Below are 57211 nucleotides of genomic sequence, written 5' to 3' on the forward strand. Positions count from 1 at the left end.
TGGTTCGGGACTTGCCAGGCGGTAATGGGGTGGGTGATGCTGAATTTCTTTCAGATTGGCTAAAATCAGGGGTGGCAAAAAACGCCCCGTGCGCCAGGCTTAAACTGTACTCATTATGATGAATCCGGGAGGTCATTTATGCCTTACGAATCCCGCCAGGCGCTGCCTGACGCCGTTCAGCACGTTCTGCCCGCACATGCGCAGGAGATCTATAAGGAAGCGTTCAACAGCGCGTGGGAGCAGTACAAAGACGGCGACGATCGCCGGGGTGATGACTCACGCGAGGAGGTCGCCCACAAGGTGGCCTGGGCGGCCGTTAAGCACCAGTACCACAAGGGCGACGACGAGAAATGGCACCGCAAGCGTTGATCGCATAACGTCCCGCACTGACCGCAGAAACGCAGATGTCCCACGCATAGCGGCATATCAGGCGCTTACCGCAAACTGGCGGAGATTATCCTGATACCTGAACGTCTGGCGATGGTTGTCGGTAGGGAAAAAAGCTCCCGGCGGGCCGGAAGCCTCAACAACGCTGTGCGGGACGTTTTTCCCGTCAGATTTGCGGGTTTTTCGCCCGTCGCCACTTCAGCCGGGCAGGGAGCCAGCGCTGGGTGATTTCCGGTGTCTGCTCGTCAATCAGCTGCACGATCATCTCAAAGCAGTTCCACGCCAGCAGGCGTTCGTCCTGCTCCACGGTATCAATCCGCACCGACAGCGCATCATACAGGTAGTGGTCATCAAAGCTGCACAGATGCATTGGGGTATCCAGCAGCCCGTGCTGGCTGAGGTAGCGTAACACCCCTTCCTGCAGCCCACAGGCCGCGCAGAACAGCGCCTGCGGTACGCGCCCCAGACGGGCATACAGCTCGGCAAACATCTCATACCCCGAGCTGGAGTGGTAGTGACCGTGCATAATCCACTCCGGGCGCACCGCCAGCCCTGCGCGCGCCAGACCCTGCTGATAGCCCGCCAGACGGTCGCGTGTAGGGGAGATGCGCGGCTGTCCGCCGAAGAAGTAAATTTCGTCATAGCCTTCACGGGCCACCGCTTCCAGCAGCGTGGCGGTCGGTTCCGTGGCGTCGGTGATCACCAGCGGCAGGGTCGACTCGCCCAGATGACGGTCAAACAGCACCACCGGCAGCTGCTGGTTAATTTTTTGATATTCGGCGTCGTTGAGCATGCTTGATGCCACAATCAGGCCATCGATCTGGCGCTGGATCAGACTGCTCACCGCCAGCGTTTCCTGGCTGGCATTTTCAGCGGTGCAGGCAATCAGCAGCTGCAGTCCGGCATCGCGGCACAGCATTTCCAGCTCATGAGAGAAACGGGCAAATCCGTGGTTGGTCATTTCCGGCACCACCAGCCCCAGGGTGTTGCTGCGGCTGGAGTTTAACGCGCGGGCGTGAATGCTGGGCTGATAGTGGTGCTGGCGGGCGATGTCCATCACCCGGCTGCGGGTGGTTTCGGCCACGCGCAGCTCTTTACCGCGGCCATTAAGCACCAGACTGGCGGTGGATTTAGACACACCGGCCAGTCGGGCAATATCGTTAATGGTGATACGTTTGTTTTTAGTCACAGTGGCTTAGGCGTGAATGAACAGGCGATCATTCTATCACGCATTGCCGCAACCTCCAGTGACTGAGGCTAATCTGCGCGCTGCCGCTGAAGCGCAGGTGGGGCTGAGCGTCCGGGAAGTAACGTGACGACATCACCGCTTCGCCGTCGTTAATGAAAATTTCCACGCTGGAGCAATCGCAGAGGATCTGCAGCGTGCGTACCTCACCGGACCAGCGGCGCTCTTCCGGTTTACCGCTGCGCAGATTTTTGCGCCCCAGCGTCAGGCCATGATGATCGACGTTAAGGCTCAGTACCTCACCGAAGCTGGCGCGGAAGCTACCCTCGACCGACAGCATCAGCTCTGCAGAGTCCACATCCAGCGCAGGCAGGTTACCCGCAATGCCCTTCATCTGCGTCTCCTGCCTGCGCAGCAGCTGCAGTTCACGCGCCGGCCGCTGAATCACCCTGTCGCCCGCCAGCGTCAGCTCGCGAGGGCAGGTCATGGTATGGATCCAGCCATGGCTCAGCGTGGGCTGATAAAATTCATCGCCGTCGGGCAGCCCCATCCAGCCGATCAGCAGGCGGCGACCATCGTCGCTGAGGCAGCTTTGCGGCGCATAGAATTCAAAGCCGAGGTCGAGCTCATGAAACTCGCCGTGGCGGAACTGCGCCGTGTCGTAATCCAGCGTGCCGCAGAAATAACCGCTCTGGAAGGTGTTACGGTAGCGCCAGCCGTCGGCCTCCAGCCCCTGAGGGCAGGTCAGCAGGATGTCACGATCGCTCAGGCGGAACAGGTCCGGGCATTCCCACATATAGCCGAAATCGCCCAGCCCGTTCAGTCCGCTACCGGCCATCTCGCCCAGCAGCGTCCAGCTGTTCAGGTCGGGGGAAACCAGCAGCAACACTTTTCCCTGTAGCTGCAGATCCTGCGCGGCCAGCACCATATACCAGCTGCCGTTATGCTGCCAGACTTTGGGATCGCGGACGTGGCCGGTATACCCTTCCGGCAGCGGCAGCACCGGGCCGAGCTTGCGAAATTCGCCGTGTTCGTCCTGTACCGCCAGGCACTGCCATGCGGTACGTCCGTTCTCGAATTTGACGTTACCGGTATAGACCAGCGTCAGTTCGCCGTGATTATCCACCGCGCTGCCGGAGTAGCAGCCGTGGCTTTCATAACTCTCCGAGGGCGCCAGCGCCAGCGGCTCGTGCCGCCATTGCACCAGATCCGCCGAGCTCCACTGCCCCCAGAACTTGGCTCCGTGCGCGCAGGCCAGCGGGTTCCACTGATAGCACAGCGTATAGCGGCCGTTAAACTGAATAAATCCGTTCGGATCGTTCATCAGTCCGACGGGCGGAGCGAGATGCCAGGCCGGGCGATGGCGATCGGCGGCCGCACGCTGCTGGCCGCTGAGCACCGCGCGCAGCGCCTGTTTAACCAGATGGGCGTCACTCATGCTTTCACCTCAACTTTGATTTTCAGCAGTAACGACAGCACAAAGGCGGTGACAAAAGCAATCACCATGCCGATCAGGTAGTTCAGCATTGAACTGCTCTGCACGATGGCCAGGCCCGGCAGCGCGGTAAGACCCACGGCCACCATATTCACGTGCATCGCCACCACCCATGCGCCACCGACGGCACCGCCGATCAGTCCGGCAATAAACGGCTTGATAAAGCGCAGGTTGATACCAAAGATGGCGGCTTCGGTGATGCCCAGCATCGCGGAAAACGCCGAGGGCAGAACGATACTGCGGGTGCGCACATCGCGGGTTTTAAACCATACCGCCAGGCAGGCACCGCCCTGAGCCACGTTGGCCATCGACCAGATCGGCAGCAGGAAGTTAACGCCGATTGACGGATTCCCCAGCAGCCCCGCCTCAATCGCGTGGAAGCTGTGATGCACGCCGGTGATCACAATCACCGAATACAGGCCACCGAAGATCAGCCCGGCCAGCCAGCCTGCGTGGGCGATCAGCGTGCTGAGCACCAGGGAAATGCCTTCACCCAGCCCGCGACCGGCGGGGCCGATAATCAGCAGGGCCACGAAGCCGGAGATCACCACGGTCAGGAACGGCGTCAGGATAATATCCAGCGCGTTGGGGATAAATTTGCGCAGGGTTTTTTCACAGTGGCTCATAAACCAGACCGCCAGCAGCACCGGGAATACCGTGCCCTGATAGCCGATCATCGCGATTTCCAGACCGAAGAAATTCATGGTATGGAAACCGCTGGCGACGCCCCACGCGTTGGTTAAGGCCGGGTGGGTCAGAATGCCGCCCAGCGTTGCGCCCAGATAGGGGTTACCGCCGAACTCGCGCGCGGCGGTAAAGCCAATCAGGATTGGCAGGATGATGAAGGCCGCCGAGCTGCACATATCCAGCATGATAAACAGCGCGCTGCTGGCATCGACCCAGCCATACGTCTTGATCATGCCCAGCAGGCCCATCAGCAGGCCTGAGGCGACAATCGCCGGGATGATCGGCACGAAGATATTCGACAAAATACGCGCAATGCGCTGCAGCGGATTCAGCTTTTTCGCTGCGATATCCGCCGCTTCACTCTTGCTCGACTCGTTGATGCCCGCCACCTTAATAAACGCGGCGTGGACTTTATTGACGATGCCGCTGCCGAAGATAATCTGCATCTGGCCCGCGTTGCGGAAGCAGCCTTTCACGCCCTCGACAGCTTCAATGGCCTCTTTTTGCACCTTATCATCATCGACCATCACCAGCCGCAGCCGGGTGGCACAGTGCGCGGCACTGGCGATGTTTTCCCGGCCGCCCAGCAGCGGCAGGAGTTCACGGGCTATTTTGTCAAAATCCATCATTCCCTCAGTCGGTGATTTAATGTTTCAGGCCGGTTATCAGAACCAGGTTTCCATCTGTACGCCAAAGTTCCATTCGCCGCCGGCGCTGAAGCCGGTGCTGCCGAACGAATCATCGCTGGCATAGCGGTCCAGTGAACTGTTCCAGTCCATCCAGGTGGCGAACAGGCGAATTTCCGGGCGCGTGAAGAAGTCGCCGATATCGGCAACCTTAAACGTCGGCGCGAAGGTCAGTTTCCAGAAGCTGCCGGAAACGGCCTGCCGATCTTTATATCCCTGCGGATCGAGATCCATGTATTGATAGCTGCCTTCATAAGCCAGCGCAAAACTCGGGTTGATTTCCTGGATCAGGCGCGCATTTAACGTCGCCCAGCGGTAGTGGTCGCCCTCTGCATAGCGGTCGCTGCTGGTCTGCGCCAGTACCGCCGGGGCAAAGCTCCAGCGATCGCTGAGCGGGGTGACGCCGTAGCTGGCCAGGCGCCAGGTTTGTGCCTGCTGGGTCAGGTTACCGTCGGAGCCGATACCTTTCACTTCTGCACCCAGCCCTCGGCCATAAAGGACGGCTGTTTTCGCCTGGCCTTCACGCAGCCCCCAGAAACTGTCGCTGTGCAGTGCCAGCATGGCGTGCAGGCCGGTGTCACCCGCGTTGTCGTTCTGGCGGGCGGTATTCACCCGCTCATCGTTATCTTTCGCCCGCAGTCCGCTCAGCATCAGCTGGAACGGGCCGGCGAAGTTGTTGGTAGTGACAATGTAGTTTTGAATGGTGTTATCAATCGCTTCAATATCACCAAAGTTACGCCCGTAGAGGGAGAAGCTGCTCTTCAGCCCCTCGTTCCACTGCACGTCGTAGATACCGCCGCCGGTCCCGGCGAGGAACACCACGTCTGAATCCAGCCAGTGAATATCGAAGTTATCGCGGTCGAAGCGCTTCCCGGCCCACAGGGTACTGTGGCTGAACGGGCCGCTGAAGTCGGGCAGATTGCCCAGTTCGACGAACGCCTGGCGAATATTCAGTTCGCTGGTGCTGCCGGTCCAGTCGTTGTAGTCCTTCTGGCCGTCCGCCAGCATCGCCTTGAAGCGGGTGGTGGCCCCGTTAGCCAGCTGCTGCTTGTGTTCGAAATTCAGTTCGACGTAGGTGTTGTTTTCATTGCCCAGTCGACCTACCGCGCCGCCGGTTTCCCCGGCCGGCGTCAGATACGGGCCGCTCTGCGTTCCTGCGGCGGAGTCGTTCATGATCAGGCCGGAACGGGCGTAGCCGTGGAATTCAAACCCGTCGGCGAATGAAGATTTAGTCTCCACGGCAGTGCTGGCCGTTTGCGCTGCCGGGGCGTCAGTCGGGCTGGCGGAACCCGCGACGGCAGAAGATGAGCCGGATACTGAACCCGGCAGCGCGCTACCCGATGCGGAATGCGAAGCTGCCGGAGAGCCTGACGTTGCCGGGCGGGCCGCAAACGTAGCCGCTTCGGCCTGGCGGGTGGTCTGCGCCTGCAGCCGGGCGACGTCTTTTTCTGCGCGGGTGGCGCGTGTTTCCGCATCGGCGGCCCGGTTTTCAGCCTGCTGCAGGCGCGCCTCCATGGCGGCTAACCGCGCTTCAAGGCTGCTGAGAGTCGGAGCGGCAAAAGTGAGGGTGGGTGTTGCAAGCGCCAGACCGATGGCAAGGGTCAGAATTGAAGGTTTGATCATCTTCGCGGTTATCCAGAGTGTATGTTTTATGATTTTTGCTAAACCGGTTCGATAGCGAGGTTATGCCAGGTGGTTCGATCTTATCAATCAGATTTGCTAACCCGGTTTAGGAAGTGTGATCGGGTTAGCATTTTATCCATTTAATCAGGAGATTCTGGCCAGGTCGGCGGCGTAAGGCAGGGCCGTCATCGCGCCTTTGGCGGTGGTGGCCGCCGCGCCGCTGCGCTGGGCCTGCTGAATGGCGGACTCCAGATGACGCGGGGCCAGCGGGTTCTCTTCCTGCGCCAGGGCGGCCAGCAGCCCGGCCACGAAGGCATCACCCGCGCCGGTGGTATCCACGACGTTGACGGTTGGGGCGGGGAAGTGCCGCAGCGTGCTTTCCTGCCACAGCCAGACGCCGTCGGCACCGCAGGTGACCAGCAGCAGCGCGGGCCGGTAGCGCGTGCCAAAATCATGAATGCGGGCCGTGAGATCGGCGGCTTCGCTGAGGGTCGCCAGCTCATCTTCCGACAGCTTGATGATATCGGCCTGGCTGAAGGCGGTATCCAGCAGGGACGCCAGCAGCTGATGGTCCGGCCACAGGTCCTCGCGCAGATTGGGGTCGAAGCTCACCCAGCCCCCGGCCTGTTTAACGGCGTGCATCGCCTCCAGTGCCGCGCTGCGGCTGGGTTCAGCGCTCAGAGCAATCGAACACAGGTGCAGCCCTTCACCGGCGGCGAAGCGCGGCAGCTTCTCGCCGCTGAGAAACAGGTCGGCGGCGGGGCGGACCATAAAGGTAAACTGTCGCTCGCCGTGCTGGTCCAGGCTGACCAGCACGGTCGAGGTGCGATGCCCTTTTTCACGATGCATGTTGCTGATATCAACGCCTTCATCGCGCAGTGTGTGCTGCAGGAATTCGCCAAACGGGTCATCGCCCACGCAGCCGATAAAGGCGCTGTTGCCCCCGAGCCGCGCAACGCCGACCGCCACGTTGGCCGGTGCACCGCCGGGGCATTTCAACAGGCGATCGTCCTGTTCCGGTAGCAAATCGATTACTGCATCACCCAATACCCAGATTCGTTGCGTCATGATAGTTGTCCTGAAGTAAAAATCTGCCAGTAAGCTAAACTGGTTTAGCAAAAAAGAAAAGGGCTAATGATTGGATAGGTGATGGTTGTCTGACAGTTTAAGGTTTGTGAGCTTGTGGCTGCGGGTTTGGTGGCCGGGCACCGCCTGTGCGGCTGGCGGGCGGTCCTCGCGCCGCTGCGCGGTGCCTTCGGTTTCGGTAGCGGGCCTTGCGGATCGGCGCGGAGCGGGCGTCCTGCCCGCACCACGCCTGATGTCAGCATCCCTGCTGCCATCTCCGGTCCCGCTGCCTGCACCTCAGCGCTGCGGATTACCCGCCAACCGCACAGGTGGTTCCCTTCAATACAAATGAGTCGCCTGAATAAATAGGAAAAGTAAGCCAGGATTTGCCCACCGGGATTATTATGCGGTTCCTGCTTAGAGTCTGGTGGATGGGCACCGCCTGTGCGGCTGGCGGGCGGTCCTCGCGCCGCTGTGCGGTGCCTTCGGTTTCGGTAGCGGGCCTTTCGGACCGGCCTGGAGCGGGCGTCCTGCCCGCACCACGCCTGATGTCAGCATCCCTGCTGCCATCTCCGGTCCCGCTGCCTGCACCTCAGCGCTGCGGATTACCCGCCAGCCGCACAGGTGGTTCCCTTCAATACAAATGAGTCGCCTGAATAAATAGGAAAAGTAAGCCAGGATTTGCCCACCAGTATTATGCGGTTAGTGCTTAGAGTCTGGTGGTTGGGCACCGCCTGTGCGGCTGGCGGGCGGTCCTCGCGCCGCTGTGCGGTGCCTTCGGTTTCGGTAGCGGGCCTTTCGGACCGGCCTGGAACGGGCGTCCTGCCCGCACCACGCCTGATGTCAGCATCCCTGCTGCCATCTCCGGTCCCGCTGCCTGCACCTCAGCGCTGCGGATTACCCGCCAGCCGCACAGGCGGTTCCCCTCAATACAAATGAGTCGCTGCGTAGCCAAAATTTTGTGATGGTTTTTCAGCAGAACTGACGGTCTAAAGTGGTTGAAAGTCCCAGACAACACTAAATGGTCAAAGCAGACGGGTAGCGTTCCCTGAAGGGCTATCCGCAGCGCTGAACGGAGAGAGGAAGCCAGGATTTGCCCACAGGGATGTGGGCAAAAGGCGCAGCCGCGCAGGACGCGCGTCTGCGGCGGTCCGTGAGGCTGACGAACGAAGAGAAGGTATCGCGAAGCGACGCGAGGACCAACCCGGCAGGGAACGCTGCCCGTCAGCGTGGGTGCTGTCAGCAAAGACGACATCAACCACCAAGATCATCGGTATCCTGGAGCAAATCGAAAGTGATGGGCGTGAGTTTCAGGCAATCCAGAACGGGAAAAGCAGACGGGTAACGATCCCTGAAGGGCTATCCGCAGCGCTGAACGGAGAGAGGAAGCCAGGATTTGCCCACAGGGAAGTGGGCAAAAGGCGCAGCCGCGCAGGACGCGCGTCTGCGGCGGTCCGTGAGGCTGACAAACGAAGAGAAGGTATCGCGGAGCGACGCGAGGACCAGCCCGGCAGGGATCGCTACCCGTCTGCGCGGGCACTGAGATCAAAGACGACATCACCCACCCAATCGGGCCATCCCCCTTTTGCTCATCAAATTTTCACCTTCCCGTCACCGCCCGGTCATTTTTTTTCTTTTGTGATCGGCCTCTAACTTGAAAGCGGCGGCATAAATGCATAAGGTCAGTAATAATGTTTGATAAAATAGCTAAAAGTAGTTAAATCGCGGACGGCGAAATCAGCAGGGTGTATTTTGAGCAGTGGCGTGGAGGTAAAATTGTTAACACGAGATTTCTTATTAAAAGCTGACTGTAAAACCGCTTTTGGTGATATCGAGGAATCACTGTTATGGAGTGCGGAGCAGCGGGCTGCTTCGCTGGCGGCTACCCTCGCATGCCGCCCTGACCACAGCCCGGTATGGATTTTCGGCTACGGTTCGCTGATGTGGAACCCGGTTTTTGAAGCCGATGAGGTCGCCGCCGGTACGCTCAATGGCTGGCATCGCGCGTTTTGCCTGCGGCTGACCGCCGGGCGCGGAACGGCCAGCCAGCCTGGACGCATGCTGGCCCTTAAAGAGGGCGGAGACACCACCGGACTGGCCTTCTGCCTGCCGGAAGCCAGACTGAATGAAGAGCTGGAGCTGCTGTGGAAGCGCGAAATGATCACCGGCTGCTATCTGCCAACCTGGTGCGAGCTGGCGCTGGACGATGGCCGCAAGGTCACGGCGCTGGTGTTTATTATGGATCCGCGCCATCCGCTGTATGAAACGGACTCCTGCCCGCAGACCATCGCGCCGCTGATCGCCAAAGCAACAGGCCCGCTGGGCACCAATGCGCAGTACCTCTTCTCGCTGGAAAAAGAGCTGAACCAGCGCGGCATTAACGACGACTGCCTGACCGACCTCGCACGCCAGGTGCGCGAGCTGCAGCAGTGCCACAGCGGCCTGGCGGGGTAGTGCCGCCGGGGCGGTCGATCAGTGCGTCGGGTTAATCAGCCAGGTACCGGCGCGGTCTATTTTTAGCTGCTGCCGGTAGTCGCCGCGCGAACTGTGTACCTGAAGCTGATAGTCGCCCGCGGCCAGGTTCAGCACCGCGTAGCCGCTGTTGTTCGGCGTTACCGCCATGGCATTGTTGTTCAGCAGCAGCGTATCACCACTGCCCAACTTCAGGTACACCGTGGCCAGCGCAGGCGCGCTGGCTGCTGCAGTGGCGGGGGCTGCCGCATCGGCCGGCAGGGTATCCGCCGCCGCCGCCGTCGAAGGCTCCGTCTGAGGATCGCGGTTCAGCATCCACACCACGGCCGCCACGGCCAGCACGGCCACCGCACTCAGCAACAGCAGGGGCTTCGATAGCTTCTGCGGCGCTTTGGCGGCAATCAGCGGATCGGCGGCGCTGGCTGCCGGATTGACCGCCACCACCGGGGCTTCTGCCTCCGTCTCCGGCCGGCTTTCCGGCTCCGCCTGCGGCAAGGGCGGCAGCTCACTTATCGTGCTGACTAATTCTTCCACCTCGCTGACCGGCAGATTGACCAGCGCGGCCAGTTCATCAATCGACTGCGGGCGCTGTGTGGCATCCATCGTTAACGCGCGATCGATCGCGTTCAGCAGCGGCAGCGAATACCCCTCGGGGCGGAGTTCAGCGAGCGGCCGGTAGCTGTCTTCGATGCTGCGCACCACGCTAACCGGCGGAGGATTGCCGACAATCAACGTGTGCAGCACCGCACCCAGCGCATAAATATCCGTCCACGGACCCTGCTCGGCGTCACTCTCCTCGCAGTACTGTTCAAGCGGGGCGAATCCGGGCTTGAGCATGATCTCGGTTTCGTCAGAAAGGTTGCCAATCTCTTTGCGCGCGGATCCGAAATCCAGCAGGACAGGCAGCTGATTTTCCTGGATTTGAATATTGTCCAGCGAGATATCCCGGTGCAGATAGCCCGCGTGATGAATGGTGTTGATAGCGCCGAACAGCGGCGGCAGCAGCTGGCGGATCCAGGCTTCGTTGATGCTCTGCGGCTGGTCCGTCTGCCACGCTTTCAGGGTCATGCCGCTGTAGAACTGGGTGCCCATATAGGCCGTGCCGTTGCCTTCCCAGAATCGCAGAACGTGCAGCAGGCCGGGGTGGTTAAAACGCGCCAGCAGCCGTGCTTCCTGAACAAAGCTGTTCATACCGGCGTTAAACAGCCGCTGATGGCGATCGGCGCGGAGCGTGACGGACAGATCTTCGCCTCGGGTCGCCAGCGAGTTTGGCATGAACTCCTTAATGGCGATGGTGCGCTCCAGCAGATGGTCCCAGGCACGATAAACAATGCCAAAGCCGCCGCCGCCGATCGCTTCCTGAATCTCAAATTCATTAAAACGGTAACCCGGCGGAAGCGCTTTGGTCGCGTTTTGTTGCTGCTCGTTTGCCGACATAATAAAAATTCTCCTAACGTACGCTACGCCAGATACTTAATTAACGGTGCGCCAGGCACCTGTTGCCGGGTCGGCAAGATCGGCATGCAGGGCATCAACCAGCAGCACGTTCACTTTCACTTCGGGGTCAATAACCGCAGACCATGTCTCGCGCAGTTTCTCAACCCGTTCCTTTATTTCTGCGGCGTTGCTGGCATCGGTTTTATCCATCTTAATGAGCAGCGTTCCTTCAAATGACCAGACGTGCAGCTCCGGCGTGAACGGCAGCACCAGCCAGCTGTCCGGGGCGTCCGGGCGGCTGACCACCATGCGCTGATTATTGACCGTGACCACCTCAAGCTCGCCGGAAGCGGGATGCAGTTGGCGCAGCGGATAACCCTGATAGAAGGTGACCGCCAGCGGCAGTGTGGGCGCCTGGCCCTTCATCAGGCTCAGTTCATTGCGGCCTTCCAGCCAGCCATCGGCGGTACAGGTCATCGATTTCGTGTCGGGAATGAACAGCGAGGAACCCCGGTCGTCCCACCAGGTGCGGAAGTGGCATCCGCCGGGCAGGTCGAAATAGTGCAGCGGTACGCTGTTCGCCGGGCGGGAGATATCAAGCGGCGCGGCGTTATCGGCGGTGGCCGTCGCGGTGGCGTCGGCGGTAATCACCGGCTGCCAGCCTCGGGTCTTCAGAGCGGTGCCGACGGCCAGCACCGACCCCCGGCTGCTGGTCATCTGCCACGGCAGCGCCTGCAGTTTGCCGCACTGGTTATGCAACAAATTACCGACCTGCGGTAAAAACTTATCCAGCACGGCGGATTCGGTGGCTTTAGCGGAAACAATGCGCAGGGTGATCGTTTCCCCGCACCAGGACTGCGGCGCGCTGCTGGCAACATTATCGATAAACACATCCAGCGCGAGGCCGGGGGAGGAGACAACACGGTAATCTTCCGCCCGCGCGCTGGCCACGGCCATCAGGCTCAGGACAACTGGCAACCAGTATTTCATAGCATTCCTTGAAATTAATCGCGCGGTGGTAAAAACCGGGCTGAATCCGTCAGAGAAAAAAGCAGCGTTGTGTCCTGCGGTGAGCCGCACCAGACGGCTACGGCGCTAAGATTATCCTTTTTTTCGCTACGGTCGATAGCTTTCTGCATCAGAGCCAGCCATTCCTGCGGCGAGTTTACCATTCTGAGCGCCTGTTCCATCTCAACGGGGGTCAGATTATTCCAGAAACCATCGCTGCACAGCAGGAAAACATCCCCGTCTTCCAGCGGCAGCACGGCGCTGTAATCATGCGGCCTGGTGCCGTCGGTCCCCAGCGCACTGTAAAGCAGGTGGCTGTTAACGCCGGTGTTTTCGTAGCCGGCATCGCGCAGCTTCTGCACCAGGCTGTGGTCGCGGGTCATGCCGTGTACCACGCCGCGCCGGAAGTGATAGACGCGCGTGTCTCCGGCATGGCACCACCAGGCGCGCTGGCCGGGGCGATCGATAAACAGCGCGGCAAACGTGGTACTCATTTTGTTTAATGCGGGTTCGGCCAGCTGCGCCGCGCGGATCGCCTGCTCGCAGGCGGCAACCATCTGTTCGGTCTGCAAAGGTGAGAGCGCATCGTGGCTGGCCGCCTGCGACAGCAGCGTATCGCGGGCAATCTCAGCGGCACGGCCGCCGCCGGGGCTGCCCGCCACGCCGTCACAGACCACGAAGGTGCCGAACTGCGCGTTTAACTGTGCTCCCGTCGCATCCTGATTACTGACGCGAGCACCGATCTGCGAGGTGCTGAAAAAGGTGATATTCATCGATCCTCCTCAGGGGTTTGCGAATCTTTGTACTGGTTAACTTCCACCTCGTACGCCTGCAGAAACGCCTCGCCAAACAGCGAGTGGAAATCGTCCTCAATGTCCCCTGAGGTGTTCTGATAATGGCGTACAAAGTAATCCCACAGCGCGGCCTTGCGCGAAGCACTGAGCGCCAGGCGGGGGAGTGCGCCGTCGTCGCGGGCGTGTTCTTCCAGCCGCTGCGGGTTAAACGATTGCAGCATTGCGGCAATAATGGCGCGGATCCCGGAGGTCATCCCTAGCTGATGGGCCTGCAAATCAACCAGCGCGTCGCGTACCGCCTGTTCCGGCGGCATAAAACCCGGCATCTGGCTCTGATAAATCTGCATCAGCACCGTTTTACCGCTGGGTAAAATTTTAAACGGGTTGTTGGCCTCATTGAGGATCAGTGTCATTTCGGCTTTTACGCCGCGCTTGAGGATCGAGCGGGAGGAGAGCAGCGCCACCGTGCCCTGCGAGAACAGGCTCAGCATGCGGCCGGTCAGGCGCATCTGCTCCTCGCTGAGCGCAGCGGGTTGCCCGGCTGTGGGGTCCAGCCCCATCCCTTCCAGCAGCGCACTCAGCAGGCGCTGCTCGTGGCTGCCTCCTGCCGCCGCCGTGTCGCCGTCACCCTGGCCCGGGGCCAGCGGTCCGATGGCCAGCCGGGCGGCGGCATCGCGTGCGGCCCGCTGTTCAAGCTCTTCGGCGCTGGTTTTTTCCTGCGGGAAGTCGGGCAGGGCCGTCGCCGGGTGAAGAATACCCAGCGGGTCGTCTGCCGAATCGTTATCACTCTGGAACAGCAGCAGCGGATCGTCCAGCGCCGGGCCGTCTTCGCTCAGGGCGGGATCGCTGACGCGGATAGTGTATTCGCCAATCGCCAGCGTATCGCCGTGTTGCAACGTTACCTGTTCTCCGCGGGCCAGCGAGCGCTCGTTATGGATAACCGCGATAACGCTGCCCTGGCTGGTCAGGCGACACTCGCCGCCGGGCGCAACGTGAACCAGCGCCTGCAGGCGGGAGATGGTGCGTTCGGGATCGGGAAGGACCAGATTATTATCCGCGCTGCGGCCAATGGTGCCGCCCGGCGGTGTAAAATCGCAGCTTACGGCGTCGTCCTGCTCCCGATAGTTTAAAAGCGTGAGTCGCATGCTTCTCCTGTCTCCGGGCCGCGATCAGTCGGCCTGGTCAAACATCGGTGGATAGAGCCCGTGGCGAGGCGGTTTTTCGGCCAGGGTCGGTTGAAACAGCTGGCTGAACAGCTGCGCGGTCAGATTGCCGCTGTGCCTGTGGCTGACCAGCGGATAGCCATCGCTCTGATTGGTCCACCAGTAGCTGGTGTACTGCAGCGGATCGAAGCGCCGCGACGCGTCCTGCCACGCCAGCGTGGGGCAGTCGCGATAGCCGATCAGGGTGGTCGCATCGAGGTTGTCTGCCCGCGGCAGCGCGGCGAGCGCAGCTATCGTCGCCCCGGTTTCGTCCACGCTTTTCTGCTGGCTGACCGCCTGATGTAGCGCACTACCGAGAGCGTTAAACCATTCTCCGGCCAGCGCCAGCTGTACCGGATGCCACTGGGCCACCGTGAGGTTTTTGACCGCCATCAGCGGCCAGATGCGGCCAACCCGATCGCGTGACGGCATCAGGCAGCCGATTTGTACCTGCTGCAGGCCCAGCGTGGCGGGCAGCGCAAAATTCCAGATCGGCGCGCGGGCAAAGGCTTCAGTACAGCCATTGTGCTGATGCTGCCACTGCGCCACGCCGGATTTAAACCAGTTTGACCAGTGGACCAGCCGGGATTCCGGCATCCGCTGATGCACAAAGTCACCCGCCGTCGGGAGTTTGCCATACCATCCCAGGTCAGTGTAAGGGGCCATTTTGCTTTCTCATGATCAGTGCCCCGTCGCGGGCATAGGGTGAGCTTTGGATCTGCCGGTCGAGGAGCTGGCTTAAATGCCAGTCCAGCTGCCTGCGCTGCGCGTCGGTCACCGCCAGCGGCGGATTGCGCGACAGAATCTGCATGACCCAGCTGCGCAGGAACCGACCGTCGTAGATGCGCGGCTGATACAGCATCTGATAGGCGCGCAGGGCATCGTGAGTGAAGGCCTCACTGGCCCCGTTATCCTCCTGCAGCGCCAGCGTGATCGCCTGCGCCACGCGCGGCAGTAACAGCGACTTGAGGGCGTTCTGATAAAGACCCCAGCTGGCGTTGTAGACCTGCTCACCGCGATACAATCCGCCGCGCAGGGCCAGCGGCGGGCTGGAAAGGGTAAAGTCGGGCGATTCAGGGAGTGCCACCAGGCTGTTCAAAAACGGCAGCAGCCCGGTGATATCGGCCCCGTTGCTCTCACTCAGCGTGCGGGCCTGCTGTTGAATATCCGGCAGCCTGTCGGCAACCTGCTGCAGGTAGCGCTGGTTTTTCGCATAGCTGGTGTACCAGAGCGCGGAACAGACGATTAAACCCGCCGCCAGAGCGGCATACCCCATCCGGTGCAGGCGCTGGTTGCGCTGCTCCCAGCGCCGGTCGCTCCCGGCCAGCGCGCTTTCGCGAAACACCACCTTGCTGAGCAGGTCGTGAATAAAATAGCTTTGGCCCTTGTTGGCCGGGATGGGCGCAGTGCGGCTGACGCTGTTCCAGCTGGCTATCGACTGCCCCTGCTGCTGGGGTAGCTGCAGCTTGCGCGCCAGTTCGCCCATCACCCGGTCAAACGGCAGGCCTTCCTGCGTGCCGCTGGTGAAGAACAGCCCCCGAACTGACCAGGGTAACTCCCCCTGACGCGCCGCGAAGATGGTGGTCAGGTATTCCGCCAGCAGCGGGCGCAGGGAGGCAAACTCCTGGGGGAACAGGAAGCAGTCGGCACGTTCCTGAAGATCGTTCTGCCGCGCCATGTTGCAGGCGAGGTCGGTCATCAGCTGATTACAGAGCTGAAGGAACTGCTGCTCAAACTGCGGCAGCAGCGGGTTATCCACGGCGCGGTCGGCCTGCAGCGGGAAGGTGAAACCGAAAATTTGCTCCCGTCGGCTTTTGTCGCACTGGGCGAAATAGCTCATAAAACCTTTCAGCAGGTCGCTTTTGGTCACCATCACGTAAACCGGAAAATGAATGCCCGTTTGCTGGTGAAGCTCCGCCAGCCGGTTGCGCAGGGCGTTGGCCTGGGCAAGACGAACATCCGGCGGATCGCTGAGCAGGTCGGCCACGCTGAGCGTGACGATCACGCCGTTAATGGGCTGGCGCGGGCGATAGCGTTTAAGCAGCGCGATAAACGTCTGCCATTCGCTGGCGTCGCGGGTGCGCTGGCTTTCCTGCAGCGTATACCGGCCTGCGGTATCCAGCAGCACCGCCTGACGGGTAAACCACCAGTCGCAGTGGCGCGTGCCGCCCACGCCGCGCAGCGCGCCTTTGTTCAGGCTATCGGGCAGGGCAAACTCCAGCCCCGAGTTAAGCAGCGCGGTGGTTTTACCCGCGCCGGGTGCACCCACGATCAGATACCACGGCAGCTGATAGAGGTAGCGCGCATTAAAAATGCGGAACCAGCGGCTGCGGCGGGATGGGGAACTCTGCGGAAACTGGATTTTTTTAAGCAGCTGCGTGGCGTCGTGAAAGCGCATATCCAGCATTTCACTGGTGGCCTGCAGGTCATTTTGTTCGCTGCTGTTCAGCTGCAGCCGCGCCAGCATCCGGCGGTTAAACCAGGCGCGGTAAAGCTGCGGCAGCAGCATAAACAGCCCCCACAGCAGGTAGCAACCGACGATCAGCAGCTGACGATTCAGATCGCTGTCAAGCAGCTGAAACTGGCTGAGGGCCAGCAGCGGGCCAAGCATCCAGATCAGTGCGCACAGGGCGCTGACGCCGAGCAGGCCCCAGACAGGGCGGCAGGTAAGCAGGGCGAAAAGGTTTTTCAACATCATGATTTTCCGGTGCTGTTGCTGCTGTCATCGTTTTCAGGCGCGGCGAACAGTGTAATCTCGACGCGCCGGTTCTGTGCCCGATTCTGGGCGCTGTCATTGGGCATCAGCGCGCCGCTGTCGCCGCGACCCTGAGTGCGGATCGACACGCCGGGCTGAGCAATCAGCTGCTGCATCAGGCTGGCGATGGCGGAGGCCTGCGCCTGTGAATATTCATAGCTGGAGGGGAAACGCTCTTCGCGGCGCGGTCGGTCATCGCTGAAAACGCTGACCAGCAGCGTACCGTGAACGGCTTCCAGCGCCGTGGCTACCCTGGCGATCAGCGCCCGGCCCTGAGGCGAAAGCACCGTGCCGGAAGCATTAAACAGCCCGTCCACCGGCAGGATAACCCGGCTGCCGCTGCTGGTATCCACCACGTCCAGCTGATGGCCGGTGATCAGATCGCTGAGCCGCAGTCGAAGATCGGTTAACGCCTGCGGGGCCGGGCCTCGCTGCCCGGGTATGGTTTCCGGTAGCGGCGTTTGCCAGATCTGCTGCAGCAGGGTGGAGGTGGCGTTACTCAGCCGCCAGTTCAGACTGGAAAACACCAGGCAGGCAGCAAATGCGGCGATAGAGACGCAGGCCCACAGCGGAACCGGCGCGCGCCAGGGGGCGCTCTCCTGCGGCAGGTCTGCCGGGGGGGACAAACGATTGTGCTGGGGCGTGTCGCGGACGTTAGCGATAAGCACCGCCAGACGATCGCGAATCGCATCGCGCTGGCCGCGCCCGTTCTCCATCGTGCGATAGCGACCTTCGTAGCCCAGCAGCAGACAGTAGTTGATGATTTCTAACAGCCACAGATGCTGGTCGGGATTTTGCGACAGTCGGGAAAGCAGCTGGAAGAATTTATCGCCGCCCCAGGCTTCATTATGAAACGTGACCAGCAGCCCGTTGCCCGACCACACGCCGCGGTTGCCCCATGGGGTCTGCGCGGCGGACTCATCCAGCACCGTGCAGAGGCAGTAACGCGCGCCGATGATCGTTTCAAACGGTATTTCCACCCGGCGGCAGTGGTTTTCAAACAGCCGTATCTCGTCAACCAGCTGCTGGCGCAAACCGGCAGGATCGTCATGGCTGACGGCCTGACGGATCTGCACCACGGCGTTCAGCAGGGGAAATGCGGCTGCCAGCAGCGGATTATCCAGGGCCGCGTAGTTCTCTTTTACCGGAGAAAGTTCTGGCATCATCAGGATTCGGGGATCTCAGCTGTGTTCTGCAGCCGGAAAAAGGGTCCGCAGCTGCACAAATTATTTTTATCCATTCACCGACAGTCTGGCTGCCGAACCGGGCGCGGGTTACTGCAGGATCCAGGTTGCCGTCTCGCCGTTGCGACAGGCTTTGTTTTGCCCACCAACGTCAACGCACTCTTTTTTCCGCGCCTTGCGCGGGCGAGGGCGATCGTTGCGCAGTGTGGCGTCATACAGCTCGCTTTTTACGCCCGCTTTGAGCGGCACGTAGCCCAGCAGCTGTTGCGTATCGTCCCCGGCAATCGCCAGCCAGCGATCGGCCTCACCGAGCACGGTGAAAGGTTTACCGGCTTCCAGATAGCGCACAATCTTGCCGCTGTAATCCGGGCGGGTCATCACTGACGCTTTATAAAGCGCGCGATATTGCTGGTTGACGGGCGTAAAGGAGGTCGGAGCCTGAACCGCATAGCGGTGCACCAGCTTTACGCCGTTGACCTCGCTGGTCACCAGGGTGTCGTCATCCGGCTGTGATGGAGCCGTTTTGCATCCTGCGAGGGAAAACACGGCCAGCAAGATTAACGCGCTGCTAATTTTCACTTTGATCCCCGTGAAGCTGCTCAGAATATCTGACTTGCGAACGCGACGACGCCGCGTCAGCCACTCTCCACCCCAACCCGGGCGCACTGGCGTCTTTTCGGTTGAGAGGAGGAAATTGCCCGGTTTAACATCAGGATAATTGCTTTAGGCATTTACCGGACGTTTTTGGGAATAGAATCCATTGCAGGCGCTGGTTGAACATGCTAGCAGTCGCCTGATTTGCCAGATTTTGCCTGAAAGGAGTGTTAACGGCAATTTGATTAGCGCTAAAAACGCTAATTTTCCTTATCTGATGGATAGTTGGCGGGAAAACAGGCGGTTAAGGCCGCGTCCGGTGATGCAGACGGCCTCACCGGACGGGATGAACGTTTCTGGCAGAGGGGTTAATCGTTACCGTAGCGGCCGATAATCCCGGCACCGGCCAGCGCGTGGCCTTTCAGCGCGTTAAGCAACTGGTCACGGGTCAGCCCGGCGGGGAGTGCGTCTGCCGCCAGGTCGCTGGCAATAAGGGTGAAGACATAATGATGCGCGCCGCTGCCGGCCGGCGGGCACGGGCCGTGGTAGCGTGCGGTTCCCGGGCTGTTTTTCCCGCCGGTGAATCCGTTACCGTGGGTCAGATCGCCCTGAGCGAACTGCGTGCGGCTGGCCGGGATGTTGTAGGCCACGAGGTGAGAGACGCCGAGCCCTTTCGCGCCTTCCGGGTCAAAGACCATCAGGGCAAAGCTTTTTGTCCCGGCCGGGGCGTGGTTCCAGCCGAGTGCCGGGGAGACGTTTTCCCCGGTGCAGCTGGCGTTACCCGGCGTGGCGCCGGCGAACTTTTTGTCCAGCAGGGCGTTATCGGTAAAGTCGGGCGAGGTAAGGGTGAATACCTCCTGGGCGCCGGCGCCGAGGCTGGCCAGGAGGAGTGAGGCGGCGAGTAGCGTTTTTGTCATTGGCGTTCTCCGTATTAAAGTGATGCTGATTGATGTTTGAAATTCAGAATGTTTTCTTGCGTTTATTTGTAGCTTGACGACGGTTGATTGCCGGAGTGTGTCATATCAGTCTTTCTGGAGGTTCAGCGCTAGCGCTGGCTGGCCGCTCCTCCGCCCGGGCCGGTCCTCGCGCGGCGTTTCACGCCGTGCCTTCACGTCGTTCATCAGCCGGTCGGACCGACACAGACGGGCCTTCCCTGGCCCGACCGTGCCTTTCCCCCGCGTCCTGCGGGGGAATCCTGGCTTCTTCGCGCCGTTCAGCGCTGCGGATGGCCCGGGCGGAGGAGCGGCCAGCCTGCCTGGTTTTTTTCAGTATTATCTGAGAATGGAAAACTGTCAGCCCGTTCAGTCACTTTAGCTTTTGGCATGGATGAGATAGCCAGCAAGATGCTTAAAGGGGGAACAGCCGCTGCGGAAGTCGGGTAATCCGCAGCGTTGAGATGAAAGCATCAGACCAGGATACGTCAACAGGACGTTGGCGTAAGGCTGCGTCGTGTCAGGGACGACGCGTCGCAGCCGGTCCGACGGGGCGGATGCTGAAATCGAGGGCACCGTGCAACGCGCGGCGCGAGGACCGCCCGGCTACCGCAGCGGCTGTTCCCCTGACACCTGTCCACCAGCGATGCCGCCAAACAGACACCATTCACCTCAGGTGTTTCCAGCATCTTTCAAAAGCAGAGCTTTGCCAAAGTCTCGAGTACCTCCCGCCCGGATTTTTACCGTCCTGCCGAATCTGTGTTAAGGTTATAACTCGCCAATTTTGTGAGGCACCACACATATAATTCGCTAGAAAACCGTTGCTTTTGATATTTTAAATGCCTATGAATCGATTTATCCGCCGTTATCCTGTTTTCCTTCCCCTGCTGGCTACGCTCTCCGGCCTGCCTGTCGATCTCGCGTGGGCCTTTGACGAAAAAAATCAGGTTGCCGAAGCCCCCTTTGACGATCCCGCCCGCTTCAGCAATATGGTGCAGCAGCTGCCCGCGTTAAATAACGGTGCCTCCGATGATTTACTGGAAAAACGTATCGCCGAAGCGGCAAAAAGCATCGGGGAGGCCAGCATGGCCAGCGACAGCGATAAACCGCTGCGCGAACAGGCCGAACTGTGGGCGTTCAACCGCTTCCGCGATCTGGCGGCGGAACGCGCTGCGAGGGAAGGGGAGCATCTTCTTTCACCCTACGGGCGTGCCAGCGTTACGCTCGCCGTGGATGATGACGGCAACTTTAACGGCACCTCGGCGCAGCTGATTACCCCCTGGCAGGATAACTATCAGTATCTGACCTTCAGCCAGCTAGGCCTGGAGCAAACCGAATACGGCGCGGTGGGCAATGCCGGGCTGGGCCAGCGCTGGATAGCCGGTGACTGGCGGCTGGGCTACAACGCTTTCGTGGATGATTTACTGACCGAGAACCAGCAGCGCGGATCGTTAGGCACGGAAGCATGGGGTGAGTATCTGCGCTTCTCCGCCAACTACTACCATCCCCTCAGCGGCTGGCGCAACCGCGGCAACAGCAGCCAGATGCGCATGGCGCGCGGCTATGATATTACCACCCGCGGCTATCTGCCGTTCTATCGCCAGCTGGGCGTTTCTCTCAGCTATGAACAGTATCTGGGACGCAATATCGACCTGTTCCACAGCGGAAATATGATGGATAACCCCACGGCGGTCACGCTGGGGATTAATTACACGCCCGTCCCGCTGTTCACCTTCAGCGCTAATCACAAAGAAGGCGACAGCGGCGAATCCCAGGATCAGTTTGCCCTCAAGATGAACTATCGCCTCGGCGTGGCGCTCAGCAAGCAGCTTTCCGCCAGCAACGTCGATGCCGCGCAGTCGCTGAGCGGCAGCCGTTATGATGCGGTGAACCGCAATAACTCTCCGGTGATGGCTTTCCGCCAGCGGAAAACCCTGTCGGTATTCCTTGCCACGCCGCCGTGGCAGGTGCAGCCGGGTGAAACGCTGCCGCTGAAACTGCAAATCCGCCACAGTAATCCGATTAAGGCGGTCAGCTGGCAGGGGGATACCCAGGCTCTGAGCCTGACGCCGCCCGCTAACAGCAGCGATCCCGAGGGATGGAGTATTATTATTCCGGCCTGGGACAGCTCGGCGGAAGCCAGCAATGAATATCGTTTGTCGGTAACGCTGGAAGACAGCAAGCAGCAGCGCGTCACGTCTAACTGGATCACGCTGAAACTGTCTCAGCCGGTGGCAATGCAGGATCCGCGGGCGGAAAATTACGATTTTCTTACCCCCTGACGGCACGAAAACTGACACCGCTGAAATGCAAAAAGTTGTCAAGATAGCGCCCGAAAATATATGTGATTAAAGTCACAAAATACTCCTTTCCAACCTCAGGGTTTTTCTGCACAATCTGCGAAAAATTCTACTCACCTGCACATCATGATCATCCGTCCGCATCGTCACTGGTTTGTTCGCCTTTTCGCCTGGCACGGCTCTGTGCTACCCGGGATTTGGTTTCGCCTGACACTCAACTTAATGATGTCAGTGATCGCGATTTTGTGTCTTGACTGGTATGAAACGCTGGGGATTAAACTGACCCTCGCCCCTTTTAGTTTGCTCGGGGTGTCGATTGCGGTTTTCCTGGGTTTCCGCAACAGCGTCTGCTTTGGCCGCTTTATTGAGGCGCGGATGTTCTGGGGAAACCTGCTGATTGCCTGTCGCACGCTGCAGCGGCTGGCGCTGGCAATCTCCCCGGCTGAGGCGCCGCGCGTGATGTCGCTGCTGCTGGCGTTCTGCTACAGCCTCAAGCATCAGCTGCGCCGAACCGATGCCCACGAGGATCTGCGCCGCTATCTGGGGGATGAGGCCGATGAGATCCTGGCCCGCCGTTCTCCGACCAACTTTATTGAACTACAGCTCTCCAACTGGCTGGCGATCCAGCGCCGCAACGGCAATCTTTCTGACATTTTGTATGCCCATATGGATGCCAGCATCAATCAGCTGTCGCAGGTTCTGGGGGGATGTGAGCGGCTGGCGAGTATGCCGATTCCCTTTGCCTACGGCCTGCTGCTGCACCGCACGGTATATCTGTTCTGTACGCTGCTGCCCTTCGCGCTGGTACCGGATCTGCACTATATGACGCCGCTGGTGTCGGTATTTATCGCCTACACCTTCCTGTCGCTGGATACGCTGGCGGAAGAGCTGGAGATGCCGTTTGGCCTGGCCAAAAACCATCTGCCGCTGGATGCCATGTGCACCAATATTGAGATCAACCTGAGGGAAATGAATCTGGAGCAGGAACTGCCGGATACGCCTCAGCCAGACAGGCACTATCGTTTAACCTGACCGACTGGCAGGGGCGGCCTCCAGCGGCCGCCCCGCGTGCCCGTATCAGAACTGGTAGTTCAGACCCACGCCGGTGACGTCGTCATTCGCCAGCCCCAGCGGGTTGCTGTCACTCAGCAGGTTAACTTTGTATTCGGCATACGCCAGGAAGTTTTTGTTGAAGTAGTAGTTCGCGCCGAAAGAAACGTACTTCACGATATCCGCATTACCGATGTTTTCAATGTCCTTACCGCGTGATGACACGTAGGCCAGCGACGGGCGGAAGCCGTTGAGGAACTGGTACTGCGCGACCGCTTCAAAATTCACCGCTTTGTTAGCAAAGCCGCCGCCGATCGGCGTAGCGTTGTGGGTGTTGCCGTACATGGCTGCCAGATAAATCTGGTTGGCATCGTACTTCACCGCCGTCGCCCAGGACTCGGCGCGATCGCCTTCTCCCCGCGCTGCGTTATTCTGTGCCTGAGTACGGCCAATATTGGCATAGGTTCCCACCACGCCCAGACCCCAGTCGGCGCTGTAGCTGACGGATGTTGCGTAGCCGTCGCCGTTGCTGCGACGCACGGCATCAGCACCGGTACGTTCGTTTTTCCCTTCGTACTGCAGTGCCACATTCAGCCCGTCAACCAGCCCGAAGAAGTTGCTGTTACGCCAGGTTGCCACGCCGGTGGAACGGGAGGAGAGGAAACCGTCGGCGTAGCCGGAGTCGCCGCCGAATTTCGGCAGCATATCGGTCCATGCCAGTGCGTCATACACCAGGCCATAGTTACGGCCGTAGTCGAATGAACCCCACTTACCGAACTTCAGGCCGGCAAAGCCCAGGCGGGTTTTATCGCCGCTCAGGGCATCCGTACCTTCGGTTTTGTTCAGCTGGAAGTTGTACTGCCACTGGGCGTAGCCGGTCAGATCCTGCGCAATCTGCGTTTCACCCTTAAAGCCAAAACGGGCGTAGGACACATCGCCATCGTTGCCCGCGTCGTCCGAGAAGAGGTGGCCGACGTTGATCTTACCGTTCAGATCCACCTTGTTGCCGTCTTTGTTATAAATCTCTGCAGCCTGCACGCCGCTGGCCAGAAGAGCCGGTATCAGTAATGCCAGTAAAGAACGCTTCATCATGAGTAACCCTGTTTTAAAATTATATTTTCTTTGCATTTAGTGCGGTTGAGAAGGTGACATAAAAATATGTTTCATGAAAATTGAATATATGTAACAAAATATTACAATGAGAGTATAGCAGGGGTAATCATGAGTGATTTCTAAATTTAGAATGTGCATTAGCTATGCTAAAAATAAGGATAATAAATAATTATCCTGTTCAATTTATTGTTTAATATGAAAAAATTAATATGTCATTTTTATGACAAAAGAAATTTAAATATCGCATTATGGGTAATTATTGAGCAGTTCTGTCAGGTTTTATGCCCTGTATTTTTATTCGAAAAGGATTAATGCTATTTACTGTAATGCTTTTCCATTAATACAAAATGTCCATATGTAATATCGGTTCTTCACCGGTTTTTAATAAGTTTAATTAAATAATACACCGCGAAACGATCGCGTCGGGTGTTAATAAATTGCTGCCATCCATCCAGCCGCGCTGACCGCACCTGCTGCACGGTTCTGGTGCGGTCCTGCCGCATTATGGTGCGTTAACCTCCTCTTTTTACGACCAAATTCTATCGGCGATCACATAAACGATATTTTATTTTACCAATGCATAATTCCTCTTTTTTTTGTGCGGCGAAGCCGGGGATATACATTGATATTCACTTTTTATGCATTTTAAGTGAATAATGGCTTGATGTAAGTTATTGATATTTGGTTATTGAATTGGGTTTATGCATTTTTTCGCTGGCTGGCACGCTCTGTGCAATTTACAGTAGAGCTGCAATGAATCATTTCATTAACATTTAATACACTTTGAGTTCACCCTGGTAATTCAAAGGTTAAGCGATAAACGAGGCCGCTATGCAACCGTCAATCACCCGTGAAAATTTCGATCAATGGATTGTACCAACTTACGCACCTGCCAGCTTTATCCCGGTACGGGCGGAAGGCTCAACGCTGTGGGACCAGGAAGGGAAGTCCTACATTGACTTCGCCGGGGGTATTGCGGTCAATGCGCTGGGCCATGCGCATCCCGACCTGCAGCAGGCGCTGCAGCAGCAGGCTGCGCTGCTGTGGCATACCGGTAATGGTTACACCAATGAACCAATCCTGCGCCTGGCAAAACAGCTGGTGGATGCCACCTTTGCCGACCGCGCCTTCTTCTGTAACTCCGGTGCAGAAGCCAACGAAGCGGCGCTGAAGCTGGCGCGCAAGGTGGCCCACGACGGCGGCGATCTGCAGAAAACCGGTATTGTGGCGTTTAACAACGCGTTTCACGGCCGCACGCTGTTTACCGTATCTGCCGGTGGGCAGCCTGCCTATTCGAAGGATTTTGCACCGCTGCCCGGCGGCATTCAGCACGCTGTGTATAACGATCTGGCCTCTGCGGCTGCACTGATCAACGACCAGACCTGCGCGGTAATTGTTGAGCCGATTCAGGGCGAAGGTGGGGTTGTTCCCGCTGAGCCGGCCTTCCTGCGCGGGCTGCGTGAACTGTGTGATAAACATCAGGCGCTGCTGATTTTCGATGAAGTGCAGAGCGGCGTGGGCCGGACCGGTTCGCTGTATGCCTACATGCATTACGGCGTCACGCCTGACGTGCTGACGACGGCGAAAGCGCTGGGCGGCGGTTTCCCGATTGGCGCGATGCTGACCACCGAAAGCCTTGCTGCGCATCTGAATATTGGCAGCCACGGCACCACCTACGGCGGCAACCCGCTGGCCGGTGCGGTCGGCGGCAAGGTGATGGAGCTGATCAACCGCCCGGAAATTCTGGCGGGCGTGGCGGAGCGCCACCGCTGGTTTGTGGATGGCCTGAATGAAATTAACCAGCGCCTGCAGCTGTTCAGCGAAATCCGCGGGCTGGGCCTGCTGATCGGCTGCGTGCTGAATCAGGATTACAGCGGCAAAGCCAAACTGATTAATCAGGCGGCCGCCCGCGAAGGGCTGATGGTGCTGATCGCCGGGGCTAACGTTGTGCGCTTCGCACCGTCGTTAATCATCACTAAAGAGGAAGTCACGGAGGGGCTGGCACGCTTCGAACGCGCCTGCCTGGCCGTCACTCAGGGAGCCGCCGTATGATGTTTATTCGTCCCGTTGAACGAGACGATCTGGCTCAGCTGATGTACCTCGCCGGTAAAACCGGCGGGGGACTGACCTCTCTGCCCGTTGACAGCGATACGCTGTCAGCGCGTATCGAACGTTCATTGATGACCTGGCAGGGAAAACTGCCCCGGGCTGAACAGGGATACGTTTTTGTGCTGGCAGACGGAGATACCGGTAAAGCCGTGGGGATCTGCGCCATCGAAGTGGCGGTCGGTTTACAGGATCCCTGGTATAACTTTCGCGTCGGCACTCAGGTGCACGCTTCGAAAGAGTTGAATGTTTACAACATGCTGCCCACGCTGTCGTTAAGCAACGACCACACCGGCAGCAGCGAGCTGTGCACGCTGTTTCTCGATCCGGATTACCGTAACGGAAAGAACGGTTACCTGCTGTCAAAATCGCGCTTCTTGTTTATGGCGGCGTTTCGCGATCGCTTTATGCAAAAGGTGGTGGCGGAGATGCGCGGCGTCAGTGATGAAAACGGCCACTCGCCTTTCTGGGACAGCGTCGGCAGCCGCTTTTTCTCGATGTCATTCAGCGATGCCGACTATCTGAGCGGCACCGGGCAAAAGGCGTTTATTGCCGAGCTGATGCCTAAACACCCTTTATACATTGATTACCTGTCGCCGGAAGCCCGCGGGGTGATAGGCCAGGTTCATCCGCAAACGGCTCCGGCGCGGGCGGTGCTGGAGGCCGAGGGCTTCCGCTTCCAGAACTATGTCGACATTTTCGACGGCGGCCCGACCCTGGAGTGCGACATCGACCGGGTTCGCGCGATCCGTAAAAGCCGTGAGCTGGTGCTTGAACTGAGCGAGCAGCCGGATGAAACGCTGCCGCTGTGCCTGGTGGCGAACCAGCACTATCAGCACTTCCGCGTGATGCTGCTGCCGGCCGATATGCAGAGCGGCACGATTGCCGTGACCGCCGCACAGGCTGAAATTTTACATTGCCAGGCAGGGGATAACCTGCGGGTAGTCACACTTTGTCGTGAGGAGAAACCAGCATGACGCACTGTATTAATGGTCAGTGGCTGACCGGCGGCGGTGAGAACATCGCCAAACTGGACCCGGTAAAGGGTGAACTGCTGTGGCAGGGGAAATCCGCCACTCCCGCGCAGGTCTCAGGCGCCTGCGAGGCGGCCCGGGCTGCATTTTCCACCTGGGCACGTCGTCCGTTTGCCGAGCGCCAGGCGATTGTTGAGAAATTTGCCCAGCAGCTGGAAAAAAGTAAGGCCGAGCTGAGCGAGACGATCTCCCGCGAAACCGGCAAGCCGCGCTGGGAAACCGTGACCGAAGTGCAGGCCATGATCAATAAAGTGGCGATTTCGCTGCGGGCTTATCATGCCCGCACCAGCGAGCACGCGGAAGGCGAAAGCTCCCTGCGCCATCGTCCGCATGGCGTGATGGCGGTCTTCGGTCCGTATAACTTCCCCGGGCATTTGCCTAACGGGCACATCGTTCCCGCGCTGCTGGCCGGGAATACCGTAGTCTTTAAGCCGAGCGAGCTGACGCCGCTGACCGCTGAGCTGACCCTCAAACTGTGGATCAACGCCGGACTGCCCGGTGGGGTGATTAACCTTGTGCAGGGCGGCCGCGATACCGGCCAGGCGCTGGTGCAGGATACCCAAATCGACGGCGTGCTGTTCACCGGCAGTGCGGCAACAGGCTATCAGCTGCATCGTCAGCTGGCGGGTAAACCGGAAAAAATGCTGGCGCTGGAAATGGGCGGCAATAACCCGCTGATCGTCGAAGATCCTGACGATATAGACGCTGCCGTTCACATCGCCGTGCAGTCTGCATTTATCAGTGCCGGGCAGCGCTGTACCTGCGCCCGTCGGCTGCTGGTGAAAAGCGGGGCCGCCGGGGATGCTTTCCTGGCGCGTCTGGTGGAGGTGGCTTCGCGCATTCTCACCGGTGGCTGGAATGATGAGCCGCAGCCGTTTATGGGCAGCGTGATCTCGCTGCAGGCAGCGGAGCGGATTTTTGCCGAGTGGCAGGCGCGGGTGGATGCCGGTGGCCGGGTGCTGCTGCCGATGCAGTGGCCGCAGCGCGACAGCGCGATCCTGACCCCGGGGATTATTGATGTGACCGGGCTGCAAAATCTGCCGGATGAAGAGGTCTTTGGCCCGCTGCTGGCGGTGATCCGCTACGACGATTTTGACACGGCAATTCGCCTCGCCAACCAGACCCGCTATGGCCTGGCCTGCGGGCTGATTTCGCCGCAGCGTGAGAAGTTCGAGCACCTGCTGATTGAGGCGCGCGCCGGGATTGTGAACTGGAATAAACCGCTGACCGGTGCCGCCAGTACCGCGCCGTTTGGCGGCATTGGAGCCTCAGGGAACCATCGCGCCAGTGCCTGGTACGCGGCGGATTACTGCGCATGGCCGATGGCAACGCTGGAGTCGGCCGACCTCAGCCTGCCCGCCACGTTATCACCAGGGCTGGATTTTAGTGCTGAAGGAGAGACGCGATGAGCGCCCGTGAAGTCAATTTTGATGGGTTGCCGGGGTTAACCCATCATTATGCCGGATTGTCGTTCGGTAATGAGGCCTCAACCCGCAACCAGCATCAGCAGTCTAATCCGAAACTCGCCGCGAAGCAGGGGCTGGTTAAGATGAAGACGCTGGCCGATCTCGGTTTTGCGCAGGGGGTTATCCCGCCTCACGAGCGGCCAAACGTCGAGGCGCTGCGCCAGATCGGTTTCAGCGGAACCGATGCGCAGGTGGTGGCTCAGGCGGCAAAACAGGCCCCGCAGCTGCTGTCAGCGGTCAGTTCGGCGTCGTCGATGTGGGTGGCGAATGCCGCCACGGTTTCCCCGTCGGCGGACAGCGCCGATGGTCGGGTGCATCTCTCCGTGGCTAACCTGAATAACAAGTTTCACCGGGCGATAGAAGCACCGACCACGGCGAATCTGCTGCGTGCCATTTTCCGCGATGGCGATCGTTTCTCGGTACATGACGCGCTGCCGCAGGTGGCGATGTTTGGTGACGAGGGTGCGGCAAACCACAATCGTTTCAGCCGCGGCTACGGCGCCGCGGGCGTGCAGATGTTTGTCTATGGCCGCAGCGAGCGTGGCGGCGTGGCGCCAACGCGCTATCCGGCCCGCCAGACGCTGGAAGCCAGCGAAGCGGTGGCGCGCCTGCATCAGCTCGATCCGACCCGTACCGTATTTGCCCAGCAGAACCCGGCGGTGATCGACCAGGGCGTATTCCATAATGATGTGATCGCCGTGAGTAATCAGCAGGCGCTGTTCTGTCATCAGCAGGCGTTTCTAAATCAGCCGCAGCTTCTGGCCGAGCTGGCCGGGAAACTGCCTGGCTTCACCGCGATCGAGGTGCCGGAGAATCGCGTCAGAGTGGCGGATGCGGTGTCCACCTATCTGTTCAACAGCCAGCTGCTGAGCAAGCCGGATGGCAAAATGCTGCTGGTGTTGCCGGAAGAGGCGCGTCGCCATGCGGGCGTCTGGGGCTGGCTCAACGAGCTGATCGCCAGCGGAAGCCCGATTGACGAGCTGAAGGTGTTCGATCTGCGGGAAAGTATGTTCAACGGCGGTGGCCCGGCCTGCCTGCGTCTGCGGGTGGTGCTGGATGAAACAGAGCAGGCGGCGGTGAATCCTGCGGTGATGATGAACGATCGGCTGTTCCGCACGCTGAACGACTGGGTCGATCGACACTATCGCGATCGGCTGTCGCAGGCCGATCTCGCCGACCCGCAGCTGTTGCTGGAAGGGCGCGAGGCACTTGACGAACTGACTAAGCTGCTAAACTTAGGCAATGTATACCGTTTTCAGCAGTAACGCGATCGTTGCAGGGCCGGGGCGTTTCCCCAGTCCCTCAGGGCTGAGCGGCGAAGCCTGAAGGAGTACTGATGCAAGATTTCCTCACCTTAACTCTCGCCGGTGAACGGCCCACCGCCGTTACCGGGCGCAATGCGCAGCTGAGCTGGCGGTGGATCGATGAAGGGATCCTGGAGCTGACGCCGCACGGGCCGGCACCGATGGCGCTGGTGATCTCCACCGGCATCCACGGTAATGAAACGGCTCCCGTTGAAATTGTCGATCGGCTGTTAAATACGCTGCTGCGCGGTGAGACGCCGCTGGTGGCGCGCCTGCTGGTGATTTACGGTAATCCGGCGGCTCTGCGGCAGAATAAGCGCTATGTGCATGGCGATATGAACCGGATGTTTGGCGGCCGGTGGCAGCAGTATGAGGACTGCCCGGAGGCGCGCCGAGCCTGGCGTCTGGAGCAGGCGATGGAGAATTTCTGGCAGGTGAGCGAGCATGATGAAGTTCGCTGGCATATCGATATGCATACGGCGATCCGGGGTTCGTATCATCCGCGCTTCGGCGTGATGCCGCAGCGTGAAACGCCGTGGCCGGATGATTTTCTTCACTGGCTGGGTGCGGCAGGGCTGGAGGCGCTGGTGTTCCACCGCGCACCGGGGGGAACCTATACCCACTACAGCGGCCATCATTTTCATGCGGCAAGCTGTACGCTGGAGCTGGGTAAGGCGCAGCCGTTTGGCCACAACGATCTGGCGCAGTTTTCCGCCGCCGATCGGGCGCTGAGCGCGCTGGTCAGCGGCGGCACGCTGCCCGATGTTTCCACTCCGCCGCTGCGCTACCGCGTTTCGCAGCAGATTACCCGGCATTCGGATCGGTTTGTGCTGCATATGGGGGCAGAGACGCTGAACTTTACCGCGTTTGCGCAGGGGACGCTGCTGGCCGAAGACGGCGACACGCAGTATTACGTTCAGCAGGCGCGGGAGTACGTTCTGTTCCCGAATCCGAACGTGGCGGAGGGGCTGCGGGCCGGGCTGATGCTGGTGGCGGAGAATGCCAGCGAGATTATTGAGGTGTCTGAGGCCGAGGTGGGTGGCGTTTTGAGTCCGCCGGCGTGAGAGGCGAGAGTCTGTTTAACCGCCTTTCTGGATGAGACGGGCTGGTGTTGCGGTGTTGCGGTGGAACGGGGGCCGGGCTGAGCCTCTGCGGCGGCGGTCGGGCGGTCCTCGCGCCGTGCTTCGCCCGGTGCCTTCGATTCCAGCATCCGGCCTGTCGGACCGCCTGCGACGCGTCATCCCTGACCCGACGCAGCCTTACGCCAACGTCCTGTTGGCGTATCCTTGCCGGATGCTTCCATCTCAGCGCTGTGGATGCCCGGTCGCCGCCGCAGAGGCTCGCCTGAAAAAACTGTGTTTCTGCTTTTTACGGGCAATACTGAAGTATCAGAGCGGGCTGGCGGTTCCCCGTCTGGCAATCCACAGCGCTGAACGCAGAGAGGAAGCCTGGATGCGCCCGCAGGACGCGGGTGCAAGGCTCGGTCGGCGCAGGGACGCGGCGTCTGAGCCGGTCCGGCAGGCTGACGAGCGGAGAGAAGGTATCGCGCAGCGGCGCGAGGACCCGCCAGACGGGGAACCGCCAGCCGGCTCAGAGCACCTTATCGCCACAAATCCTGAATTCAAATACCCCGGCATCGGGCACCCGCAGAAAAGTGTAAAGCGCTTAACTTTTTCCTTCCGAAATCCCGCCCGGGCGATTACACTCCTCCATATTCCCTGCATAAATCCCTTCAAATTCATATTCTTTTGCAATTCTTCACCAAAATCTTCTCATTCTCTCCATGATTGGCTTCAAATTGTCTTTTATGCTTTCAGGCCTTTACCCAGCCTCTGAGTACTTGACGTTGGACGACGTAAACTGGCTTCCGACAACGCGACAACCGGGTCGCCATAGAAATGAAACATAAGGACAATACTATGCGTAAATTAACTTCCCTGATTGTTGCTGCCACGCTGGCAGTAGGTGCGGCAAATATCGTTCATGCTGCAAACGACAACCTGACTCCGCCTCCTGCCGGCGGCGACAAACCGATGATGCATAAGCCACCTCGCCACGGCGGTGGAATGCACGATATGTTTAAAGGTCTGAATCTGACCGATGCGCAGAAGCAGCAGATCCGCACCATCATGAAAGAATCGCACAAGGACATGAAGCGCCCGTCGCTGGAAGAGCGCCGCGCCATGCACAACATCATTGCTTCCGACAGCTTCGACCGCACGAAAGCTGAAGCGCAGGCAACGCAGATGTCCGCCAACGGAAAAGCGCGCGCGCTGTCCATGCTGGAAACTCAGAACAAAATGTATAACGTGCTGACGCCTGAGCAGAAAAAACAGTTCAATCAGAACTTTGAGAAACGTCTGACTGAAAAACCGCAGCATGAAGGTAAAATGCCTCCTGCAGACGACTAATCCTCGCTGACGCATTAGAAACCGCCGGTGTTGCTCACCTCCGCCTCAGGGCAGTGGGCAACACCGGCGGTTTTATTTTGGCTGCCGATCAGAGCGCCACAATCGGCAGTTTGCCGCCGATCAGCGGCTTGCTGAGGATCTTGTAGCCGTCGCTGTCGAACCCCGGTAGCGCGGTACAGAGTGCCGAAGCCTCAGCAATCTCGCTGACCGAACCCAGGTAGAGCCAGTTATTAATCACGTGAATTTGTTTCTGGTTAACGCCTTCTTCAATGACGCCCACGGCACCCGGCCACGGCCAGCAGTTCACTCGTACCGCTTCCAGCGCGGCCAGCAACCGCTGCTGATGCGCTTCCACGCTTTCCTTGCCACAGCAGGCTCCGGCACAGCGCCGCAGCGCCGAGCGGAAACAGCCGCGACCGGCGCTCAGCGGCTCCATCCCCAGCAGCCCGTAGCATAGCTGCTGCTCGTCGGCTATTTTCTGTAAATGCTGGAGTGCCGCACGGCGATTGGCGTACAGGCCGAACAGATTTGGCGTATGCGAGAAATCGACCTCTTTGGCATACACCACCTGAGGACGCTGATTGACCAGCTGCAGGGCGCAGAGCTGGCGATTCTTTCGCAGACGTTTGTTAAACAGCGGCTGCTGGATCTTAATCATCTGAGCTTCCAGCAGCAGAGCGCCCAGCTCGCCGGCGGTCGTAATAAAGCTGATGCGCGTCGACTGACGCAGCATTTTTGCCTCATCGGCGGTGCGCAGATGCGACATCACCCGGCTACGAATATTGACGCTTTTACCAATGTAGAGCGGCAGGCTGTCGCTGTCGCCGTGGAAGGTATACACGCCGGGCAGGTTGGGGAGATCGTCTATCCACGGGCGCAGATGCTCGGGATACTGATAGATTGCCGCCGCCTCAAATTCCAGGCGATGGCTGACGATTTTTTTGACCACTACGGACTCCGGTTACTGGTTGTACGTACAGTGTAGCAGAAAAAAACATCAGCTGTCAGCCAGGGCAGGAGGGCAGAGCAGGGAGGGAGGAATATCGTCTGGCCGGCGACAAACGCCGCAGCCGGACGATATCAGATGCTGGTCATACTCGGGCGGACCGCGATAAGCCGCGTGACTATCGGCTACGTCAACGGCCCGAAGGGCTGTCTTTCCTCATGGCTGGACAGCACTATTTTCCGGCTTATTTTTTCCAGAAATCATCAAACACGGTGATCGGGGTGCGGCGTTTGTGCTCGGTCTTCTGATACCAGCCTTCGATGATTTTCGCCGCCGCCGGGTCGATGGTTTCCCCTTCCAGGTAGCGGTCAATGAGCTGATAGGTAACGCCCAGCGCCACTTCATCCTGCAGACCCGGGCGGTTATCTTCCAGATCGGCGGTCGGCTGTTTGAGGTACAGGTGTTCCGGGCACCCCAGCGCTTTGAGCAGCTGCTTTCCCTGTCCCTTGTTCAGGCGGAAAATCGGGTTGATGTCGGTGCCGCCATCGCCGTACTTGGTGAAGAAGCCGGTCAGCGCTTCGGCCGCATGGTCGGTTCCCACAACGACGCCCGCCGTCATGCCGGCAATGCTGTACTGGGCTTTCATGCGTTCACGCGCTTTTTCATTGCCGCGAATGAAATCAGACAGCGTGATACCGGCATCGCGCAGCGCCTGCTCGCTCGCCAGCACCGCCTGCTTGATATTCACCGTCAGGACGCGGTCCGGCTGGATAAAGCCGATGGCGTCCTGGCAGTCCTGCTCATCGGCCTGAACGCCATAAGGCAGACGGACGGCAATGAACTGATAGGTGGTATCCGCCGTTTCTTCGCGCAGTTCGTTAATCGCGGTCTGGCACAGTTTTCCGGTTAGCGTTGAGTCCTGACCGCCGCTGATGCCGAGCACCAGCGTTTTTAAAAACGGATACGTTTTCAGGTAGGATTTGAGAAATTCAACGCTGATACGAATTTCTGCCTGTGCATCAATCACCGGTTTCACACCCAGTGCCGCAATAATGTCCTGTTGCAGAGCCATTCACCTCTCCTCAGATTCAGCGCCGACGGGCGGCTGCCAGTAAAATTATGTCTGTTTAAGCTAACGCGCCGGGCGCAAAACAACAATCTTCATCGACACTGATTGCCACCGACTGCTGACAAATCAGACTTTTTTCGGCTTTTGCGCCAGCAGCGTAAACATCACGATAGCCAGCATGTAGCAGCCAAAGATGGTCGCCGCCATGGTCATCACCGAGGTTCCACCGATGCCGGTCACCGGCACGCTGATGCCCCCAAGGGTGAACATCGCCACGCCCAGCACCGCGGACGCGCTCCCGGCCCGATGCCCCTGGCTTTGCATCGCCAGCGAGGAGGCGGTGACCGAAATCACACCGTTGCTGGCCACGCTGAAGAACAGGGCAATCAGCACCAGGGGCAGCGCGGCGGCTGTCAGACCGGCCAGCAGCAGGGTGGCGGAAGAGATAAATGCCAGCACCAGGCCGCCCTTGAGCACCCGGTACTCGCCCCACAGCGGGCTGAGACGTGCGCTAACCTGTGATGCAATAATCAGGCCGACGCCGTTCGCGGCGAAGCAGAAGCTGAATGCCTGCGGCGACAGGTGATAGATCTCCTGCAGGACAAACGGCGACGCACCGATATAGGCAAACATTCCCGACATCATAAAGCCCTGGGTCAGGCAGAAGCCCATAAACGGACGGTGGGCGATCACCTGTCCCAGCGCCGCCCAGGCGGACAGAATACTGCCCTGGCTTCGACGTTCGGGGGCCAGCGTTTCATGCAGCTTCAGTTTTGCCAGAACAAACAACAGTACGGCAATGACGGCCAGCGCCATAAACAGGCCGCGCCAGTTGAGGAAGGTCATCAGCGCGCCGCCCATCACCGGTGCAGCAATCGGGGCCAGGCCGTTCACCAGCATCAGCAGGGCGAAAAAGCGCGTCAGCTCATGTCCGGTGTACATATCGCGGGCAATCGCGCGCGACAGTACGGCACCGCCCGCACCGGCCATGCCTTCAAACAGCCGTGCCAGCAGCAGCTGGTGAATATCCTGCGCCAGCGCGCACCCCACGGACGCAATCAGCAGCAGAACCAGCGACAGCAGCAGCGGACGAATGCGGCCGTACTTATCGCTGAGCGGCCCAAAGAACAGCTGCCCCAGGCCCAGCCCGAGTAGTCCGGCAGTCAGGCTGAGCTGTGCCGTGGCCGTGGGCGTTTGCAGATCGTTGGCGAGTTCCGGCAGCGCCGGCAGGTACAGGTCAATACACAGCGGGCCGAGCGCCGCCAGAAGACCGAGCGTAATGGCGTAGCCAAGACGATTGGGAGATGCAGGTGTCATGAATCCTCTGAATGAAATAGCAGGTGGTGGATCTGTTGATACAGTGGGTAAAGTGTTTCCGCTGACGCTTTCTGCGGCGTCAGTCGGCGATGAGAGGTGCCTTCAACCATCACGGCGAGGACTTCCACACAGCCGCGGATCCGCTCGTCGCTGAAGTGGGGATACGCCTGTTTGACGTGGGCGCAGGCCTGGCTGAAGATGCGCTCATCGGCCTCCTGCATCATCTGCGCCACGCGCGGATTACGGGTGGCTTCAGCGGCCACTTCCAGCATAAGCGCCTCGTCATCCTCATTCAGGACGCAGCGCCAGGCCAGCAGTTTTGGCAACTGGATGCTCTTGCTCGTGCCGATCATTTCCTGAATGCGCAGGCCGATAATCCGTCTGATAATTTCCTCAATGATGGCGTCTTTGCTGGAGAAATAACGATAAATTTGCCCCACGCTGAGCTGAGCCTCAGAGGCCAGCTGCGACATGCTGGCGGCATGAAAACCATGCTGACGAAAACAGCGCCGCGCGGCGATGATAATTTCATCCTGCCGGATTCGGTGTCGGGCTTCCCGCGCTTCGTTTTGCATGATTTCAGGCCCTCCGCGACCCGCAGATAGATCCACTGCCGTGACGTATTCGGCCACACTGGCAATGTGAACGTTCATTCTCATTAAAATGAGTATAAAGCCGCAGTGGATAAATCTGTAATAATTTCGCCAGTTAAAGTTGAAAATCCGGCACTTATATTCCAGGCTTAATGCACATGGACAATAAATGAGGAATAACATATGCGTAAATTGACGGGATTGATGGGTGCTGCTTTAACGCTGGCCGTTTTATCAGGCTGTACCGCTTACGATCGTGCCGAAAGCTATGTCACCAAGCCGGTGGTACAGGATGTGAAAAAAGGTATGACCCGCCAGCAGGTCCGTGACATTGCGGGGCCGCCTTCAACCGAAATTACGATGGTTCACGCTCGCGGTACCTGCCAGACCTATGTTCTGGGTGAGCGTGATGGCAAACAGCAGACCTATTTCGTGAGCTACGGCGATACCGGAACAGTCATGAACTACGGCTTCCAGAGCTGTAAAGAATACGATACCGATCCGCAGGCGGCTAAGTAATCCCGCATTCTGATTGTTAACTGTCGTGTTTTAACGTTGAACGGCAACGTCTGTATAACAGGCGTTGCCGTTTTCGTTTGTGGCTGACGAGCTAACGCCTCCCTGAGCCGAACTACAGCCCCGGCGGCCGGGGGACTTCCAGATACTCTCCGTTAATGTTGCGACGGTAGTAGTGGCCATCCTGAACGTAGAAACGTTCACCGTTGTAATCCAGCGCGCGCATATCCGTTACCCGATCCACCGGGCGATCGACCACCACGTAGGTGTTATCGTTTTGGCGCTGATAATAGTTGCCGTTAAGGACATAGTAGGTCAGCCCGCCGATCAGCACTGCCGCCGCCGCGTCAGGCAGGAACGACAGTCTTCCTGGTCCGCCACCGTGCCAGCCCGGCCCAGGGCCAGGTGGACCCCAGCCTCCCGGATGTGCAGATGCCAGCACCGGGGCAAGCAGCGTGAAGGCGAGCAGGGTGGTCATCACCTTTTTCATATGCAGGTCTCCTGGTTCAGTGCCGCTAGCATCGTCCTGTGCGGGGGGAATTACAAGCGTCTCCCTGCGGCTATTAGCGGCTGCTTACAGCGTTTAACGCTTCCTTAACCTGGAGGCCACGATTGGGGGACTTTATGAGCCTGGCCGGAGGGGATAACGCCATGTTGAGGGCAGCGCGGTGGGGAATAATCGCGGGAGGCTGAGTAAACGGGCAGGGGGAAATCAGGGGGGTGCCGCCGATCCCGATGCCCGCCAGGGGCTCCGGGATCGGCGGTTAATTATCAGCGGTGAGCCAGCTCGGCATCGTTGTCCGCATCGGTGTTCATAATCTGCTTGTCGGTCTGCTTCAGCCACTGGCTGGTCAGCGTACCGGCAGTCATTGAACCGTTGACGTTAAGCGCAGTACGGCCCATATCAATCAGTGGTTCAATGGAAATCAGCAGCGCAACCAGCGTCACCGGCAGGCCCATGGCCGGCAGCACAATCAGCGCGGCGAAGGTCGCTCCGCCGCCCACGCCGGCAACGCCTGCAGAACTCAGCGTAACGATACCGACGAGGGTAGCTATCCACACCGGGTCGAACGGGTTAATGCCGATGGTTGGCGCAACCATCACCGCCAGCATCGCCGGGTAGAGGCCCGCACAACCGTTCTGACCGATGGTGGCACCAAAGGAGGCGGCAAAGCTGGCAATCGACTCCGGCACGCCAAGACGGCGCGTCTGGGCTTCCACGCTCAGTGGGATCGTGGCGGCGCTGGAGCGGCTGGTGAAGGCAAAGGTAATCACCGGCCACACTTTACGGAAGAAGCGCAGGGGATTGACGCCGTTAACCGACAGCAGCAGGGCGTGAACCGCAAACATAATGGCCAGGCCCAGATAGGAAGCCAGTACAAAACTGCCCAGCTTGATAATGTCGCTGAGGTTAGAGGTGGCCACCACCTTGGTCATCAGCGCCATCACGCCGTAAGGCGTCAGCTTCATAATCAGGCGAACCAGCTTCATGACCCAGGACTGCAGGGTGTCGATAGCTTTCAGTACGCGCTGGCCTTTTTCCGCATCATCCTTCAACAGCTGAATGGCAGCCACGCCGAGGAAGGCGGCAAAAATCACCACGCTGATAATTGACGTTGGGTTTGCACCGGTCAAATCGGCAAACGGGTTTTTAGGGATAAAGGAAAGCAGCAGCTGCGGGGCGCTGAGATCGGCGACCTTGCCCACGTAGTTGTTCTGAATCGCCGTCAGCCGTGCGGTTTCCTGCACGCCCTGAACCAGTCCGCTGGCATTCAGGCCGAACAGCCAGGTGACCAGCACGCCAACCGCCGCGGAAATGGCGGTGGTAAACAGCAGGACGCCGATCGTCAGTACGCTGATTTTACCCAGCGATGAAGCATTATGCAGACGGGCAACGGCACTGAGGATGGAGGCGAATACCAGCGGCATAATGATCATTTGCAGCAGCTGGACATAGCCATTTCCGACGAGGTTGAACCAGCTGACGGATTGTTTAATCACCTCGCTGTTCTCACCGTAAATGGTATGCAGGGCCAGGCCGAACAGTACGCCAACCACCAGGCCGACGAGGACTTTCTTTGACAGGCTCCAGCCGCGGCGGCCGGTTTTTGCCAGCAATAGTAACAGGGCGACGAAAGCCACCAGGTTAATAATGAGCGGGAAATTCATTCAGGCATTCTCCAAAAATGACGACGCAACGGGCCGTCGCGGTGACAGATAATTTCTGTCGCGCAGTAAGTCGAGCTGTGGGGCAAATGGTAACAGTTTGGAATGGTGCAGGTTTATATCCAAAAGGAATTATTTATAACTTTTTGGTGTTATTAGCGTGTTTATTACTCAGGTTGAGCGTTAATTATCCGGCTGATGCTATTTTGCACGGTATTAATGACGGTGCTGGGCCAGCCGCCTGCACCAAAATGTTGCGTACCCGCCGGGAAAAAGATGGCGTAGCCCACCAGAGCCAGGCAAAGCATGCGCTCCAGCTGATTGCCTTTCTGACTGTTAAGCAGTGGCAGTCGGAAACGCCAGCGGCAGGGCCAGAGCAGCGGCACGCCGGCGGGCGTCAGCATATCGGCAAGAATATGGCTGAGATAACCTAAAATCATTCCCTGGAACGCATCCGCGGGGATAATCCACCCCGCAGGCAGCTTCATCTGCAGCAGGGCCACGCCTCCGGCAACGGCCAGCAGGCTGTGGGTAAACCCCCGATGGCCAAACGCTCTTGCAATGGGCTGTGACAGCCATTTCAGCCGCTGGCCGAGCAGCGACTTCGGATGATCGATATCGGGAAGCAGGCAGGTCAGTAACGCAGCAGGGATTATGTGCCACCAGTCCGCGCTGGCCAGAACCGGAGTCAGTTCGGCGCGCTTAGCAAAAATTGCGCTGGCAATGGCAAAAATGAGATGGCCTTCGGCCGTCATGGAAAACACCTGGCTACATAGCTGTCAATGCATCCAGTATAGGGAATATATACAGTAGAATAAATATGTGACGCTGTAACGAAAGATAAATATTTTCACCACGGCTTAACAATTAAACAAATGGCGTCTGCACAACGCCATTTCATTAGTTTTGCGGGCAATCGGGCTGGCTTAACGGCCTTACCGACCCGTTAAATGTGACGCGGTCAGCTCGGTAAGCGACCCGAGCTTCACGTCCGCCAGCGCCCAGCGAGGATCGGCAGCGTATTCCGCATCAGGTACGACGATGGAGCGCATGCGCGCGGCTTTGGTGGCGATCATGCCGTTGAATGAGTCCTCCAGGGTCACGCAGTTAAGCGGATCGACGCCGAGGCGGGCTGCAGCATCAAGATAAACCTGCGGGTGCGGTTTGCTGTAGGGCATCGCTTCTGCGGAGACGAGGACTTCGAAGTAACTACGAATATTAAACATGTCCAGCACGCGCTCGAGCATAAACAGCGGAGAGGCGGAAGCCAGGCCAATTTTCAGCCCTGAACGCTGGCAGAGCTGCAGCGCCTGCTCAACGCCGGGCAGGAGTGGGCGAGTTTCTTCAACCAGCGCCAGGGCGCGATCGATGACGCGACGGGTGACTTCCTGCTGGGTCGGTCCGCTCCACGGCAGGGTTTCATACCACATGCGAACGACCTGGTCGATGCGCAGACCCAGCGTATCGGGCAGCTCCTGCTGGCGGCTCATGTCGATGTCGAGCGTACTTAAAATATCCAGTTCGGCCTGTTGCCAGAGGGGTTCAGAATCAATAAGCAGACCATCCATATCAAAAATGGCGGCGACGACGGGGCGGTGATAGGACATTTTGTGGCTCCATTAAACAGTTTATGTCATTTTAACATGAACATGGCACTGACCAGTAACCACCGCTTGCCGTTAAGTCGGTGAAAGTGCGTATATAAAGCCGGATCGCGGGCAGCAATTAGCAGGCACTTTTCTTTCAGTACAGGTAGACTGTCGGCGAAACATCATATGGACAGGAGAAAGCATGACTTATCAACGGGCTGGCCAGGTGGCGATCCTCAAGCGTATTGTGGGCTGGGTTATCTTTATCCCAGCGCTGCTGTCCACGCTGATTTCGCTGCTGGGTTTTCTGGAAAAAAGCCAGGAGCAGCGTGACGGCATCAATGCGGTAATGCAGGATTTTACCCATGTGATGATCGATATGATCCGCTTCAACACCGGTTTTCTTCACGGCTTCTGGACCCACTCGCCGGTGCCGGATTTTAACGGCGGAAGCAATGTGCTGTTCTGGGTGATTTATATTCTGATTTTTGTCGGCCTGGCGCTGCAGGCTTCCGGTGCGCGCATGTGGAGACAGTCGCGTCATCTGCGCGAAGGGATTGAAGACCGGATGATTCTGGAACAGGCAAGAGGGGACGAAGGCCTGACCCGCCAGCAGCTGGAAGAAAAAATCGTGGTGCCACGGCATACCATTTTCCTGCAGTTTTTCCCGCTCTATATTTTGCCGCTGATCGTTGCCGTGGCAGGGTATTTTGTGCTGAAACTTCTCGGTTTTATTCTTTAACCGACAGCGCGCTCCGGGCCTTCAGGCCTGGCGCGTGCGCTTCTTACCCACTTCATCCTCGTCCAGCAGGGCCACCACCGCCCGCTGCGCCTCGGCCAGCCAGCGGCCACCGAATACGTTTGCCCGGTTAAGCAGATAATAGAGTTGATAAACCGGCTGCCGCTGAATATACCCTTCAGGCAGGGGCCAGACCGACTGATAGCCCTGCAGGATCTCAACGGGAAGGTCGGGATACCAGCTGAGCATCGCCAGATCGCACTCGCGATCTCCCCAGTAGCAGGCGGGATCGAAGATCCACGGACCGTTGCTGCTCCCCGCGCAGTTCGCTGGCCATAAATCACCGTGCAGCAGTGAAGGCTGCGGGTGATGTGTCGCCAGGAGACTTTGCGCGCAGCGCGTGATGAGTTCGATATCCCCGTACTGGATGCCTTTCTCCGCGGCCAGCTGCAGCTGCCAGCCAATACGCTGTTCGGCAAAGAACAGCGACCAGCGGCGAAGCCAGCTGTTCGGCTGCGGCGAGGTGGTGATGTTGTTGTCGAAATCAAGCCCAAACTGCGGCTGTTCGCTCCACTGATGGAGCCGCGCCAGCTGTTCGCCCAGCAGATGAGCGCTGGAGGCGTCCAGCGGGGTGGGTTCCGTGTATTCCAGCAGCAGAAAGCTGGCATCACGGTCGCTGCCTGAGCCATAAACCTTTGGTACGCGCACGGTACCGCTACGGGCCAGCAGCTGTAGCTGATCGGCTTCCCAGGTGAACAAATCCAACATGTCTCGCTGATTACACTTCACGAACACCCGATGTTCGCCATAGTGCAGTAGCCAGGCGGGATGAACATCACCACCCGGCAGCTCAGTGCGTTGGGTAATTTCGCCCTGCCCAAGCTGTTCATTCAACAAACGATTGATGGCTGACCACATAGGAAGCTCCTCTTTTGTACGCCGTGAACAGGGTTACCGTATCGGTTAAAGGATAACCAGTCTGCGCGGTAATGCACGTTAATCGTACATTTTTACAAAAACTTAGCTTTGATCCTGCTTATTAAATGACGCCAAAGTTTGTACTTCGACTTCCGGGGCTTCATCCAGCACAAGCTCACCAATACTGATAGCCTGCGCTTTGAGATCTTCAATCGGAAGGGCACTGACAATCCCGAAATTGTTGGTCCCCAGCTCGTGCGGGTGCCCGTCGGCGTCGTTGAGAGTGGTGGAAAAACCGGCGCTTAGCATGGTGCTGTTCAGTTCAAGCAGATTACTGAGTCCGGTTTCATGGTAGCGAAAGGTCACAACGTACTGGTTTACGGCTGAACTCATGGCATACCTCTTTGTCGGAAAAATTCATTACATCATAGGACATGACCCCATCAGAATGGACGATCTGGTCATGATTTGCGGGTAAATTTTATTAACATCCCCCCTGGTATTTTGATAGCCCTGGGTCGAAATGCCGCACTTCATGCCACTTTTGCCCCGTATTTTCATCATCCTACCCGGTTACTCTCCGTCGTCTTTTTGAACGCCTGCCGAGATGCGGGGGGTGTGCACGGGCGGATAAGCCAGATACCTGCGCATTAATATTTAGTTACATCACTGCTTTTTTCGACAGGGATTTTTCGCCTGGCTAGAGATATTTCTTATTTACAGGCTGATGTTTTCCCGTCAAATACCCTCTATAATGCGCGCCGTTAATGGGAATGTTCTCATTCATCGAGTAGATTCGTCGTGATGCTTGTGAAAAAGAGTGATTTAACAAATTGTTACGTTTATTACCGTAAATTGCGTTGATCGTCCTTCAAAAGGCTTCAGACTTAATCTTTTCAAAACTGCCGTACGGGTCACATTAAATGAAAGCGCTTAGTAAACTGTCTGTCGTTCTGCTGCTCTCCGGGGGAGCACTGTGTCAACAAGCCCTGGCTGATAACAACGTATTTACGGTTATGGATGACCCGAGCACCGCGAAGAAACCTTTTGAAGGCAATGCCGCAGCGGGTTATCTCGCTCAGAGCGGCAATACCAAAAGCTCATCCGCCACGGCGAATACCAATATGACCTGGTATCAGCCAAGCACCGCTTACAGCCTGTGGGGAAATGCGAGCAACACCTCATCAAACGATGAGCGTTCTTCCGAAACCTATCAGGTGGGTGGACGTACTCGTTATAACATGAACAGCGCGGACTACCTGTTCGGTCAGGCCAGCTGGCTGAGCGATCGTTTTAACGGTTACGACGGTCGCTCCATTCTGGCGGCGGGTTATGGTCGCCAGCTGCTGAACGGCCCGGTGCACTCGCTGCGTCTGGAAGCCGGTCCTGGCGTGCGCTATGACGATTTCCATGAAGGCGGCCATGAAACGCAGGCGCTGGCCTATGGCGCAATGAGCTACCAGTGGCAGCTGACCGACAACACCAAATTCATTCAGGGTGTCTCCGTACTCGGCAGCGACGATACCACCGTCAACTCCGAAACAGGACTGCAGGTGGCCATCAATGACCACTTCGCACTGAAGCTGGCTTACAACGTGACCTGGAACCAGAACCCGCCAGAGTCCGCGCCGGAAAGAACCGACACCAAAACGTCGGTACTACTTTCCTACGCGATGTAATGCTCCCCGGGCCGATAAGTCGGCCCGTTTTTTCAGGTCTATCTGCCCGTCACATCGTTTTCCCTTTACGGCAATTTAACCCCGCGCCGTGCAATTCCCCCTCATGAAGTGTAAGATACTACACCTTCAAAGGTTTCTCTGATTTTGAGTCACGTTTGAGTCTGTGTACCAGACCGTGTACCAAACCGGCAAATGTGAGCGGGTTTTAAGTACTAAGGGTCTGGTTTATAAAGTAAAACCAATGTTTGTATGTAGCCTTGCGTATGGGTTACCACTGCAATTAAGGATGTTACATGCCAGTGATTACTCTTCCTGATGGAAGTAAGCGTTCGTTTGACCACGCCGTAAGCGTGATGGATATTGCCCTGGATATCGGTCCTGGCCTGGCGAAAGCCTGTATTGCCGGACGGGTAAATGGTGAGCTGGTGGATGCGGTTGATCCGATCACCGAAGATGCCAATGTGGCCATCATCACCGCCAAAGACGAAGCCGGTCTGGAAATTATTCGCCACTCCTGTGCGCACCTGTTAGGTCATGCGATTAAACAGCTGTGGCCAGATACCAAAATGGCTATCGGTCCGGTGATCGACAACGGTTTCTACTATGATGTTGACCTCGATCGTACCCTGACGCAGGAAGATATCGATCAGCTGGAAAAGCGCATGCACCAGCTGGCCGAAACCAATTACGACGTTGTTAAACAGAAGGTCAGCTGGCAGGAAGCGCGTGACGCCTTTGCTGCTCGTGATGAAACCTACAAGATGACCATTCTTGATGAAAACATCAGCCATGACGATCGTCCTGGGCTGTATCATCATGAAGAATATGTCGATATGTGCCGTGGTCCGCACGTACCGAATATGCGTTTTTGCCACCACTTCAAACTGCAGAAAATCTCCGGTGCCTACTGGCGCGGCGACAGCAACAATAAAATGCTGCAGCGTATTTACGGCACCGCATGGGCCGACAAAAAACAGCTGGCGGCGTATTTGCTGCGTCTGGAAGAAGCGGCAAAACGCGACCACCGTAAGATTGGTAAGCAGCTCGACCTGTATCATATGCAGGAAGAGGCACCGGGCATGGTGTTCTGGCACAACGACGGCTGGACTATTTTCCGCGAGCTGGAAGTGTTTGTTCGCACCAAGCTGAAAGAGTATGACTACCAGGAAGTGAAAGGTCCGTTCATGATGGACCGCGTGCTGTGGGAAAAAACCGGCCACTGGGAAAACTACAAAGAAGCGATGTTCACCACCTCTTCAGAGAACCGTGAATACTGCATTAAGCCAATGAACTGCCCGGGTCACGTGCAGATCTTTAATCAGGGGCTGAAATCGTATCGCGATCTGCCGCTGCGTATGGCTGAATTCGGTAGCTGTCACCGTAATGAGCCATCGGGCGCGCTGCACGGTCTGATGCGCGTGCGCGGTTTCACTCAGGACGATGCCCATATCTTCTGTACTGAAGAGCAGGTGCGTGATGAAGTGAACAGCTGCATTAAGATGGTGTACGACATGTACAGCACCTTCGGCTTTGAAAAGATCGTTGTTAAGCTCTCTACGCGTCCTGAAAAGCGTATTGGTTCTGACGATCTGTGGGACCGCTCTGAGGCCGACCTGGCCGCCGCGCTGAAAGAGAACGAGATTCCGTTCGAGTATCAGCCGGGTGAGGGGGCTTTCTACGGTCCTAAAATTGAATTTACCCTGCATGACTGCCTCGACCGTGCATGGCAGTGCGGTACCGTACAGCTGGACTTCTCGCTGCCGGGCCGTCTGAATGCTTCTTATGTGGGTGAAAGTAATGAACGCCAGGTGCCGGTAATGATTCACCGTGCAATCCTGGGGTCCATGGAGCGCTTTATCGGGATTTTGACCGAAGAATATGCCGGTTTCTTCCCGACCTGGCTTGCTCCAGTACAAGTTGTGGTAATGAATATTACCGATGGTCAGTCCGAATATGTTGCAGAATTAACGCGAAAACTGCAGAATGCGGGCATTCGTGCAAAAGCGGACTTGAGAAACGAGAAGATTGGCTTTAAAATCCGCGAACACACTTTACGACGTGTCCCGTATATGTTGGTCTGTGGTGATAAAGAGGTGGAATCTGGCAAAGTAGCCGTTCGCACCCGCCGCGGTAAAGACCTGGGAAGCATGGACGTAAACGAAGTGATCGCGAAGCTGCAGAATGAAATTCGCAGTCGCAATCTTCATCAATTGGAGGAATAAAGTATTAAAGGCGGAAAACGAGTTCAACCGGCGCGTCCTAATCGCATTAACAGAGAAATTCGCGCCACTGAGGTTCGTCTGACTGGCGTCGATGGCGAACAGATTGGTATTGTCAGTCTGAATGAAGCTTTAGAAAAAGCTGAAGAAGCAGGCGTTGATCTCGTAGAGATCAGCCCTAACGCCGAGCCGCCCGTTTGCCGTATTATGGATTACGGCAAGTTCCTTTATGAAAAGAGCAAATCTTCTAAGGAACAGAAGAAAAAGCAAAAAGTTATCCAGGTTAAGGAAATTAAATTCCGTCCTGGTACCGATGATGGCGACTATCAGGTAAAACTACGCAACCTGATTCGCTTTCTGGAAGATGGCGATAAAGCTAAAATCACGCTGCGTTTCCGCGGTCGTGAGATGGCGCACCAGCAGATCGGTATGGAAGTGCTTAACCGCGTCCGTAAAGATCTGTGTGAAGATATCGATCTGGCAATTGTCGAATCCTTCCCTACGAAGATCGAAGGTCGTCAGATGATTATGGTGCTCGCTCCCAAGAAGAAACAGTAGGCCCTAAAGTAATCCTGCCGTGCGCTTCGGCGTGCGGTGTGATTCGCCTGTCTGGTTCATTTTATTAACAATGCGAAGTGGATATTTTTTAAATGCCAAAGATTAAAACTGTACGTGGCGCGGCCAAGCGCTTCAAGAAGACCGCTTCTGGCGGCTTCAAGCGTAAACACGCTAACCTGCGTCATATTCTGACTAAAAAATCTACTAAGCGTAAACGTCACCTGCGTCCGAAAGGTCTGGTGTCTAAAGGCGATCTGGGTCTGGTTATTGCCTGCCTGCCGTACGCATAAGTATTTTTTTTAAACTTTCAGAATATTAACAGGAGAGCTAAATGGCTCGTGTAAAACGTGGTGTAGTTGCTCGCGCACGTCACAAAAAAATCTTAAAACAAGCTAAAGGTTACTACGGAGCACGTTCACGTGTTTACCGCGTTGCCTTCCAGGCAGTTATCAAAGCTGGTCAGTATGCTTACCGCGACCGTCGTCAGCGTAAGCGTCAGTTCCGTCAGCTGTGGATTGCGCGTATCAACGCAGCAGCCCGCACTAACGGTATTTCTTACAGCCGCTTCATCAATGGCCTGAAAAAGGCTTCTATTGAGATCGACCGTAAGATCCTGGCTGACATCGCCGTATTCGACAAAGCAGTCTTCTCTGCTCTGGTAGAAAAAGCGAAAGCAGCTCTGGCGTAAGCCGGATTTTAAGAGGGGAGCTTGTCTCCCCTTTTTTATTGCCTGTAACCTAAGCAAAAGATTGACTTTTATGCCTCCGGGCATTTCAATAGAACGGTTCCAGCAATCCACCAGGTAACAATAAGCATGAATGCTAATTTTCGTTTCTTTTTTTACTTTAGCACCTGATTATCGGGGGCTTTTGCGCAAAGAAAAGAAACGAAAAATCGCGCTAAAAGCCTCCCACGTGGAGGCTTTTTTCGTTCCGGTGCTGAACACGTAACGATGTTATCGTAAAGACTAAAAACAGACCGGCCACGGTGGCTGGAAGAAGAGGAAAGCATGTCACATCTCGCAGACCTGGTGGCGCAAGCGAAAGCCGCCATCAATGATGCTCAGGATGTCGCCGCGTTAGATAACGTACGCGTCGAATACCTGGGGAAAAAAGGGCTTCTTACCCTGCAGATGACTACCCTGCGTGAACTGCCAGCGGAAGATCGTCCGGCAGCCGGTGCGGTAATCAATGAAGCTAAACAGCAGGTGCAGGACGCGCTCAACGCGCAAAAGAATGCGCTGGAATCTGCGGAGATGAACGCCCGTCTGGCTCAGGAAACTATCGACGTATCCCTGCCGGGGCGCCGCATTGAAAACGGCGGCCTGCATCCGGTTACCCGTACCATCGATCGTATTGAAACCTTCTTTGGTGAACTGGGCTTCTCGGTGGAAACCGGGCCTGAAATCGAAGATGACTATCACAACTTTGATGCGCTGAATATTCCGGGCCACCACCCGGCGCGTGCCGACCACGATACGTTCTGGTTTGATGCCAAACGCCTGCTGCGTACCCAGACTTCCGGCGTGCAGATCCGTACCATGGAGGCTCAGCAGCCGCCGATTCGCGTCATTGTGCCGGGCCGCGTATATCGTAACGACTACGATCAGACCCATACCCCGATGTTCCATCAGATGGAAGGCCTGATCGTTGATAAAAACATCAGCTTCACCAATCTGAAAGGCACGCTGCACGATTTCCTGAACAACTTCTTCGAAGCCGATCTGCAGGTCCGTTTCCGTCCTTCCTACTTCCCGTTCACCGAACCGTCCGCGGAAGTGGATGTCATGGGCAAAAACGGTAAATGGCTGGAAGTGCTGGGCTGCGGCATGGTGCATCCGAACGTTCTGCGCAATGTCGGAATTGACCCGGAAGTCTATTCCGGCTTTGCCTTCGGTATGGGTATGGAGCGTCTGACCATGCTGCGCTATGGCGTGACCGACCTGCGTGCCTTCTTCGAAAATGATTTACGTTTCCTCAAACAGTTTAAATAAGGGCGGGTAAAACCAATGAAATTCAGTGAACTCTGGTTACGTGAATGGGTTAATCCGGCCATTGACGGTGAAGCCCTGTCCGATCAAATCACCATGGCCGGTCTGGAAGTTGACGGCGTTGATGCCGTCGCCGGTGCATTTCACGGTGTGGTGGTGGGTGAAGTGGTTGAATGCGGCCAGCACCCTAACGCCGATAAACTGCGCGTAACTAAAATCAACGTGGGCGGCGATCGCCTGCTGGATATCGTCTGCGGCGCGCCAAACTGCCGTCAGGGGCTGAAAGTGGCGGTTGCCACCGTCGGTGCCGTCCTGCCGGGTGATTTCAAAATTAAAGCCGCTAAACTGCGCGGCGAACCGTCCGAAGGGATGCTGTGCTCCTTCTCCGAGCTGGGAATTTCCGACGACCATCAGGGCATCATTGAGCTGCCGCTGGATGCGCCCGTTGGCACCGATATCCGCGAATACCTCAAGCTGGACGACAGCACCATTGAAATTAGCGTGACGCCAAACCGCGCCGACTGCCTGGGTATTATCGGCGTGGCGCGCGACGTGGCGGTGCTGAACAAGCTGCCGCTGGCTGAGCCGGAAATTCTACCGGTCGCGGCCACGCTGGCTGACACGTTCCCGATTAGCGTTACCGCACCGGAAGCCTGCCCACGCTACGTGGGGCGTGTGGTTAAAGGCATTAACGTCAAAGCAGCAACTCCGCTGTGGATGAAAGAGAAGCTGCGCCGCTGCGGCATCCGCTCGATCGATCCGGTGGTGGATATCACCAACTTTGTCCTGCTGGAACTCGGCCAGCCGATGCACGCCTTCGATCTGGATCGCATCAATGGCGAAATCATTGTGCGCCTGGCGGAAGAGGGCGAAAAGCTGACTCTGCTGGACGGTAGCGAAGCCACGTTGAAAAACGATACGCTGGTCATTGCCGATGCCGGTAAGGCGCTGGCGATGGCCGGCATCTTTGGTGGCGAGCACTCGGGCGTTAACGAAGAGACGCAGAACGTGCTGCTGGAATCCGCGTTCTTCAGCCCGCTGTCAATTACCGGGCGTGCGCGCCGTCACGGCCTGCATACCGATGCGTCCCACCGCTACGAGCGCGGCGTTGACCCTGCGCTGCAGCACAAAGCCATTGAGCGCGCCACGCGCCTGCTGCTGGATATCTGCGGCGGCGAAGCCGGTCCTCTGATCGATGTGACGAATCAGGAATACCTGCCGAAGCGCGCCACCATCACGCTGCGCCGCGAGAAGCTGGACCGCCTGATTGGCCATGTGATTGCCGATGCGGACGTCACCGATTTCCTGACCCGCCTGGGCTGCGAAGTGACCGTTGGCAACGGCGAGTGGCAGGCAACGGCCCCAAGCTGGCGTTTCGACATGGAGATTGAAGAGGATCTCGTTGAGGAAGTGGCCCGCATTTACGGCTACAACAATATTCCGCACGTTCCGGTCCTGGCCTCTCTGGAGATGACCCAACACCGTGAAGCGGACCTGTCCCTGAAGCGCGTGAAGTCCCTGCTGGTCGATAAGGGCTACCAGGAAGCGATTACCTACAGCTTCGTTGACCCGAAAATTCAGGCGCTGCTGCATCCGGGTGAAGAGAGCCTGGTGCTGCCAAGCCCGATTTCAGTAGAAATGTCGGCGATGCGCCTGTCACTATGGAGCGGCCTGCTCGGTGCGGTGGTGTATAACCAGAATCGCCAGCAGTCCCGCGTGCGCCTGTTTGAGAGCGGCCTGCGCTTTGTTCCTGATACGCAGGCAAACCTGGGTATCCGTCAGGAGGTTATGCTGTCTGGCGTTATCGCCGGCAATCGCAATGAAGAGCATTGGGATCTGGCGCGTCAGGCCGTTGACTTCTATGATTTGAAAGGTGATTTAGAGTCTGTGCTGGAACTTACCGGCAAGCTCGATGAGATCCGGTTTGTAGCCGAAGCTAATCCGGCGCTGCATCCGGGGCAGAGCGCGGCAATTTATTTACGCGGCGAAGCCATCGGATTCATCGGTGTGGTGCACCCGGAACTTGAGCGAAAACTGGATCTTAACGGTCGTACGGTGGTGTTTGAGCTGCTGTGGGATAAGGTCGCAGACCGCGTCCTGCCTGACGTCAGCGGCATTTCGCGCTTCCCGGCAAACCGCCGTGATATTGCCGTTGTGGTGGCGGAAAACGTCCCTGCAGCAGATATCATCACGGAGTGTAAGAAAGTTGGCGTAAATCAGGTAGTTGGCGTAAACTTGTTTGACGTGTACCGTGGTAAGGGCGTAGATGAGGGTTTCAAGAGCCTCGCTATCAGCCTGATTTTGCAAGATACCAGCCGGACACTCGAAGAAGAGGAGATTGCCGCTACCGTTGCAAAATGTGTAGAGGCACTGAAAGAGCGATTCCAAGCATCCTTGAGGGATTGAACCTATGGCGCTTACAAAAGCTGAAATGTCTGAATATCTGTTTGAGAAGCTTGGGCTTAGCAAACGGGATGCCAAAGAGCTGGTAGAACTGTTTTTTGAAGAAGTGCGTCGTGCTTTGGAGAACGGTGAGCAGGTCAAACTGTCAGGATTTGGCAACTTCGACCTTCGCGACAAGAATCAACGTCCGGGACGTAACCCAAAAACCGGGGAAGACATCCCGATTACGGCCCGTCGGGTAGTGACTTTCCGTCCTGGTCAGAAGTTGAAGAGCCGGGTAGAAAACGCTTCACCGAAAGAAGACTGATATTCGCAATTCAAAAAGGCCGCGCAAGCGGCCTTTTTCATTAATACAACTTATTGATTTAAATCGGTTTTTTTAATTTTAATGTCCACATTGCGACCACAACTCAGTTACTGCACCGTACATTAACTTAAAAGCCCCGCTTCTGATGCGGGGCTTTTTTTATAGGGCGAGGTTTAGTTGATCGCGTCCGTAATGCGATACGGGAAACGCATCTTTGGGGATAAAGTCCGGCGGTAACGGTTCGCGGCGGCCGCGTTTAGTCACCAGCTTTTCTACGCTGTTCAGGGTGGTAAAGGTCTCGCTGCATTCTAAATTCTGGCACTGATGATACTGGCGTATTGTCAGTTCACTAAGACGACGGCTGGTGCGGGTACGGGCGTGAGCGCCGCAGATCGGGCAAATAAACATGATGGCTCCCTCATGGGAGTTGAACTCGCTGTTATTATGACCGTTATGTCGTCGTTTCTGCAATCCACTCCGGTATTTTTGCTTCCAGCTCCAGGCGGGTTTTAAATCCGCCGTCATCAATCGTGTGGCTTACACGCGATAATACCCAGTCCTGATTATCGATCTCGGTCTTAAACCCGGATACCGTGCCGTGCATCTCCGGATACAGGTCGGCCCGGCCAGCAGCCAGGGTCAGCGAAAATTCTGCCGCACCGCGTTTGAGCTGTTGCCATTTCGCAGCAGCTGCACGGCGGGCCGCTGTTTCATTGCTGTACGTCGAGCGCAGCACAAATAAATTCCCGTCTTCACCGGCAATATAATCCCCCTCACGGCTGCTGCTTTTTGCGGGCTTTTCAGGCTTCGGCTTTGATGCGCGCTTTTTCACGGTGACGGCTTTCTTTTTGCCAAAATCCAGATCCAGCCAGTTCGCCTGCACGCCGGTGTAAGCGTCCCGATCCGCAATACGGAATGAGTGCCGGTCGCCGCTTGAACGCGTCAGCGCAAATTGCGGGAGGGCGATGCCCCGCGCACTGATGCCGCCGCCGGGAAGGATAAACAGCAACGCGCCGTTCTTCACCGTTGCAATGGCTCCCAGCAGCTCCGCCATGCGTGTCAGGAATGACATATCACTTTCCTGTGTCTGGTCGGCGTGGTCGATTTCGGCTTTCATCAGCTGTTCGGAAATCACAGGTGTTAGCTTGTAGCGCCTGGCTATCGCAGACACGATGCGCTCAACGGTGACGTCATGCCATGACACCTCACGCTTGACGTTAAATTCATCCCGAAAATCGGCACTGCGGGCGGTAATGTCGATCCTGTCCGGCGGCCCTGAATACGCCACCTCGTCAACGGTGTAAACTCCTTTGTAAACCAGCGGTTCGCCAGTCCAGCCAAGTGACAGGGACAGCTCAGCACCGCGCGGCGGCAGCTCCAGCTTACCGTCCGTGTCATCAATCGAAATAGTCAGTTCGTCGGCTTCAAAGCCGCGATTGTCGGTCAGCTCCAGCGAGATGACGCGCGGGTCCAGTTGCGTCAGCGCTTTACCGCCCATCATGACGCTGAATGCGGGTACCCGTGACAGGCTGTCCTGATACTCCCGCAGGTTCTTCATGCCGTCATCCAGCAGCGTTTTCGCCTTGCCTATCGTGTCTGTCGTCAGCGCCATTTTCGTTCCTCCGGCGCTGATGTTTTCATGCGCGCGCGATGGCGGAAACTGCCCGTTGTTGTCGGCGTCTTGCAACAACCGCCAGTGCGTGTCCGGGGCGCGTAATTCAGCGAACATCATCCCCGAACTCAACAAACATGATGGCGGTACAGTATGACCGACAACTTTTTCCACGGGGCACGCGTCCAGGAAAACACCGACCTCCAGACGGCAATCAATGACATTGATTCAACCGTTATTGGCCTGGTCGCTGTTGCCGACGACGCTGACCCGTTAGCTTTTCCACTTAATACGCCGGTGCTGGTCACGCGGGTTATCAGCGTACTCGGCAAGGCCGGTAAAACCGGTTCGCTGTACAAATCACTGAAGGCGATTTCCGACCAGGTCAGCACCCGCGTAATTGTGGTGCGCGTGGCAGCAGCCGGAACGGCTGACGGTGCGCCAACGCAGTCACAGCTGATTATCGGCGGGACGCAGGCAGATGGCAGCTACACCGGGATGTTTGCGCTGCTGACTGCGGAGCAGAAAACCGGTTATCGCCCGCGTATTCTTGGCGTGCCGGAGTACGACACTGAAGAAGTGACCGCACAGCTGCGTGTTATCGCGAAGCAGCTGCGGGCATTCTCTTACAGCTACTGCGACGGCTGCGAAACCATTGCGGAGGCCAAAACCTACCGCGAAACGTTCGCAGAGCGTGAAGGTATGCTTATCTGGCCGAACTTCATCGCCTTTAACCCGCAGACAGGCGTTAACGAAGTGTTCCCGGCGGTAGCCTATGCACTCGGCCTGCGTGCGCTGATTGACAGTGAACAGGGCTGGCATAAGTCGCTGTCCAACGTGGCGGTTAAAAACGTGCTGGGGATTTCGAAGGACGTGTTCTGGGCGTTGCAGGCGGAAGACTCCGACGCCAACGAGCTCAACGCGCATGAGATCACCACGCTGATTAAGCGTGACGGGTTCCGCTTCTGGGGCAACCGCAGTACAGACACCGAAGAGTACATTTTCGAAGTGTACACGCGAACCGCGCAGATCCTGGCTGACACCATCGCAGAGGCTCAATTCACCACGGTTGATACGCCGCTGACACCAGCTAACGTCAAAGACGTGGTAAGCGGCATCAATGCCAAACTTCAGGCACTGGTGACCGCCGGTAAGCTGATTGGCGCGGCGTGCTGGTTTGATATCGTCGATAACCCGACTACCGGCATTCGCCAGGGTAAAGCGGTGGTGCGTTACAACTACAGCCCGGTACCGCCGCTGGAAGATCTGACGATGATCCAGACCTTCACCGATGTGTATTACGAAGCGGCGTTTGCGTCGCTTGGGAGCGCGTAAATGGCTATTCCAAAAAAACTCCGCCTGTTCACGCTGTTTGTCGATGGCACTAACCATATCGGCAAGATCCCCAGTGTTAACCTGCCGAAAATCACCCGTAAAACGGAAGGCTATCAGGGCGGCGGCATGCTCGGCGAGGTGGCGGTCGATCTCGGCCTGGATTCCGGGGCGCTGGATGCGTCAATGATTGTCGGCGGCGTTGAGCAGGAGCTTATCCTCAAGTACGGCGGTGATATTGACGGGATGCGCCTGCGCTTTGTCGGTGAAATCTACAGTGGTGGCACCAGTTCACTGCTTGAGGTTGAAATGCGTGGACGCATCACGGAAATCGATCCGGGTGATTCGAAGCAGGGTGATGACACTAATCACACCTACGCGATCAAAAACACCTACTACAAGCTGTCCGTGGATGATAAGCCGCTGCTGGAAATCGACCTGCTGAACTTTATCTATAAGCGCAACGGCGAAAACCTGTACCCGGATCGCATTACCTCTGCGCTGGGCCTCGGCAGCTGATAACCCCCTTAATTTAACCCTTATGGCGGCCTGCGGGCCGCCCGGAGAATACTATGTCCGTAACGCTGAATACCCCGATTGTTCGTGGCGACCAGATCATTACCAGCATCACCATCAATGACACTATCAAGCAGGCAGGCTCCCTGCGCGGTCTGCGCCTGGTGGATGTACTGAACTTTGATTACACCGCTGTTTCCACGCTGCTGACCCGTGTTGCCACACCGACGCTCACCGCTGCGGATATTGCTTCGCTTGAAACCGGTGACTTCGTGACGCTGTGCGAAGAAATCACGCCTTTTTTGACGAAAGCGGAGCCGTCAGCATCGAGCACGGCGGCAGCGGCGAAAAAGTAAGAGAAGCGCGTTTTTCCGATGTCGACGACCTGATCGCCGACATCGCGGTTATTTTTCACTGGCCGCCCTCTGCCATGTACGGCATGGAGTTGCGCGAACTGATGACCTGGCGCGAACGGGCGGCCATCAGAAGCGGCAACAACGAGGAGGATGACGACGATGGATCTTAGTATTCGCGTTGCGTTCAGTGCAATTGACAGGCTATCCCGCCCCGTAAATGCGGCCAGCGCTGCTGCTGGCCGTCTTTCTGAATCACTCAAATCGACACAGAACGCCGTCAGAGAGGTGGAGCGCCAGTCCGTGGCGTTTAACCGGCTGCGCGACAACGTCCAGAAAACCTCCCGCAAAATTGATGAAACCAGCGCCACGCTGGAGGGGTTGCAGCGGGCACAGCAGTCCGGCGTAGCATTGACGGATAAACAGCGTCGGCAGATGACGAATCTGGCGGCGCAGCTGGACAGGCTCAAGGCTAAGCGTGATTCCGAGGTAAACGGCCTGCGGCTGGCCTCCGAAGCACTGCGCCGCCACGGCGTGTCCCTGGCTGGCGGCGTGGCGACAACAGAAAGCGCACGACGACGGCTGGAGCAGTTTAACCAGACTCTGGAACGGGAGCGACGACAGCTGGCCGCCGTGACGCAGGCGCGGCAGCGCTATGACCGTGCGCAGCAGGTGGCAGGGAAAATGCGCGGTGCTGGCGCGATGGCCGTGGCCGGTGCTGCTGGCGCGGGTTATCTGGGCGCACGCCTGATGGCACCGGAAGTGGAAACACAGCAGCATGCTTCCGTCATTGCCGCACAGAATGGCGAGGGTACCGCAGGTGCCGGGCGTTATTCGGGCATCATTCAGAGCCTGAGCAGTTCCGGCGTCAGTAATGACCTAAACCGCATTGCGGAGTCTGTTGCAGCAGTTCGCAGCACGCTGGGTGCGCTGGGCGACGTGGGCGACGACGAGCTGACGCGCATATCGCGCAAAGCGATGGATATGCAGAAAGTTTTCGGCGGGGATATGACCGAAAATATCCAGATGGCCGGGATCATGATGAAAAACGGCCTCGCGCGTAACAGCGATGAAGCGATGGACCTGATCACCGCAGGCATGCAGCGTGTTTCAACGCAGATGCGCGGTGAACTACCGGAAATCCTGCACGAATATTCCACGCACTTTCGCAATATGGGTTTTACCGGCGCAGAGGCGATGTCGCTGCTGGTCAATATGTCCAAACAGGGCAAGTTTGCGCTGGATAAAACCGGGGATGCGATCAAAGAGTTCTCGATCCGTGGCTCCGATATGTCAAAGAACAGCGTCGCAGCCTATGAAGAACTCGGGCTTAACGCAGCCGCCATGTCATCCTCGATCGCGAAAGGGGGTGACAGTGCGCGTGCGGCGATGCAGAAGACAGCGCAGGGGCTGCTGAAGATTCAGGACCCGGCCACGCGGGCCAATGCGGCTATTTCGCTGTTCGGCACACCGATTGAAGATCTTTCCGTAGACCAGATCCCGGCGTTCCTTTCTGCCCTGGCAAACGTGTCTGATCAGATGGGTGATACGCGTGGGAGTGCCGATAAAGTTGGCGATACGCTGCGCGATAATCTGGCCGGTGATATTGGCAAGCTGGGTGGCGCTTTTAACGGCCTGCGCACCGGTGCGATGGCCAGTCTGGACGGCATGCTCAGGCAGCTTGTGCAGGGCATTACATCAGCCGTTACCAGCATGCAGGGCTGGATGAAAGAGCACCCGCAGCTGACGCAGGGGCTGCTGATTGCTGCAGGAGCGCTGACGGCGCTGGTTGGCGTCATCGGCATTGCCAGTCTGGCCGCATCGTTCATCCTCGGCCCGTTTGCAAAGCTGAAGCTGGCTATCGGCATGATGGGGCTGTCCAGCGTGACGGCAGGCACCAACATTGCAACGCTCAACCTGACACTGACCGGCCTGCGCACCATTCTGGCCGGGCTGTTGGGCGTTCCAGGGCTGATTGCCGCTGCGTTTATCGCTGCCGGTCTGCTTATCTGGAAATACTGGGAGCCGATAAAGGCATTCTTTGGTGGATTCTTTGCTGGAGTCTGGCAGGCGCTTGCGCCGGTCAGGGACGCACTGG

Annotated in this window: 52 protein-coding genes, 1 pseudogene and 1 other annotated feature (1 of these 54 running past the window's edge); of the genes and pseudogenes, 26 read left to right on the forward strand and 27 right to left on the reverse strand. The window is 57.8% G+C overall.

Features of this window, described 5'->3' with window-relative positions:
* Positions 1 to 138: 138 nt before the first annotated feature.
* Positions 139 to 369 (forward strand): putative cation transport regulator ChaB, encoded by a 231-nt coding sequence (chaB, locus tag PGH32_RS05780; RefSeq protein ID WP_314421974.1) that lies wholly within the window; start codon positions 139 to 141, stop codon positions 367 to 369.
* Between the two features lie 184 nt (positions 370 to 553).
* Here the strand turns inward: chaB and PGH32_RS05785 are convergent, their stop codons facing one another.
* From PGH32_RS05785 to PGH32_RS05805, 5 genes are all read right to left on the reverse strand, one after another.
* Positions 554 to 1576 (reverse strand): substrate-binding domain-containing protein, encoded by a 1023-nt coding sequence (locus PGH32_RS05785; protein ID WP_314421973.1) that lies wholly within the window; start codon positions 1574 to 1576, stop codon positions 554 to 556.
* A 28-nt stretch (positions 1577 to 1604) separates the two neighbouring features.
* Positions 1605 to 3011: a sucrose-6-phosphate hydrolase gene (locus PGH32_RS05790; RefSeq protein ID WP_337893454.1), complete on the reverse strand. Its 1407-nt coding sequence runs from the start codon at positions 3009 to 3011 to the stop codon at positions 1605 to 1607.
* Positions 3008 to 4381, reverse strand: coding sequence for a sucrose-specific PTS transporter subunit IIBC (locus PGH32_RS05795; protein WP_314421971.1), 1374 nt, complete (start codon positions 4379 to 4381; stop codon positions 3008 to 3010). Before PGH32_RS05795 ends, PGH32_RS05790 begins: the two co-directional genes overlap by 4 nt.
* A gap of 39 nt (positions 4382 to 4420) precedes the next feature.
* Entirely contained in the window at positions 4421 to 6064 is a 1644-nt protein-coding gene (locus PGH32_RS05800; RefSeq protein ID WP_337893455.1) for a carbohydrate porin, read from the reverse strand.
* Between the two features lie 144 nt (positions 6065 to 6208).
* The gene (locus tag PGH32_RS05805; RefSeq protein ID WP_337893456.1) at positions 6209 to 7132 is read right to left on the reverse strand and encodes an aminoimidazole riboside kinase; all 924 of its coding nucleotides are present in this window, start codon (positions 7130 to 7132) and stop codon (positions 6209 to 6211) included.
* Positions 7133 to 8905: 1773 nt separating this feature from the next.
* Between PGH32_RS05805 and PGH32_RS05810 the strand changes: the two genes are divergently transcribed.
* Positions 8906 to 9583, forward strand: coding sequence for a gamma-glutamylcyclotransferase (locus tag PGH32_RS05810; protein ID WP_337893457.1), 678 nt, complete (start codon positions 8906 to 8908; stop codon positions 9581 to 9583).
* Between the two features lie 18 nt (positions 9584 to 9601).
* On the opposite strand, the gene PGH32_RS05815 is transcribed toward PGH32_RS05810, so the two are convergent.
* From PGH32_RS05815 to PGH32_RS05855, 9 genes are all read right to left on the reverse strand, one after another.
* Positions 9602 to 11038: a serine/threonine protein kinase gene (locus PGH32_RS05815; protein ID WP_337893458.1), complete on the reverse strand. Its 1437-nt coding sequence runs from the start codon at positions 11036 to 11038 to the stop codon at positions 9602 to 9604.
* A gap of 36 nt (positions 11039 to 11074) precedes the next feature.
* Positions 11075 to 12028, reverse strand: coding sequence for a hypothetical protein (locus tag PGH32_RS05820; RefSeq protein WP_337893459.1), 954 nt, complete (start codon positions 12026 to 12028; stop codon positions 11075 to 11077).
* A 14-nt stretch (positions 12029 to 12042) separates the two neighbouring features.
* On the reverse strand, positions 12043 to 12819 hold the full coding sequence (locus tag PGH32_RS05825; RefSeq protein ID WP_314421965.1) for a PP2C family protein-serine/threonine phosphatase: 777 nt from the start codon (positions 12817 to 12819) through the stop codon (positions 12043 to 12045).
* Positions 12816 to 13985, reverse strand: coding sequence for a type VI secretion system-associated FHA domain protein TagH (gene tagH, locus PGH32_RS05830; protein WP_337893460.1), 1170 nt, complete (start codon positions 13983 to 13985; stop codon positions 12816 to 12818). Before tagH ends, PGH32_RS05825 begins: the two co-directional genes overlap by 4 nt.
* Before the next feature lie 24 nt (positions 13986 to 14009).
* Positions 14010 to 14708, reverse strand: a complete 699-nt coding sequence (gene tagF, locus PGH32_RS05835; protein ID WP_337893461.1) for a type VI secretion system-associated protein TagF — start codon at positions 14706 to 14708, stop codon at positions 14010 to 14012.
* Positions 14692 to 16737: a type VI secretion system membrane subunit TssM gene (tssM, locus tag PGH32_RS05840; protein WP_337893462.1), complete on the reverse strand. Its 2046-nt coding sequence runs from the start codon at positions 16735 to 16737 to the stop codon at positions 14692 to 14694. The genes tagF and tssM overlap by 17 nt, the downstream gene beginning before the upstream one ends.
* Positions 16737 to 17963 (reverse strand): type IVB secretion system protein IcmH/DotU, encoded by a 1227-nt coding sequence (gene icmH / locus PGH32_RS05845; RefSeq protein WP_443112739.1) that lies wholly within the window; start codon positions 17961 to 17963, stop codon positions 16737 to 16739. The genes tssM and icmH overlap by 1 nt, the downstream gene beginning before the upstream one ends.
* A 108-nt stretch (positions 17964 to 18071) precedes the next feature.
* Positions 18072 to 18560 carry an SH3 domain-containing protein gene (locus PGH32_RS05850; RefSeq protein ID WP_314421961.1) on the reverse strand — a complete coding sequence of 163 codons (489 nt, stop codon included), beginning with the start codon at positions 18558 to 18560 and terminating at the stop codon, positions 18072 to 18074.
* A gap of 383 nt (positions 18561 to 18943) precedes the next feature.
* Positions 18944 to 19492 (reverse strand): YbhB/YbcL family Raf kinase inhibitor-like protein, encoded by a 549-nt coding sequence (locus tag PGH32_RS05855; protein ID WP_314421960.1) that lies wholly within the window; start codon positions 19490 to 19492, stop codon positions 18944 to 18946.
* 860 nt (positions 19493 to 20352) lie between these two features.
* Here PGH32_RS05855 and PGH32_RS05860 point away from each other — a divergent pair.
* Both PGH32_RS05860 and PGH32_RS05865 read left to right on the forward strand, forming a co-directional pair.
* A complete protein-coding gene (locus PGH32_RS05860; RefSeq protein WP_337894267.1) occupies positions 20353 to 21789 on the forward strand; it encodes a YchO/YchP family invasin in 1437 nt (478 codons plus the stop codon).
* 144 nt (positions 21790 to 21933) lie between these two features.
* A complete protein-coding gene (locus tag PGH32_RS05865) occupies positions 21934 to 22839 on the forward strand; it encodes a bestrophin family protein (protein WP_314421959.1) in 906 nt (301 codons plus the stop codon).
* 45 nt (positions 22840 to 22884) lie between these two features.
* On the opposite strand, the gene PGH32_RS05870 is transcribed toward PGH32_RS05865, so the two are convergent.
* The gene (locus PGH32_RS05870) at positions 22885 to 23949 is read right to left on the reverse strand and encodes a porin (protein ID WP_337893463.1); all 1065 of its coding nucleotides are present in this window, start codon (positions 23947 to 23949) and stop codon (positions 22885 to 22887) included.
* An 852-nt stretch (positions 23950 to 24801) separates the two neighbouring features.
* On the opposite strand from PGH32_RS05870, the gene PGH32_RS05875 reads away from it, so the two are divergent.
* From PGH32_RS05875 to spy, 6 genes are all read left to right on the forward strand, one after another.
* Positions 24802 to 26022 carry an aspartate aminotransferase family protein gene (locus PGH32_RS05875; protein WP_314421957.1) on the forward strand — a complete coding sequence of 407 codons (1221 nt, stop codon included), beginning with the start codon at positions 24802 to 24804 and terminating at the stop codon, positions 26020 to 26022.
* Entirely contained in the window at positions 26019 to 27053 is a 1035-nt protein-coding gene (astA, locus tag PGH32_RS05880) for an arginine N-succinyltransferase (RefSeq protein ID WP_314421956.1), read from the forward strand. Before PGH32_RS05875 ends, astA begins: the two co-directional genes overlap by 4 nt.
* Positions 27050 to 28519 (forward strand): succinylglutamate-semialdehyde dehydrogenase, encoded by a 1470-nt coding sequence (gene astD / locus PGH32_RS05885; RefSeq protein WP_337893464.1) that lies wholly within the window; start codon positions 27050 to 27052, stop codon positions 28517 to 28519. The genes astA and astD overlap by 4 nt, the downstream gene beginning before the upstream one ends.
* Positions 28516 to 29841 (forward strand): N-succinylarginine dihydrolase, encoded by a 1326-nt coding sequence (astB, locus tag PGH32_RS05890; protein WP_337893465.1) that lies wholly within the window; start codon positions 28516 to 28518, stop codon positions 29839 to 29841. Before astD ends, astB begins: the two co-directional genes overlap by 4 nt.
* Before the next feature lie 71 nt (positions 29842 to 29912).
* Positions 29913 to 30944, forward strand: a complete 1032-nt coding sequence (gene astE / locus PGH32_RS05895) for a succinylglutamate desuccinylase (protein WP_337893466.1) — start codon at positions 29913 to 29915, stop codon at positions 30942 to 30944.
* Positions 30945 to 31799: 855 nt separating this feature from the next.
* Positions 31800 to 32291: an ATP-independent periplasmic protein-refolding chaperone Spy gene (spy, locus tag PGH32_RS05900; protein ID WP_314421952.1), complete on the forward strand. Its 492-nt coding sequence runs from the start codon at positions 31800 to 31802 to the stop codon at positions 32289 to 32291.
* Positions 32292 to 32379: 88 nt separating this feature from the next.
* Here spy and cho read toward each other — a convergent pair whose 3' ends face one another.
* From cho to PGH32_RS05920, 4 genes are all read right to left on the reverse strand, one after another.
* A complete protein-coding gene (gene cho, locus PGH32_RS05905; protein ID WP_314421951.1) occupies positions 32380 to 33240 on the reverse strand; it encodes an excinuclease Cho in 861 nt (286 codons plus the stop codon).
* Between the two features lie 241 nt (positions 33241 to 33481).
* Positions 33482 to 34309 carry an ammonia-dependent NAD(+) synthetase gene (gene nadE, locus PGH32_RS05910; protein WP_314421950.1) on the reverse strand — a complete coding sequence of 276 codons (828 nt, stop codon included), beginning with the start codon at positions 34307 to 34309 and terminating at the stop codon, positions 33482 to 33484.
* A 123-nt stretch (positions 34310 to 34432) separates the two neighbouring features.
* The gene (locus PGH32_RS05915; protein ID WP_314421949.1) at positions 34433 to 35623 is read right to left on the reverse strand and encodes a multidrug effflux MFS transporter; all 1191 of its coding nucleotides are present in this window, start codon (positions 35621 to 35623) and stop codon (positions 34433 to 34435) included.
* Complete coding sequence (locus PGH32_RS05920) at positions 35620 to 36198, reverse strand: TetR/AcrR family transcriptional regulator (protein WP_314421948.1); 579 nt, start codon at positions 36196 to 36198, stop codon at positions 35620 to 35622. The genes PGH32_RS05915 and PGH32_RS05920 overlap by 4 nt, the downstream gene beginning before the upstream one ends.
* A 201-nt stretch (positions 36199 to 36399) precedes the next feature.
* On the opposite strand from PGH32_RS05920, the gene osmE reads away from it, so the two are divergent.
* Positions 36400 to 36735 carry an osmotically-inducible lipoprotein OsmE gene (gene osmE / locus PGH32_RS05925; protein WP_314421947.1) on the forward strand — a complete coding sequence of 112 codons (336 nt, stop codon included), beginning with the start codon at positions 36400 to 36402 and terminating at the stop codon, positions 36733 to 36735.
* Positions 36736 to 36847: 112 nt separating this feature from the next.
* On the opposite strand, the gene PGH32_RS05930 is transcribed toward osmE, so the two are convergent.
* The 4 genes from PGH32_RS05930 to hxpB all read right to left on the reverse strand — a co-directional run bounded on the left by PGH32_RS05930 (position 36848) and on the right by hxpB (position 40505).
* A complete protein-coding gene (locus tag PGH32_RS05930) occupies positions 36848 to 37222 on the reverse strand; it encodes a DUF6515 family protein (RefSeq protein WP_314421946.1) in 375 nt (124 codons plus the stop codon).
* Positions 37223 to 37503: 281 nt separating this feature from the next.
* Complete coding sequence (locus tag PGH32_RS05935; RefSeq protein ID WP_314421945.1) at positions 37504 to 38901, reverse strand: L-cystine transporter; 1398 nt, start codon at positions 38899 to 38901, stop codon at positions 37504 to 37506.
* Positions 38902 to 39065: 164 nt separating this feature from the next.
* Entirely contained in the window at positions 39066 to 39653 is a 588-nt protein-coding gene (locus tag PGH32_RS05940; RefSeq protein WP_337893467.1) for a metal-dependent hydrolase, read from the reverse strand.
* A 180-nt stretch (positions 39654 to 39833) separates the two neighbouring features.
* Positions 39834 to 40505: a hexitol phosphatase HxpB gene (hxpB, locus tag PGH32_RS05945; protein WP_314421943.1), complete on the reverse strand. Its 672-nt coding sequence runs from the start codon at positions 40503 to 40505 to the stop codon at positions 39834 to 39836.
* A gap of 184 nt (positions 40506 to 40689) precedes the next feature.
* On the opposite strand from hxpB, the gene PGH32_RS05950 reads away from it, so the two are divergent.
* Complete coding sequence (locus tag PGH32_RS05950) at positions 40690 to 41229, forward strand: YniB family protein (protein WP_314421942.1); 540 nt, start codon at positions 40690 to 40692, stop codon at positions 41227 to 41229.
* Between the two features lie 21 nt (positions 41230 to 41250).
* On the opposite strand, the gene PGH32_RS05955 is transcribed toward PGH32_RS05950, so the two are convergent.
* Positions 41251 to 42144, reverse strand: a complete 894-nt coding sequence (locus PGH32_RS05955; RefSeq protein WP_337893468.1) for a fructosamine kinase family protein — start codon at positions 42142 to 42144, stop codon at positions 41251 to 41253.
* A 102-nt stretch (positions 42145 to 42246) separates the two neighbouring features.
* Positions 42247 to 42537 carry a type V toxin-antitoxin system endoribonuclease antitoxin GhoS gene (ghoS, locus tag PGH32_RS05960; RefSeq protein ID WP_314421940.1) on the reverse strand — a complete coding sequence of 97 codons (291 nt, stop codon included), beginning with the start codon at positions 42535 to 42537 and terminating at the stop codon, positions 42247 to 42249.
* Between the two features lie 530 nt (positions 42538 to 43067).
* Between ghoS and PGH32_RS05965 the strand changes: the two genes are divergently transcribed.
* The 9 genes and pseudogenes from PGH32_RS05965 (at position 43068) to ihfA (ending at position 51300) form a co-directional block, all read left to right on the forward strand.
* Positions 43068 to 43823 carry a DUF481 domain-containing protein gene (locus PGH32_RS05965; RefSeq protein ID WP_337893469.1) on the forward strand — a complete coding sequence of 252 codons (756 nt, stop codon included), beginning with the start codon at positions 43068 to 43070 and terminating at the stop codon, positions 43821 to 43823.
* Between the two features lie 293 nt (positions 43824 to 44116).
* Positions 44117 to 46045 (forward strand): threonine--tRNA ligase, encoded by a 1929-nt coding sequence (gene thrS, locus PGH32_RS05970; RefSeq protein WP_314421938.1) that lies wholly within the window; start codon positions 44117 to 44119, stop codon positions 46043 to 46045.
* A 3-nt stretch (positions 46046 to 46048) separates the two neighbouring features.
* Positions 46049 to 46600 carry a translation initiation factor IF-3 gene (gene infC / locus PGH32_RS05975; RefSeq protein WP_072166329.1) on the forward strand — a complete coding sequence of 184 codons (552 nt, stop codon included), beginning with the start codon at positions 46049 to 46051 and terminating at the stop codon, positions 46598 to 46600.
* Positions 46601 to 46692: 92 nt separating this feature from the next.
* Positions 46693 to 46890, forward strand: coding sequence for a 50S ribosomal protein L35 (gene rpmI / locus PGH32_RS05980; RefSeq protein ID WP_010275699.1), 198 nt, complete (start codon positions 46693 to 46695; stop codon positions 46888 to 46890).
* Positions 46891 to 46931: 41 nt separating this feature from the next.
* Positions 46932 to 47288: a 50S ribosomal protein L20 gene (rplT, locus tag PGH32_RS05985; RefSeq protein WP_105594995.1), complete on the forward strand. Its 357-nt coding sequence runs from the start codon at positions 46932 to 46934 to the stop codon at positions 47286 to 47288.
* 118 nt (positions 47289 to 47406) lie between these two features.
* Positions 47407 to 47531: a sequence feature (Phe leader region), on the forward strand.
* Positions 47415 to 47456: pseudogene (locus PGH32_RS05990) on the forward strand (hypothetical protein). It overlaps the preceding feature by 42 nt.
* Before the next feature lie 78 nt (positions 47532 to 47609).
* Positions 47610 to 48593 (forward strand): phenylalanine--tRNA ligase subunit alpha, encoded by a 984-nt coding sequence (gene pheS, locus PGH32_RS05995; protein ID WP_314421926.1) that lies wholly within the window; start codon positions 47610 to 47612, stop codon positions 48591 to 48593.
* Between the two features lie 15 nt (positions 48594 to 48608).
* Complete coding sequence (gene pheT, locus PGH32_RS06000; RefSeq protein ID WP_337893470.1) at positions 48609 to 50996, forward strand: phenylalanine--tRNA ligase subunit beta; 2388 nt, start codon at positions 48609 to 48611, stop codon at positions 50994 to 50996.
* A 4-nt stretch (positions 50997 to 51000) separates the two neighbouring features.
* A complete protein-coding gene (gene ihfA / locus PGH32_RS06005; protein ID WP_017802142.1) occupies positions 51001 to 51300 on the forward strand; it encodes an integration host factor subunit alpha in 300 nt (99 codons plus the stop codon).
* 159 nt (positions 51301 to 51459) lie between these two features.
* Here the strand turns inward: ihfA and PGH32_RS06010 are convergent, their stop codons facing one another.
* Positions 51460 to 51708 carry an ogr/Delta-like zinc finger family protein gene (locus tag PGH32_RS06010; RefSeq protein ID WP_205064792.1) on the reverse strand — a complete coding sequence of 83 codons (249 nt, stop codon included), beginning with the start codon at positions 51706 to 51708 and terminating at the stop codon, positions 51460 to 51462.
* 43 nt (positions 51709 to 51751) lie between these two features.
* The gene (locus PGH32_RS06015; RefSeq protein ID WP_337893471.1) at positions 51752 to 52912 is read right to left on the reverse strand and encodes a phage late control D family protein; all 1161 of its coding nucleotides are present in this window, start codon (positions 52910 to 52912) and stop codon (positions 51752 to 51754) included.
* Between the two features lie 153 nt (positions 52913 to 53065).
* Between PGH32_RS06015 and PGH32_RS06020 the strand changes: the two genes are divergently transcribed.
* The 5 genes in view from PGH32_RS06020 to PGH32_RS06040 are tightly spaced (at most 53 nt apart) and all read left to right on the forward strand, a layout consistent with a single transcriptional unit that may run on beyond the window.
* Positions 53066 to 54247, forward strand: coding sequence for a phage tail sheath subtilisin-like domain-containing protein (locus PGH32_RS06020; RefSeq protein WP_337893472.1), 1182 nt, complete (start codon positions 53066 to 53068; stop codon positions 54245 to 54247).
* The gene (locus tag PGH32_RS06025; protein ID WP_337893473.1) at positions 54248 to 54763 is read left to right on the forward strand and encodes a phage major tail tube protein; all 516 of its coding nucleotides are present in this window, start codon (positions 54248 to 54250) and stop codon (positions 54761 to 54763) included.
* Positions 54764 to 54816: 53 nt separating this feature from the next.
* Positions 54817 to 55116, forward strand: coding sequence for a phage tail assembly protein (locus tag PGH32_RS06030; RefSeq protein ID WP_337893474.1), 300 nt, complete (start codon positions 54817 to 54819; stop codon positions 55114 to 55116).
* Positions 55117 to 55145: 29 nt separating this feature from the next.
* Complete coding sequence (locus PGH32_RS06035; protein ID WP_337894268.1) at positions 55146 to 55286, forward strand: GpE family phage tail protein; 141 nt, start codon at positions 55146 to 55148, stop codon at positions 55284 to 55286.
* Positions 55276 to 57211 carry the 5' portion of a phage tail tape measure protein gene (locus PGH32_RS06040; protein WP_337893475.1) on the forward strand. 809 nt of this gene lie beyond the right edge of the window, so 1936 of the gene's 2745 nt are visible here — the first part of the coding sequence; its start codon is at positions 55276 to 55278; its stop codon lies off the right edge, out of view. The genes PGH32_RS06035 and PGH32_RS06040 overlap by 11 nt, the downstream gene beginning before the upstream one ends.

It is taken from the genome of Erwinia sp. SLM-02, assembly GCF_037450285.1.
Lineage (GTDB): Bacteria > Pseudomonadota > Gammaproteobacteria > Enterobacterales > Enterobacteriaceae > Erwinia.

What these genes read in the sequence shown, in the direction of transcription:
- chaB (WP_314421974.1), top strand. Translation starts at nt 139, where the DNA reads ATGCCTTACGAATCCCGCCAGGCGCTGCCTGACGCCGTTCAGCACGTT.
- PGH32_RS05790 (WP_337893454.1), bottom strand. Translation starts at nt 3,011, where the DNA reads ATGAGTGACGCCCATCTGGTTAAACAGGCGCTGCGCGCGGTGCTCAGC.
- PGH32_RS05795 (WP_314421971.1), bottom strand. Translation starts at nt 4,381, where the DNA reads ATGGATTTTGACAAAATAGCCCGTGAACTCCTGCCGCTGCTGGGCGGC.
- PGH32_RS05800 (WP_337893455.1), bottom strand. Translation starts at nt 6,064, where the DNA reads ATGATCAAACCTTCAATTCTGACCCTTGCCATCGGTCTGGCGCTTGCA.
- PGH32_RS05805 (WP_337893456.1), bottom strand. Translation starts at nt 7,132, where the DNA reads ATGACGCAACGAATCTGGGTATTGGGTGATGCAGTAATCGATTTGCTA.
- PGH32_RS05815 (WP_337893458.1), bottom strand. Translation starts at nt 11,038, where the DNA reads ATGTCGGCAAACGAGCAGCAACAAAACGCGACCAAAGCGCTTCCGCCG.
- PGH32_RS05820 (WP_337893459.1), bottom strand. Translation starts at nt 12,028, where the DNA reads ATGAAATACTGGTTGCCAGTTGTCCTGAGCCTGATGGCCGTGGCCAGC.
- PGH32_RS05825 (WP_314421965.1), bottom strand. Translation starts at nt 12,819, where the DNA reads ATGAATATCACCTTTTTCAGCACCTCGCAGATCGGTGCTCGCGTCAGT.
- tagH (WP_337893460.1), bottom strand. Translation starts at nt 13,985, where the DNA reads ATGCGACTCACGCTTTTAAACTATCGGGAGCAGGACGACGCCGTAAGC.
- tagF (WP_337893461.1), bottom strand. Translation starts at nt 14,708, where the DNA reads ATGGCCCCTTACACTGACCTGGGATGGTATGGCAAACTCCCGACGGCG.
- tssM (WP_337893462.1), bottom strand. Translation starts at nt 16,737, where the DNA reads ATGTTGAAAAACCTTTTCGCCCTGCTTACCTGCCGCCCTGTCTGGGGC.
- icmH (WP_443112739.1), bottom strand. Translation starts at nt 17,963, where the DNA reads ATGATGCCAGAACTTTCTCCGGTAAAAGAGAACTACGCGGCCCTGGAT.
- PGH32_RS05855 (WP_314421960.1), bottom strand. Translation starts at nt 19,492, where the DNA reads ATGACAAAAACGCTACTCGCCGCCTCACTCCTCCTGGCCAGCCTCGGC.
- PGH32_RS05860 (WP_337894267.1), top strand. Translation starts at nt 20,353, where the DNA reads ATGAATCGATTTATCCGCCGTTATCCTGTTTTCCTTCCCCTGCTGGCT.
- PGH32_RS05865 (WP_314421959.1), top strand. Translation starts at nt 21,934, where the DNA reads ATGATCATCCGTCCGCATCGTCACTGGTTTGTTCGCCTTTTCGCCTGG.
- PGH32_RS05870 (WP_337893463.1), bottom strand. Translation starts at nt 23,949, where the DNA reads ATGATGAAGCGTTCTTTACTGGCATTACTGATACCGGCTCTTCTGGCC.
- PGH32_RS05875 (WP_314421957.1), top strand. Translation starts at nt 24,802, where the DNA reads ATGCAACCGTCAATCACCCGTGAAAATTTCGATCAATGGATTGTACCA.
- astA (WP_314421956.1), top strand. Translation starts at nt 26,019, where the DNA reads ATGATGTTTATTCGTCCCGTTGAACGAGACGATCTGGCTCAGCTGATG.
- astD (WP_337893464.1), top strand. Translation starts at nt 27,050, where the DNA reads ATGACGCACTGTATTAATGGTCAGTGGCTGACCGGCGGCGGTGAGAAC.
- astB (WP_337893465.1), top strand. Translation starts at nt 28,516, where the DNA reads ATGAGCGCCCGTGAAGTCAATTTTGATGGGTTGCCGGGGTTAACCCAT.
- astE (WP_337893466.1), top strand. Translation starts at nt 29,913, where the DNA reads ATGCAAGATTTCCTCACCTTAACTCTCGCCGGTGAACGGCCCACCGCC.
- spy (WP_314421952.1), top strand. Translation starts at nt 31,800, where the DNA reads ATGCGTAAATTAACTTCCCTGATTGTTGCTGCCACGCTGGCAGTAGGT.
- nadE (WP_314421950.1), bottom strand. Translation starts at nt 34,309, where the DNA reads ATGGCTCTGCAACAGGACATTATTGCGGCACTGGGTGTGAAACCGGTG.
- PGH32_RS05915 (WP_314421949.1), bottom strand. Translation starts at nt 35,623, where the DNA reads ATGACACCTGCATCTCCCAATCGTCTTGGCTACGCCATTACGCTCGGT.
- PGH32_RS05920 (WP_314421948.1), bottom strand. Translation starts at nt 36,198, where the DNA reads ATGCAAAACGAAGCGCGGGAAGCCCGACACCGAATCCGGCAGGATGAA.
- osmE (WP_314421947.1), top strand. Translation starts at nt 36,400, where the DNA reads ATGCGTAAATTGACGGGATTGATGGGTGCTGCTTTAACGCTGGCCGTT.
- PGH32_RS05930 (WP_314421946.1), bottom strand. Translation starts at nt 37,222, where the DNA reads ATGAAAAAGGTGATGACCACCCTGCTCGCCTTCACGCTGCTTGCCCCG.
- PGH32_RS05935 (WP_314421945.1), bottom strand. Translation starts at nt 38,901, where the DNA reads ATGAATTTCCCGCTCATTATTAACCTGGTGGCTTTCGTCGCCCTGTTA.
- PGH32_RS05940 (WP_337893467.1), bottom strand. Translation starts at nt 39,653, where the DNA reads ATGACGGCCGAAGGCCATCTCATTTTTGCCATTGCCAGCGCAATTTTT.
- hxpB (WP_314421943.1), bottom strand. Translation starts at nt 40,505, where the DNA reads ATGTCCTATCACCGCCCCGTCGTCGCCGCCATTTTTGATATGGATGGT.
- PGH32_RS05950 (WP_314421942.1), top strand. Translation starts at nt 40,690, where the DNA reads ATGACTTATCAACGGGCTGGCCAGGTGGCGATCCTCAAGCGTATTGTG.
- PGH32_RS05955 (WP_337893468.1), bottom strand. Translation starts at nt 42,144, where the DNA reads ATGTGGTCAGCCATCAATCGTTTGTTGAATGAACAGCTTGGGCAGGGC.
- ghoS (WP_314421940.1), bottom strand. Translation starts at nt 42,537, where the DNA reads ATGAGTTCAGCCGTAAACCAGTACGTTGTGACCTTTCGCTACCATGAA.
- PGH32_RS05965 (WP_337893469.1), top strand. Translation starts at nt 43,068, where the DNA reads ATGAAAGCGCTTAGTAAACTGTCTGTCGTTCTGCTGCTCTCCGGGGGA.
- thrS (WP_314421938.1), top strand. Translation starts at nt 44,117, where the DNA reads ATGCCAGTGATTACTCTTCCTGATGGAAGTAAGCGTTCGTTTGACCAC.
- rpmI (WP_010275699.1), top strand. Translation starts at nt 46,693, where the DNA reads ATGCCAAAGATTAAAACTGTACGTGGCGCGGCCAAGCGCTTCAAGAAG.
- rplT (WP_105594995.1), top strand. Translation starts at nt 46,932, where the DNA reads ATGGCTCGTGTAAAACGTGGTGTAGTTGCTCGCGCACGTCACAAAAAA.
- pheS (WP_314421926.1), top strand. Translation starts at nt 47,610, where the DNA reads ATGTCACATCTCGCAGACCTGGTGGCGCAAGCGAAAGCCGCCATCAAT.
- pheT (WP_337893470.1), top strand. Translation starts at nt 48,609, where the DNA reads ATGAAATTCAGTGAACTCTGGTTACGTGAATGGGTTAATCCGGCCATT.
- ihfA (WP_017802142.1), top strand. Translation starts at nt 51,001, where the DNA reads ATGGCGCTTACAAAAGCTGAAATGTCTGAATATCTGTTTGAGAAGCTT.
- PGH32_RS06010 (WP_205064792.1), bottom strand. Translation starts at nt 51,708, where the DNA reads ATGTTTATTTGCCCGATCTGCGGCGCTCACGCCCGTACCCGCACCAGC.
- PGH32_RS06015 (WP_337893471.1), bottom strand. Translation starts at nt 52,912, where the DNA reads ATGGCGCTGACGACAGACACGATAGGCAAGGCGAAAACGCTGCTGGAT.
- PGH32_RS06020 (WP_337893472.1), top strand. Translation starts at nt 53,066, where the DNA reads ATGACCGACAACTTTTTCCACGGGGCACGCGTCCAGGAAAACACCGAC.
- PGH32_RS06025 (WP_337893473.1), top strand. Translation starts at nt 54,248, where the DNA reads ATGGCTATTCCAAAAAAACTCCGCCTGTTCACGCTGTTTGTCGATGGC.
- PGH32_RS06030 (WP_337893474.1), top strand. Translation starts at nt 54,817, where the DNA reads ATGTCCGTAACGCTGAATACCCCGATTGTTCGTGGCGACCAGATCATT.